Genomic DNA, 55,875 nt, shown 5'->3' on the forward strand with positions numbered 1-55,875 from the left:
TACATTCCGAACCCGGAAGCTAAGCCTCACAGCGCCGATGGTACTGCAGGGGGGACCCTGTGGGAGAGTAGGACACCGCCGAACTACCTTTAGGGGAAAGCCCCCGCACCTCAGGTGCGGGGGCTTTCTCGTTTTTACGGGCCTTTCCCGCTGACCCCCTGCATGATCGCCCCGACGCTGGCGGTAGGGTCAGGGGGCATCGTTCGCTCATTTCCCACAGGAGGCCCCCGGGTGGAGGTCCAGGAGACCCGTGTTCAGACGGACCGGGTCCTCACCATCCCCAACATCCTCAGCATGGCGCGTCTTCTCGGCGTGCCTCTGTTCCTGTGGTTGATCCTCCGGCCCGAGTTCGGCGGTCCCAAGAGCGATGGATGGGCCCTGCTCGTCCTCGCGTTGAGCGGTATCAGCGATTACCTCGACGGAAAGCTCGCTCGGCGCTGGAATCAGATCAGCAACCTCGGCCGGCTCCTCGATCCCGCGGCGGATCGGCTCTACATTCTGTCAACACTCGTCGGACTCACCTGGCGAGAGATCCTCCCTCTCTGGTTGACGGCTGTACTGCTCGCGCGTGAGCTGGTCCTGCTGGTGATGGTGGGCATCCTCCGCCGCCACGGCTATCCGCCGCCCCAGGTGAACTTCCTCGGCAAGGCCGCCACGTTCAACCTGATGTATGCCTTCCCGCTGCTCTTGCTCAGTGACGCAAGTGGCTGGATCGGGTCACTCGCTGCTATTTTCGGATGGGCGTTCGCAGGATGGGGTACAACGCTCTACTGGTGGGCAGGGATCCTCTACGTGGTTCAGGTCCGCCGACTTGTCAGGGCGGACGCCACGGCCGATTGAGCCCGCCGATTGAGCGGTCGTAGCGGCTAGATGGCCCGCAGCTGATATGTGCGGGACAATTGGACGGGTGAAGTCGGCTAGACCGTCGTCTCTTCAAGGAGGACGCTTCCGACATGAAGGCCGTCGTGATGGCCGGAGGCGAAGGCACACGTCTTCGCCCGATGACCTCAAGCATGCCCAAGCCGCTCCTGCCCGTGGCCAATCGGCCGATCATGGAGCATGTGCTTCGGCTGCTCAAAAGGCATGGGCTCACTGAGACCGTCGTGACCGTGCAGTTCCTGGCGTCACTCGTCAAGAACTACTTCGGTGACGGCGAAGAACTCGGCATGGAGCTGACCTATGCCAACGAGGAGAAGCCACTCGGTACCGCCGGGAGTGTGAAGAACGCGGAAGAGGCCCTCAAGGACGACGCGTTCCTGGTGATCTCCGGTGACGCGCTGACCGACTTCGACCTCACTGAGCTGATCAATTTTCACAAGGAGAAGGGCGCGCTTGTCACGGTCTGCCTGACGCGCGTCCCCAATCCGCTGGAATTCGGCATCACCATCGTCGACGAAGAGGGCAAGGTAGAGCGCTTTCTGGAGAAGCCGACCTGGGGTCAGGTCTTCTCCGACACGGTGAACACGGGCATCTATGTGATGGAGCCCGAGGTCTTCGACTATGTCGAGGCCGATGTCCCGGTCGACTGGTCCGGTGATGTCTTCCCGCAGTTGATGAAGGAAGGCAAGCCCGTCTTCGGCTATATCGCCGAGGGCTACTGGGAGGACGTCGGCACCCACGAAAGCTACGTCAAGGCGCAGGCCGATGTACTCGAAGGCAAGGTCGACGTCGAAATCGACGGGTTCGAGATCTCGCCGGGCGTCTGGGTCGCCGAAGGCGCGGAAGTCCACCCCGACGCCGTTCTGCGCGGGCCCCTGTATATCGGGGACTACGCCAAGGTCGAGGCGGACGCGGAGATCCGTGAGCACACTGTCGTCGGGTCGAACGTCGTCGTGAAGACTGGTGCCTTCCTGCACAAGGCAGTCCTCCACGACAACGTCTACATCGGCCAGCACAGCAACCTCCGCGGCTGCGTGATCGGTAAGAACACCGACATCATGCGGGCCGCGCGGATCGAAGACGGCGCCATCATCGGCGACGAGTGCCTGGTCGGTGAGGAATCGATTGTTCAGGGCAATGTGCGGGTCTATCCGTTCAAGACGATCGAGGCCGGCGCGTTCGTCAACACCTCCGTCATCTGGGAGTCCCGCGGCCAGGCCCACCTGTTCGGCGCGCGCGGGGTCTCCGGGATCCTGAACGTCGAGATCACGCCGGAGCTGGCCGTACGCCTCGCCGGGGCCTATGCGACGACCCTCAAGAAGGGGGCGACCGTCACGACGGCGCGTGACCACTCCCGTGGTGCGCGTGCGCTCAAGCGGGCGGTGATCTCCGCGCTCCAGGCCAGTGCCATCGACGTACGCGACCTGGAGAACGTGCCGCTGCCCGTGGCGCGGCAGCAGACCGCGCGGGGAAGCGCCGGCGGCATCATGATCCGGACCTCTCCCGGTGTGCCCGACTCCGTCGACATCATGTTCTTCGACGGGCAGGGAGCCGACCTGTCGCAGGGCAGTCAGCGCAAGCTCGATCGCGTGTTCGCGCGTCAGGAGTACCGCAGGGCGTTCCCCGGTGAGATCGGGGACCTGCACTTCCCGTCCAGCGTCTTCGACTCGTACACCGGTTCGCTGCTGCGGAATGTCGACACCACCGGGATCGCGGATTCCGGGCTCAAGGTGGTCGTGGACGCGTCCAACGGCAGTGCCGGTCTTGTGCTGCCCAGCCTGTTGGGCAAGCTCGGCGTCGACTCGCTGACGATCAACCCCGGGCTCGACGAGTCGCGGCCCACCGAGACGGCGGAGACCCGCCGGTCCGGAATGGTGCGGCTCGGGGAGATCGTGGCCTCCGCGCGCGCCGCGTTCGGTGTGCGGTTCGACCCGGTGGGCGAGCGGCTGTCCCTGGTCGACGAGAAGGGGCGGATCATCGAGGACGACCGGGCGTTGCTCGTCATGCTCGATCTGGTGGCGGCCGAGCGGCGCAGTGGCCGGGTGGCGCTGCCGGTGACGACGACGCGGATCGCCGAACAGGTGGCCGCGTACCACGGCACACAGGTCGAATGGACGACCACATCGCCCGACGACCTCACGCGCGTGGGGCGCGACGATTCGACGATCTTCGGTGGCGACGGGCGCGGCGGGTTCATCGTGCCCGAGTTCAGCAGCGTCTTCGACGGCACCGCCGCCTTCGTACGGCTGATCGGTCTGGTGGCGCGTACGCAGCTCACGCTCAGCCAGATCGACGCGCGCATCCCGCGTGCGCATGTGCTCAAGCGTGACCTGGCGACCCCGTGGGCCGTGAAGGGGCTCGTGATGCGGCGGGTCGTGGAGGAGGCGGGCGACCGGTCCGTGGACACCACCGACGGCGTACGGGTCGTGGAGAGCGACGGGCGCTGGGTGCTGGTGCTGCCCGACCCGGCCGAGGCCGTGACCCACCTCTGGGCAGAAGGCCCCGACGACACGTCCGCGCAGGCGCTCCTGGACGAGTGGTCGGCGGTCGTGGACAGCGCCGGCCGCTGACCCGTCGTACCACCCCGGGGGCCGACCTCCCGTATTCACCCGAAAGGGATCAGTGTGCCGTGCCGGACAGCGCCTCGTGCGGGCGCTGTCCGGCACGCGGGTGGGGCCATTCGGAGGTAGCGGCGGCGACGTGCGACGATGTGCGGCATGCCGCAGCAGCCCGCCGTTCGGAGGACCCCGTCGTCGCGCCCTCGGCGCCTGGACGCCTCCATGTCGCTGCTCACCAACGTCATGGACCACAGCCTCGACGAGGGGTACGCGGAAGCGGCGGCCCGGAAGAAGGCGCAGGGGCAGGCCGGCCTGCCGCGCACGCTGCGGTCCAAGCTGGGCCTGGCCGCCGGACTGGTCCTCGCGGCCCTGGTGGTGACCGTGGGGGCCGCCCAGGCGCGTGTGGCGGCCCCGGTCGTCGCCAAGGAGCGTGAAGAGCTGATCGACCGCATCGACCGGGAGACCTCGGCGGCCGACAAGCTGGAGAAGAACGTCGACACCTTGCGCGACGACGTCGGTGCCCGGCAGCGTGAAGCGCTCCGGAGGGACGGCGGCCCCCACGCCGACCTGATGGGCATCCTCTCCGGAGCGACCGCCGTACAGGGGCCCGGAATCAAACTCACCGTGGACGACGCCAAGTCGGCCGACCAGGGCGGCGGTGGACCGCGGGAGAGCGCGGACTTCTCCGACACCGGGCGGCTGCGCGACCGGGACATGCAGCGGGTCGTCAACGGGCTCTGGCAGTCCGGCGCCGAGGCGATCTCCATCAACGGGCAGCGGCTGACCGCCCTGTCCGCGATCCGCGCCGCGGGCGACGCGATACTGGTCGACAACAGGCCCCTCGTGCCCCCGTACACGGTGCTCGCGGTGGGGGACGGGCAGCGGCTGAGCACGCGGTTCCAGAACAGTGCCGACGGCCAGTACCTGCATGCCCTCCAGGAGAACTTCGGCATCAGGACCGGGATTTCCGCTCAGGACGATCTCCAGCTGCCTGCCGCACCGAGCGTGATCGTACGAACAGCAGAGCCGAAAGCAGAGAAGGGCACATCGTGATCGCCGTACTGGGCCTCGTCGTGGGAGTCGTGGTCGGAATTTTGGTCCGGCCCGAGGTTCCCGCGGTCGTCGAGCCGTACCTTCCGATCGCCGTGGTCGCGGCGCTGGACGCCGTGTTCGGAGGGCTGCGGGCGATGCTCGACGGGATCTTCGACGACAAGGTCTTCGTGGTCTCGTTCCTGTCGAACGTCGTGGTGGCGGCCCTGATCGTTTTCCTGGGCGACGAGTTGGGCGTCGGCGCCCAGCTGTCCACCGGTGTGGTCGTCGTGCTGGGTATCCGTATCTTCTCCAACGCTGCCGCGATCCGGCGGCATGTGTTCCGGGCGTGAGGCCGATGGGTACGGACGAGACGCCCGAGCGGCATCTGCGCAGGGAACTGCCCCCTGAGGTTCCGATGGGGCCCTCCGCCGAGAACGTCGACCCCGCGCGCGTGGCGGACGTTTCCGCGCCCGGTGGCGGCGGTGACGGCGGTGGCGCGGGTGAGCAGACGGGACCTCCCGGGCTGACCGGCAGACAGCGGCTGGTGAAGGGGCTCTGGCCGCCGCGTTTCAGCCGTGCGCAGCTCATCGTGGCGCTGCTGCTCGCCGGTCTCGGTTTCGGACTCGCGATCCAGGTCGCGTCCACGAGCGACAACAGCGCGCTGCGCGGAGCACGTCAGGAAGATCTTGTACGCATCCTCGATGAACTGGATGACCGTACGCAGCGTCTAGAGGATGAGAAGCAGCGTCTGGAGGATCAGCGTACGGAACTGGAGAACAGCTCCGACCAGGCCGAGGAAGCACGCAAGCAGACGGTCGAGAGAGAGAAGCAACTCGGCATTCTGGCGGGCACCGTGGCGGCCCAGGGGCCGGGCATCACGATGGTCATCGGCGACACGAAGGGGACGGTCAAGGCGGACATGCTGCTCGATGCCATCCAGGAACTGCGCGCGGCGGGAGCCGAGGCGATTCAGGTCAACGACGTCCGGGTGGTTGCCGGGACCTACCTCACGGACGGCGACGGCGGTGGGGTGAGTGTCGACGGCCGCAAGATCGGCCAGCCGTACAGCTTCAAGGTGATCGGCAAGCCGCAGGACCTGGAGCCGGCGCTCAACATCCCGGGCGGAGTGGTGCAGACTTTGGAGAAGGAGCAGGCCACGGTCGCTGTGGAGCGCTCCGAGAAGATCATTGTTGACGCCTTGCGACCGGCGAAGCAGCCTGACTACGCTCGGTCGTCCTCCCGGTGAACCGGAGGTGCATGGGGGCTGCCCGGCGAGGGCATGAGGTTGCGGGGGGTCGGCGCACCGGAAGAGGGGTGCGTGGTGGAAACTGTCCGGAGGGTACGGACGTTGTGAAGATGTCCGGGTCGGCAGGTGTGTGCAGTCAGGGTTCGTCCTGCCCCACGGGCGGGTCTGTTTCGGTCAAGGGGAATCGCCCGTGAAGTTGTTTGCGAAGTTGTTCGGCAGGAGTTCACGCGAGGACGGCGGCAATGCCTCCGCCCGGCATCGTGCGCCGCGCCATGGAGACGGAGAGGAGCAGTCGGGCGACCGTCCGCTGTTCCGTGATCAGGTCGCTGCTCCGGGTAGCGACATTTCGGGCGGACAGGGCGCGTCCTCTGTTGACCCTGCCGCATCCGGCCGCATAGGTTTCGGGGAACCGTCAACCTCAAGTACGGGTGGAGGGTTTACCCCCGACCCGTACGCGTCCCATGCCCCCCAGGGGCAGCCGCGGCAGGAGGGTCCGTCCATGGCCTTGGTGTGTACGAGGTGCGGGAACCGAAACGCGGAAGCAAGCCGTTTCTGCTCGAACTGCGGTGCGCCGCTGCGCGCCGGAGCGCCGGAGCGACCGTCCGAGACGACGTCGACGATCTCCATCTCGGGCCTTGAGGCCTACGACGCCGAGGTCACGGGCCAGACCATGACGCCGTCGCTGTCGCCGGAGGCCCAGGCCGCCGTCGACGCGCTGCCGCTCGGTTCGGCGCTGCTCGTCGTGCGCCGGGGTCCCAACTCCGGCAGCCGCTTCCTGCTCGACGGGGAGCTGACCACGGCGGGCCGGCACCCGCAGAGCGACATCTTCCTGGACGACGTGACCGTGTCCCGGCGGCATGTGGAGTTCCGGCGCGGCCCCGACGGCTCGTTCACGGTGTCCGACGTCGGCAGCCTGAACGGCACCTATGTGAACCGAGAGCGGATCGACGCGGTCCCGCTGTCGAACGGCGACGAGGTCCAGATCGGCAAGTACCGACTGGTCTTCTACGCCAGCCAGCGGGGCATCTGACCCCCGGGAAGGTACATGCTTCACACACCGAGCGGCGGTGCGGGCCACGGCACCGCCGCCACGGACGGTCGGCTGATGAGTATCGGCACCGTGCTGAACACGCTCCGGGACGAGTTTCCCGAGGTGACGATCTCCAAGATCCGATTCCTGGAGTCCGAAGGGCTCATCGAGCCCCAGCGCACGCCCTCCGGGTACCGCAAGTTCAGCCCCGAGGACGTCGAGCGGCTCGCTCACGTCCTCCGGATGCAGCGCGACCACTATCTGCCCCTCAAGGTCATCCGGGAGTATCTGGAGGCCCTGGAGCGCGGTGAGACCGTACAGCTGCCGACGCTGGGCCGGCCGGGGCGACAGCGCGACACGGTGGACGGGCAGCTTCTGGGCGCCCCCGACGCGCCGACCGTCGCGCGCGTGGGCCGCGACGAGCTGCTGGCCGCCGCCGGAATCGACGAGGCGGAACTCGCCGAATGGGAGTCGTACGGCCTGCTCACCCCTTTGCCGGAGGGTGGGTATGACGCGGAGGCCGTCACCGTGGCCACGCTCGTCGTGGAACTGGGCAGGTCCGGCATCGAACCGCGACACCTGCGCGCGATGAAGGCGTCGGCGGAGCGTGAGGCCGGCCTCGTGGACCAGGTCGTGGCACCGCTGCGGCGCCACCGCAACCCGCAGACCAGGGCACACGCTCAGGCCCGCACCAAGGAGCTGGCCGAGCTGACCGTACGGCTGCACTCGGCTCTCGTGCAGACCGCGCTCGGCGTACGACTGCCCTGATCACACGGTGCGGGGACCCCGCAGGGGCGCCGGTTCCGTTGCCCGCCCATGGGGTGCCCGACTACCCAAAGGTGCCGGGCACGGCCTAGGGTTGCTGTGTGAACGAGCTCGACGTCGTAGGTGTCCGGGTCGAAATGCCCTCCAACCAACCGATCGTGCTCCTGCGAGAAGTGGGAGGCGACCGTTACCTCCCCATCTGGATCGGGCCGGGGGAGGCGACTGCGATCGCCTTCGCACAGCAGGGCATGGCCCCCGCGCGACCGCTGACCCACGACCTGTTCAAGGACGTGCTGGAGGCCGTCGGTCAGGAGCTGACCGAAGTGCGCATCACCGATCTGCGGGAAGGCGTTTTCTACGCCGAGCTGGTGTTCGCGAGCGGGGTCGAGGTGAGCGCACGCCCCTCCGACGCCATAGCGCTGGCCCTGCGGACCGGAACGCCGATCTACGGTAGTGACGGGGTGCTCGACGACGCCGGTATCGCCATCCCGGACGAGCAGGAGGACGAGGTCGAGAAGTTCCGCGAGTTCCTCGACCAGATCTCGCCCGAGGACTTCGGCACCAACAGCCAGTGAGAGTCAGCAGCCGGTGAGAAACTGGACGGCGGCCCTCAGGCCATTCGGCTAGCCTTTCCCCGCGGTGGGATACGGGAAACCACTCGTAGGGTGATTATCACTCGGCGTGGCGAGTGTGGCGATCGTTGACGCACCCCGAGTGACTGCCTACCTTCGAGAAGGCAGGTCAAGGACGGAGGTCGGCGTGAGAAGCAGCGGCGACGGTACGGCTGGGGGTGCCCCCGGACTGGGTTCGGGGGAGGGCGGCCCGTACGCGCTCCACGGCAGTCAGGCCGGTCGAGTTCCGACCCGGCCGTCGGCTGTGACGTCGGACGGTGTCACGCCGTCCGAACAGGTCGGCTACCGCGGCCCCACAGCCTGCGCGGCAGCGGGGATCACTTACCGCCAGCTCGACTACTGGGCCCGTACCGGCCTTGTCGAGCCGAGCGTGCGGGCCGCGTACGGGTCGGGGACGCAGCGTCTCTACAGCTTCCGGGACGTGGTCGTCCTCAAGGTCGTGAAGCGATTCCTGGACACCGGTGTCTCGCTCCAGAACATCCGGACCACGGTCCGGCATCTGCGGGAGCGCGGCTTCACCGACCTGGAGCGCATGACGCTGATGAGCGATGGCGCGACGGTCTACGAGTGCACCTCGCCCGACGAGGTCCACGACCTGCTCCAGGGCGGTCAGGGCGTCTTCGGCATCGCCGTGGGTGTGGTGTGGCGGGACGTCGAGAGCGCGCTGTCGCAGCTGCACGGCGAGCGGGTCGACACCGGCGAGACGCTGGTCGGACACAACCCGGCGGACGAGCTGGCGCGGCGGCGTCACCGCGCGGTCTGAGGGATCCACCGGGCCCCGGGCAGGATGATCGGCCGGGGGCCCGCGAAGGTGGGCCGAGCAGGGTGGGCCGGAGCAGGGGCGCGCCCCGGCAGGGGTGGGCCGGAGCGGTCGGGAAGGGCGTTGATGCCCTGGTCGTGGCGCTTCGCCGGGGCATTGTCAGTGGCGTAGGGCAGCATCGGACATGTGAGAAGCGAGCCCACCATCCTGCATCTGGACATGGATGCCTTCTACGCCTCGGCGGAGCAGGCGGCCAAGCCCAGCCTGCGCGGGAAAGCGGTGGTGGTGGGCGGCCTCGGGCCGCGCGGTGTGGTGGCCACCGCGTCGTACGAGGCACGGCGCTTCGGGGTGCACTCCGCGATGCCCATGGGCCAGGCCCGCAGACTCGCGCCGAACGCCGCGTATCTCGTCCCCCGCTTCGCCTTCTACCGTGAGATCAGCGAGCGCGTGATGGGGCTGCTGAGGGAGCTGTCGCCGCTGGTGGAGCCGCTGAGCCTCGACGAGGCGTTCGTCGATCTGGAGGCCGGTGGAACGGCCTGGGACGCGGTATCCGCGCAGACCACGGGGGAGCGGCTGCGCGCGGACATCAGGGCGGCGACCGGACTGACCGGATCCGTGGGGCTCGCCGCGTCCAAGATGCTCGCGAAGATCGCCTCGGAGGAGGCCAAACCCGACGGTCTGGTGCTGATAGAGCCCGGCACCGAGCGCGCCCTGCTGGCCCCCATGCCCGTACGCACCCTCCCCGGCGTCGGCCCCGCCACCGGGGACCATCTGCGGCGCGCCGGGATCACCACCGTCGGGGAGATGGCCGAAGCGGGCGAGGACGAACTCGTACGGCTGCTCGGCAAGGCGCACGGGACCGCGCTGTACGCGATGGCGCACGCACGGGACGAGCGGCCGGTCGTCGCCGAGCGGGAGACGAAATCGGTGTCCGTCGAGGACACCTACGACGTGGACATCCACGACCGGGTCCGGGTCCGTCTGGAGGTGCAGCGGCTCGCCGACCGGTGCGTACAGCGGCTGAGAGCCGCCGGGCACTCCGGGCGGACGGTCGTGCTCAAGGTCCGCAGATACGACTTCTCGACGCTCACCCGGTCCGAGACGCTGCGCGGGCCCACCGACGATCCCGCGGTGGTCAGGGAGGCGGCAGGGCGGCTCCTGGAGTCCGTGGACACCACGGGAGGCGTACGGCTGCTCGGGGTCGGGGTCACCGGGCTCGCGGACTACACGCAGGAGGATTTGTTCGCGCAGGCTGCCGTGTCCGCCTCGCCGGCCGCGTCGTCCCTGGCCGCGTCGTCCCTGGCCGCGTCATCCGTGGCATCGGAATCGTCCGTGGCGTCGGAATCGGTCGGGGAGCATCCGTCCGGCCATGACGGGGGTGAGCCGGCTGAGGAGATGGACGGTGACGTGGTGGGGCACCCGCCGGGCGGTGGCGCGCCCCACGCGTCCGATTCCGAACCCGGTGCCGAGCCCAGGGCCGAGCGGCGGTGGGCTGCCGGGCACGATGTGCTGCATGCCGTCCATGGGCGGGGATGGGTCCAGGGCAGTGGGGTGGGGAGGGTGACGGTCCGGTTCGAGACGCCGGACTCGGCACCCGGGCGGGTACGGACCTTTCGGACCGATGACCCGGAGCTGGAGCCCGCGGATCCGGTTTCAGTGGTGTCGGCGGTGGAGGAGGGGTCTTCGGAACGGGTGCCTCCGACGGCGGAACTGGTACCTCCGGAATCGCAGCGAGTACCTGTGGAATCCGCACCCGCACCGCCCCCGTCACCTCAGCGGGCCCCCGTGCCGCCTTCCGGAGGCTCGTCCCCGGAGCCGGACGCTGACCCAGGCCCGGAGCCGGACCCCGATCCCGCGATATGCCCGAAGTCCCGGTCGGGCGGCGGTGGGGATCCGGGGGCCGAGATGTCCAGGCCGTAGTGGTGGTAAAGCTGGAGTTCCTGTTCGGGGGAGAGGTGCCGGCCGACACCGAAATCCGGGGCGTCCTTGATCAGGGCCCGGTCGAAGGGGACGCGCAGAGCGCCCTCCACCAGCTCGCTCGGCTCCAGTGGCACAAAGGCGTCCCGGCTGAAAAGCCCTGTCCTTATGGCCGCCCACTCCGGGACGCCGGTCGCGTCGTCGAGGTAGACCTCGTCGATCGTGCCGATCTTCGTGCCGGTGCGGTCGAACGCCTTGCGGCCGATCAGGTTGCGCGGATCGATGTCGGTCTGCACGGGCCCTCCAACTGGTCGCAACTCCGCCATGGGCAAACTCCGCCACAAGCATTCGTCACCACTACGAAAGAGCACATTGGGGCAGGCGGCCACTCGAAGACTCGTGCGGGGTCCTCGCTGGTAGGCTGGCAGACGGCTGTTGACCCTGTGCGGGAGAGCTTCCCGGTAGTGACCGGGAGCGCCGAAGGAGCAAATCCTCCCCGGAATCTCTCAGGCCCCAGTACCGCACGGGTGAGGTCACTCTGGAAAGCAGGGCGGGAGCCGACAGCCCCCGACCTCACCGACGGTGAAAGCCGGAGCGCCCCCGGGCGAGCCGGTGAAGCTCTCAGGTTGAGATGACAGAGGGGGAGGCCGTCCGGGCACCGCTGCCGTGGTGCCCCACGAAGGTCGCGTGAGAGCAGCGCGTGAGACCAGGAGGCCCCCGCCATGACCGCCCACCGCATTCCGCTTTCCCGACTCGAACAGGGCATTCCGTTCGAACGGCGCCACATCGGGCCCGACGCCGAGGCCTGCGCCAAGATGCTCGCTCAGGTCGGGTACGGCTCGCTGGACGAACTGACGGCGACCGCGGTACCGGAAGTGATCAAAAGCGCCGAGGCGCTGGACCTGCCCGGCGCCCGTACCGAGGCAGAGGTCCTCGCCGAGCTGCGCGGTCTGGCGGACCGTAACGACGTCCTGGGCTCCATGATCGGCCTGGGCTACTACGGCACGTTCACGCCGCCGGTCGTGCTGCGCAACGTCATGGAGAACCCTGCCTGGTACACCGCGTACACGCCGTACCAGCCGGAGATCTCGCAGGGCCGCCTCGAAGCGCTGCTGAACTTCCAGACCATGGTCGCCGAGCTGACCGGACTGCCGACCTCCGGCGCCTCGCTCCTCGACGAGGGCACGGCCGCCGCCGAGGCGATGGCGCTGTCCCGGCGGATGGGCAAGGTCAAGAACGGTGTCTTCCTGGTCGACGCCGACACCCTGCCGCAGACCGTCGCCGTCATCCGTACCCGCGCCGAACCGACCGGGGTCGAGGTCGTCGTCGACGACCTGTCGTCCGGGATCCCCACCGCGCACGCCGAGCGCGGCGTCGTCGGCGTCCTGCTCCAGTACCCGGGTGCCTCCGGAGCCGTACGCGATCTGCGGACCGTCATCGAGCAGGCCCATGAACTCGGTGCGATCGTCACCGTCGCCGCCGATCTGCTCGCGCTCACCCTGCTGACCTCGCCCGGCGAACTGGGCGCCGACATCGCCGTGGGCACCACGCAGCGGTTCGGTGTCCCGATGGGTTTCGGCGGGCCGCACGCCGGATACATGGCGGTCCGCGAGTCGTTCGCCCGTAGCCTGCCCGGCCGGCTCGTCGGAGTCTCGGTCGACCGGGACGGGAACCAGGCGTACCGGCTCGCGCTCCAGACCCGTGAGCAGCACATCCGCCGCGAGAAGGCCACCAGCAACATCTGCACCGCTCAGGTGCTGCTCGCCGTGATGGCCGGAATGTACGCCGTCTACCACGGCCCCGACGGTCTGCGGACGATCGCCCGCCGCACCCACCGCTACGCCACGCTCCTCGCCGAGGGGCTCAAGGCCGCCGGTGTCGAGATCGTGCACGCCGCCTACTTCGACACACTGACCGCGCGGGTGCCCGGAGAGGCCGCGCGGATCGTCGCCGCCGCGCGCGAGGACGGCGTCAACCTCCGGCTCGTGGACGCCGACCACATCGGCATCGCCTGCGACGAGACCACCACCAGGGCCCAACTGGGCGCCGTCTGGACCGCGTTCGGCGCCGAGGCCGACATCGACGCGCTCGACGCGACCGCCGCCGACGCCGTTCCGGACGCGCTGCTGCGCACCGACGACTACCTGACGCACCCCGTCTTCCACCAGTACCACTCGGAGACGGCGATGCTGCGTTATCTGCGTCGGCTCGCCGACCGGGACTACGCGCTGGACCGCGGCATGATCCCGCTGGGCTCCTGCACCATGAAGCTCAACGCGACCACCGAGATGGAGCCGGTCACCTGGCCCGAGTTCGGTCAGCTGCACCCCTTCGCGCCCGCCGAGCAGGCGCAGGGCTATCTCACGCTCATCCGTGAGCTGGAGGAGCGGCTCGCCGAGGTCACCGGGTACGACAAGGTGTCCCTCCAGCCCAACGCCGGTTCGCAGGGCGAACTCGCGGGGCTGCTCGCCGTACGCGGCTACCACCGCGCCAACGGCGACGACCGGCGCACGGTCTGCCTGATCCCGTCGTCCGCGCACGGAACCAACGCCGCGAGCGCCGTCATGGCAGGGATGAAGGTCGTCGTCGTGAAGACCGCCGACGACGGTGAGATCGACGTGGACGACCTGCGCGCCAAGATCGAGAGGCACCGCGACGAACTCGCCGTCCTGATGATCACCTACCCGTCCACGCACGGGGTGTTCGAGGAGCACGTCGCCGACATCTGCGCCGCCGTGCACGACGCGGGCGGTCAGGTCTACGTCGACGGCGCCAACCTCAACGCCCTGGTGGGCCTTGCCAAGCCGGGCCACTTCGGCGGCGACGTCTCGCACCTCAACCTGCACAAGACGTTCTGCATCCCGCATGGCGGCGGCGGCCCCGGTGTCGGTCCCGTCGGTGTCCGCGCCCACCTCGCCCCGTATCTGCCGAACCACCCGCTCCAGCCGGCCGCCGGACCCGAGACCGGCGTGGGGCCGATCTCGGCCGCTCCCTGGGGCTCGGCGGGGATTCTGCCGATCTCGTGGGCGTACGTGCGGCTCATGGGCGGTGAGGGGCTGAAGCGGGCCACCCAGGTCGCCGTGCTGTCCGCGAACTACGTCGCCAAGCGGCTCGAACCGCACTACCCGGTGCTCTACACCGGTCCCGGCGGTCTCGTCGCGCACGAGTGCATCATCGATCTGCGCCCGCTGACCAAGGCGACCGGAGTCAGCGTCGACGATGTCGCCAAGCGGCTCATCGACTACGGCTTCCACGCGCCGACGATGTCGTTCCCGGTGGCCGGCACGCTGATGATCGAGCCGACCGAGAGCGAGGACCTGGCCGAACTGGACCGGTTCTGCGACGCGATGATCGCGATCCGCGCGGAGATCGAGAAGGTCGGTTCCGGCGCCTGGCCCGCCGAGGACAACCCCCTGCGGAACGCGCCGCACACCGCGCGCGCCCTGTCCGGTGGTTGGGAGCACGCCTACGCGCGCGAGGAGGCCGTTTTCCCGGCGGGAGTGTCGCCCGCCGACAAGTACTGGCCGCCGGTCCGCCGTATCGACCAGGCGTACGGCGACCGGAACCTCGTGTGCTCCTGCCCGCCGCTGGACGCCTACGAGGACTGAGCTTCGAGCGCTGAGCTACGAGCACTGAGCTACGAGGACTGAGCGTGGCTCGCGCGCGGGGCGTCGTCCCGCGCGCGGGGACATGCGTCGGGGCCGGTCCGGGTGTGTGTTCCGGAGCGGCCCCTGCTCGTCGTTGTGCGTGTCTGCGTGCCTGCGTGCGCGTGCCCGGTGGGGCCGCTAGGCGGCCGTCATGATCTCGCCGGTGCCCAGCCCCAGCGGGCGGTGCGGGGCGATGACCTGGCCGTTCGGCAGCAGCTCACCCGTGTCCTCGAAGATCAGGACGCCGTTGCACAGGAGGCTCCAGCCCTGTTCGGGGTGGTGCGCGACGTGGAGCGCGGCCTCACGGTCGGCGGAATCTGCTGACGGGCACAGTGGCTGGTGCTGGCACATGGAAGGGTTCTTTCGCTGCGGATTGATGTGTGTCCTGCGGCTCGATGCGTTGGTCATGGCCGCCCCCCGTATCTTCGGTCCGGTCCCAGTGTTGCCCTACGGGCGTGATTCCGCAGGGATTTCGTGGCAGCGGTTCTTACTGCCTAGAGACGTATCACCCGTGCGGACGGTTCAGCCAACCGCACTGTCTCTTCGGGGGGTTCGCCGTGGCCGAACCGGGCTAGTCATCGTGGGGCGTCGGGGTCGGCGTACGCGAACGAGCACGGTCCCGGCACTCGTACAGGCAAGAGCCCGGCCCCGGCACAGTGTGCCAGGAGCCGGGCTCGGGCGGGCGGTTCCCCGTCGGGCCGTGCTGTTCCCTGTCAGGCGGGGGAACTCAGGAGCGGTGCCGGGGCCGGGGTCAGGCGGAGGCCGAGGACGGGGAGCAGTTCGGCGACGTGGTGCGGGCGGTGGGCCGCGATGCCGGGCGGTGCGGGGGCCAGCGGGACCAGCAGATCGGTGGGCGCGGGGCGTCCTTCGGCGCCGTCGGCCGCGCAGTCGCCGTGCAGCCACAGCGTCAGCATGTACAGCTCGGGCACCGACAACAGGCGTGCCTGGTAGGACGACTTGAGGGTCTCCGCCTGGCCGAGTGCCTTCTCCGTGGAGGCGATGTAGGGGCCCTCGAAGAAGTGCGAGAACACCCAGCCGTCCGGGGTGAGCGCGGTGTCGGCCGCCGCGACGGACTGGCCCCCGTGGCGGATCAGGAAGCGCCAGCCCGCGAGCCGCGTGGGCGACGGGCCGCCGGACGCCAGATGGTCCAGGACGTGTACGGGCAGCGGTACTTCGGCGGTGACGGGTCCCTGGGCGGACCGCAGGGACGGGGTTCGGGCCTCACGGACAGCCGTGGGGGAACCGAGTGCCGCGAGGACGCTGCGCAGGGCAGGCGCGGGAGCAGGGGGGACATGCAGCGGCATGGTGGGTCGCCTCTCATCCACAGGCAGGCGGAAACAGGCAGGCGGAACACGGGGCAAGTGCGGACGACGCTGTCAGCTCTCGGGACCGGGGAGGGGCGGGGGCATGACGGGGGACAAGACGGTCATGACCGCGGGCACGAACTCCCGACCTCGTGAGCGAAGTTTATACGACAGGTGTTCACACAGTGTTTCCGCTAGCCCTCCGCGATATGATGAGCAAGGCGAATTTCGGTCGCCGAAATGAGGGATTTCCGCCGATTTTCTGCGGGCCCGACGCCGTGACCTCGGGCGATTTCCTGCGGCGGACGGCTGATTCTCGTCGGCATATTTCACCAGGGTGTCATCGGTGAAACCGTACGGCGGTCCGTGCAGTGGTCATTGCCCGGTGAATGTGCCTGGTGTGACCGCCCCCACAGTAGCGCCCCCGATGGCCGGTGCGGGCGTTATCGATCACATTGCCTGGGCATCATCCCCGGGTGACACAGCGGCCGGGATGCCGGGCTGCCCATTCGAGGAGGGACGCTTCGATGGGGGAGAAGGTCGTGGCAGGCGCGTTCGACCTGTCCGATCGGCACCAGTACCGCAGGAAGCTCCGGCAGTGTCTGTCGGGGCTCGGGAGGCTGTTGGAGGAGGAGCGCTTCGATCGGCCCAAGAACCTGATGGGTCTGGAGATCGAACTGAATCTCGCCGGGCCCGACGGCCTGCCGAGAATGATGAATGCGCAAGTGCTTGAGCGTATCGCGAGCCAGGATTTCCAGACCGAACTCGCGATGTTCAATCTCGAAGTGAATATCGCCCCGCACCGGCTGGGCGGCAGGGTTCTCGACCGGCTCGCGGAGGAGCTGCGCACCGGACTCGCGTACGCCCACCGGAAAGCGAACGAGGTCGACGCGGGAATCGTGATGATCGGCATTCTGCCGACGCTCGCCCAGCGCGATCTGGTCTCGGCGAATCTCTCGGCGGTCGACCGGTACACCCTGCTCAACGACCAGATCGTCGCCGCGCGGGGCGAGGACTTCGCGCTCGAAATAGACGGTGTCGAGCGGCTGAGCTGCACCTCCGCGTCCATCGCGCCCGAGGCCGCCTGCACCTCCGTACAACTGCATCTCCAGGTGACGCCGGCCCGGTTCGCGGATGTGTGGAACGCCGCGCAGGCGGTGGCGGCCGTCCAGGTGGCCCTCGGTGCCAACTCGCCGTTCCTGTTCGGGCATGAGCTGTGGCGCGAATCGCGTCCGCCGCTCTTCCAGCAGTCCACCGACACCCGCCCGCCCGAACTCCAGGCACAGGGCGTACGGCCCCGCACCTGGTTCGGCGAGCGCTGGATCGATTCCGCACACGATCTGTTCGAGGAGAATCTGCGCTTCTTCCCGCCGCTGCTGCCCATCTGCGACGAGGAGGACCCGACGGCCGTGCTCGACGAGGGCGGGGTGCCGACCCTCGCCGAACTCGTCCTGCACAACGGCACCGTCTACCGCTGGAACCGCCCGGTCTACGGCATCGCGGACGGCGTACCGCATCTGCGGGTCGAGAACCGGGTGCTGCCCGCCGGGCCCACCGTCACCGACGTCGTCGCCAACGCCGCCTTCTACTACGGCGTCGTGCGCGCCCTCGCCGAGGACTCCCGGCCCGTCTGGAGCCGGCTGCCCTTCGAGGCGGCGGCGGCGAACTTCGACGCCGCGTGCCGCTACGGCATCGACGCCGAGCTGGAGTGGCCGCGGCGGGTACGGCACGGCGGCACCGCGAAAGTGCCGGTGGTCCAGCTCGTACGCGACGAGCTGCTGCCGCTGGCCGCCGCCGGGCTTGACGCGTGGGGTGTCGAGCCGGCCGACCGGGACTTCTATCTCGGGGTGATCGAGGAGCGGTGCGCGCTGCGGATGAACGGCGCCGCGTGGCAGGCCGCCACCTTCCACCGGGCGCTCGACAGCGGCCTGGAGCGGGGTGCGGCGCTCGCCGCCACCACGCGTCGGTACGCGGAGCTGATGCACGCCGGGGACCCGGTGCACATGTGGCCGGTGGGGCTGCCGCAGCCCGCGATGCCCTTGGGGTGACCTGGCGTCCGTCATGGGCGCCCGGGGCCGGCCCGGTGTCGGCCCGGCGTCAGCCCTGGGTGCCCGCCGCGACGATCGCCTTCAGGATGACCGAGTGGATGTCCGCCGGGTCGCTGACCTGGTGTCCCGATCCACCGGTCGCCTCGGCGATCTGCTGGACCTCCTTCTTGTCCGACTCGGGTCCGACGGCGATGGCGATGAGAGGTACCGGGCGCTCGGGGTCGGCGAGTTCGGTGAGCTTCTTGATCAGCGAGGAGCGGGAGATGCTGCCCGGGTCCTGGTTGACGCCGTCCGTGAGCACCACCAGGGCGTTGAACTTGCCGTTCACGAAGGACGAGACGGCCTTCTTGTACGCGGCCAGCGTCGTGTCGTAGAGACCGGTCGCCCCGCCCGGCACGGGCTGGAGCGCGCCGAACGCCGCCGACAGCCGCTCGCGCTGCGTACCGCCGCCCTCGCGGTCGCCGAGCCGTGCCGTCGGCACCAGCTCGCGGTAGTCGCGGTCGCCGTCGAGCAGGGTCGAGAACTCCCAGAGCCCGATCTCGTCGTTGGACGTGAACGTCGCGAGCGCCTGGAGCAGGGACGCCTTGGTGACCTCCATACGGGACTGGCCGCGGTCCGGCACCAGTTCGGTCATCGACGCCGAGGCGTCCACGACGGTCGTGATGCGGGCGCTCTGGACGGTGATCGTCCACATCCCGAGGGTCTCCTGCACCGCACGGTCCGGCACATGCTCGGCCGCCGGGTTCTCGTACGGTTGAGGCGACCGGCCGCCCGCGCCCGTGACCAGCGCCTTCGACGGGGTGTCCGCCTTGGTGCGGAAACCGTGGCGCTCCAGGATGCGCAGCCCGTCGTCCTCGCCGAGCAGGGTCATGAAGCGGACCGCGGCGCGGGACGTGTCGGTCGTCAGCCGTGACTCGTCGACCAGCGTGAACGGGTAGTCGAGCTGCGGCGAACCGTCCTTCGGGTAGAAGAGGTCCAGGTCGTCGGTGGTGTCCGCGGAATCGTTGTGGGCGTACGACGCCTGCTCGGAGAGGATCAGCGCCTGATTGCGGCGCGGATTGCCCTCCTCGGTGCCGGACGCGTCACGGGCGAGGGTGTCCAGGACTTGGGTGTCGCTGTCCGACGTCCGCTCGGAGAGCGCCTTCGCCATCGCGGCGGCCTGCGTGTCGCCCTCCGAGCCCGACTTCTTCGTGGACGCCCCGAGTTTGGTCAGGGCGAGCAGCCCGGTGGCGCTGCGCGAGGGGTCGGCCGTACCGAGCCGCAGCCTGTCGCCGGTCATGGCCGCGCCCGCCAACTCCGCCCAGGAGTACGTCTTGTCGGGCCACCCGAGCGACTTCGCGGCCGAGGGCACCATGGCGACGCCGACCGGCGACGAGGCGATGTTCCCCGCCGACGTCACCGGTGTGCCCTTGCCCTCGGCCGTGACCTGCCGTACCCACAGGTCCGAGTCGGGGACCCAGACGTCGAAGCCGGGGGCGCTGCGGCCCGCCCGCAGCGAGTCCGCGATCTTGTACGGGTCCCGTGCCGTGATCCGCACGTCCAGACAGTGGCCGTCCGACGTGATCTCCTTGTCGCGGGCGTGGCCGGCCGCGGCGCGCAGGGCGGGAGCGATGTCGGGGGAGGCCGCGACGGTGACGGGAACGGCTTGGGAGCGGCACGAACCGCTGGAGAGGAGACCGGTGCGGACGGCGGTGGCGACACCCGCGGCGGCGATGAGCACCAGCACCGAGGCGATGACGGCCGTGCGGCGACGGGCACGTGGACGTGGCTCGATTACGTCCGTTTCCGATCCATCGGGCAAGCTGTGACGTCCCATGGCGGTGGTGCCCCTCCGTGATCAGCTCTTGAGCGGTACGCAGGGGAGCTTGAGCGGTACGCAGGGGAGTGGGGAGGTATGTCCATCGGTGTCCGCCTCTCCCGGCCTGCCGCACACGATCTTCGTACCTGCATTCGAGACCCTAGCGGGGCGAGGATGTGTGTGAGGCGTGAATAGTCAACTGGAGGCAGGAGTGCAGGCGGAGGAGGGGCCGGTGGCCGAATCCTTTCCGAGTAGGCCGCTGACGCGAAGGATTCTGCGGAACGAGACACTGCTCGTTCTGGCGCTTTCGCTCGGTGCGAGCGGAGTGTCCGCGCTGATCAGCTTTGTCGGATCGGTCACCAAACCGGGGGGTCTGAAGGACCAGGCGGCCACACTCAACGCGTCGGCGGCGCCGGGCCGGCCATGGCTCGACCTCGCATGGCAACTGTTCGGCATCGCGAGCGCGCTCGTCCCGGTGGCCCTGGTGGCGCATCTGCTGATGCGTGAGGGCGCCGGGATGCGGACGATCGGCTTCGACCGGACCAGACCGTGGCCGGACCTCGGCCGCGGTACCGTGCTCGCGGCGGTGATCGGCAGCACCGGGATCGCGTTCTATCTCGCGGTCCGCGCCCTCGGGTTCAACCTCACCGTGGTGCCCGAGGCGCTGCCCGACGTGTGGTGGAAGTACCCGGTACTGATCCTCTCGGCGTTGCAGAACTCCGTCCTGGAGGAGGTCATCGTCGTCGGCTATCTGCTGCGCAGACTCGACCAGTTGGGCTGGACACCGGGCACCGCGCTGGTCGCCAGCTCGGTGCTGCGCGGCTCGTACCACCTCTACCAGGGCATCGGCGGCTTCTTCGGCAATGTCGCGATGGGCGTGGTCTTCGTCTACCTCTACCGCCGCTGGGGCCGCGTGGGCCCGCTCGTCGTCGCCCACGCGCTGCTCGACATCGGGGCGTTCGTGGGGTACGCGCTGCTCGCGGGGAAGGTGGGGTGGCTGCCGACGGCGTGAGGCCCGGGTCCTTGAGCGCTGGGCGCCGGCCAGTCCGGGGGTCGCGCTTGAGGAACCCTTCAGGCCGTCGCCGGCAACCGTAGAGCCCTACGCCAGCAGCTCGCCCTCGATGACGGTGACCGCGTGGCCCGTGAGCAGGGTGCGGTCGCCGCGCAGCCGGGTACGGACGAGGCCGGTGCGGGCGGAGGTCTGGAGTCCGGTCAGCGCGGGCCTGTCGAGGCGGTGCGACCAGAAGGGCGCCAGGGCCGTGTGCGCGCTGCCCGTCACAGGGTCCTCGTCGATACCGACGCGCGGGAAGAAACCGCGCGACACGAAGTCGTAGCCGCCGGACGGATCGTCCGCGAGTGCCGTCGCGATGATGCCGCGCTCGGAGTGCCGTACCAGTGCCCTGATATCGGGTGCGAGCCCCCGTACCGTCTGCTCGTCCGCCAGCTCGACCAGCAGATCGCCGAGGTGCGGGCCCGTGTCGTGCGCCGACAGGGGCACGGCTCCCAGGGCTTCGGCCACGCCTTCCGGTACGCCGACCTCCGTGAGCGGTGCGGTCGGGAAGTCCAGCGTGATGGTGCCGTCGTCGTGCGCCTCTGCCACGAGGACGCCGCTGCGGGTGGCGAACCGGACCGGGCCGGTCGCCGCCCCCGTCGACCGCAGCACATGCGCGGTGGCGAGGGTGGCGTGACCGCACAGGTCGACCTCGGTGACGGGCGTGAACCAGCGCAGCGCCCAGTCGGCTTCGGAGCCCGGCGGGAGGGGGTGGGCGAAGGCGGTCTCGGCGTGGTTGACCTCGGCCGCCACCCGCTGGAGCCAGGTGTCGTCGGGGAACGATCCGTTGGCGACCGGGAGTTGAGTACCTGGGGCGGTCGGGCTCTCGGGGGTGTCGAGGAGCAGGACACCCGCCGGGTTGCCGGCGAACGGGCGGTCGGTGAAGGCGTCGACGATTCGGATCCGCATGGTCCGACGGTAGGGGGGTGGTGGATCGGTGGGCCAAGGCCAATCCGGGCTGGTTGGACCCTTTTGGATCGGGGGCTTTGGGCGGGGCAACTCTGGAGTGGGCGGGCCAGGGGTGTCACGGGGTCAGGGGTTCTTCGAAGGTCTTCTGCGGTTTTGCCAAGAGGTGAGGGCGAATTTGAGGGGGACCATGCTGAGCCAGGTCCACATGGCGCCGCTGGGGGAGGCGAAGGCGATCGGGATGGTGGCGCCGAAGACCAGGATCGTGGTGGTCAGGTCTCCGACGGTGTGACGCGCGGCGTGTGCGTCGACGGGGCGGGCCAGGTGGGGGCGGCGCCAGATCGAGACGAACAGGGCGAGGTGGAGCAGATCGACGAGGGCAACCGTGGCCGCGTAGACGGCGACCGACAGGGGCTCCGACGCGTACTCGGACAGCATCGACGTCGGGAACGGGACCAGGGCGATGGCTCCCAGGCCGGCCAGGGCGAGCCGCATCGACAGGGTGTCGACGCGCTGGGCGATCTGCAGGATGCGGCGGTGGTCGCGCCAGAAGATCGCCAGAATGGCGAAGCTCAGGGCGTACGCGCCGATGTTGGGCAGCAGTTTGTGCACGGCGTCGCGGAAGTCGGCCGAGTTCAGACCCGTGGGCAGCCGGATGTCGAGCACCAGCAGGGTCATGGCGATGGCGAAGATGCCGTCGGACAGGGCGATCAGCCGTTCGGGGCTCTTCTCGTCCGTGCTGCCGTTGCTCATCTGGCACAGCGTGATCGGTCCCCGCTGCGGCGCCCTTCATTACTCCGATGGCGGGCAAGCCGGAGAGTGTTCCGTGCCGTGCGAAGGGGTGCATAGGGTCGGATTCATGGGTGGACTTGGGGCCTTTCTGATCGTCGTCGCCGGGATGGCCGTGGTCATGGGCTTCTTCGCTTGGCTGGCCGTGCACGTCCGCCGCAGAGGGACCGCGGGCGCGGGCATCACCGCCGCGCTGGCCTCGTACGACGAGGCGTTCCGTACGACCGCTCACCAGGCCCACTACGAGATCCAGGCCCAGGCGGACCGCAAGTCGCCGCTTCTGTCGCCCGACGACCACTGGGGCCGGGGCGAGGGCGGTGCCGGGCGGCCGGGCTCGGGTGGCCGGGGGCCGGGTCGGGCGCGTCCTCGCCGGGCGCGGCGCGGGATCGTGGGCCGGGTGGCGCGGCTGCTTATCGCGGTGCGGCTTTTGGTCGTGGGACGGGCGATCGGGCGCTGACCGCCGTCAGTCCGTAGAGGACGGGAGACCTCCCGCCCCGCCCGTCCTTCCTGCTACGACGGCTTCGGCGGCTCTTCGGCGGCGGACGTGTCCGGGATCCGGCGGTGGATGTCCTCCAGCATGTTCCGCATCGCCATGCGGAAGACCTCCGCCTGATGGTCACCGATGAACGAGGTGTGCCCGAACACCTCCAGGACGACCAGGCCGTGCATGTGCCCCCAGGCGCTCAGCAGAAGAGCCGTCGCGGGGGCCGGCAGATCCCGTAGATCCGGTGGCAGTTGTTCCAACTGGGCCCGGAACGAGGGGGTCAGCGCGGGAGTGTCGGCGGCGGCGAGTTGTGCCGCCGTGAACTCGCCGAACAACTCGCGCTGGAAGATCGCGCTGATCCGGCGCATCGCCAGGGTTGTGGGGCCGTCGGCGGGCGCCGCGTAGTCCCGCAGCGGTGTTCCGTACAGGAGTTGGAAACGCTCCGGATGGGCGACGGCCCAACGGCGGTAGCCCTCGGCCGCGACCACCAGGCGCGGCACGGCCGGGTCGTCACCCGCGCTGTCGATGGCGGCCCGCACGGCAGCGGCCAGGTCGTCGTACGTCCTCGCGATGAGTTCGGTGACGAGGGCGTGCCGGCGCGGATAGTAGTGGTAGAGCGCCTGCACGGTCATGCCGAGGCTGCGGGCGACCGCGCGCAGGGACAGGGCCGCGGGCCCGTGTTCGGTGATGTGGCGCTCGGCGGCGTCAAGGATTTCCTGGGTGGCGACTGCCCGACGCCGCTCGCGCAGGGAGGTCGGGGCGGGGGCCGGGGCCGGTTCTGGGGCCGGGGGAGGTTCCGCGGCCGGGACCCGCGCTGCGGTCGGGGTCGGGGTCGTCGTGGGTGCGTGGGTGGGCATGCGCCGACCGTACGACGCCGAGCCCGACGGTGCATCAAGAACCTTGACACTGTTAGGAAAATCAAACACTGCCAAATCTTCTGCGGCCTCACTAACGTCGTTGTGGCGACGAGGAGTGCGACACCGCACCTGCCTCGGGCGGGCGCGCAGACCCGCCGAGCGCCGCGCCGGTTCCTCCTGTGCCCCGGCTGCCGCCCGTCGTTTTTCACCGCAAAGACGCTCGCAAGGACGCTAAGGAGATCAGGCGTGTTTGAACGCATGGCTGAACTATCGATTCGACGGTCCCGGCTGGTACTCGTCGTCGCCGTCGTGGCGGTGGCCCTCATGGGCGTCGTGGGCGCCGGTGCATTCGGCAAGCTGCTGGGTGGCGGTTTCGCCGACCCGGCGTCCCAGTCCACCAGGGCCGCGGAGGTCATCGAGGAGAAGTTCGGCGGCGAGACGAACCTGGTTCTGCTGGTCCGTGCGCCCGACGGCCGTATCGACACCCCGGAGGCCGGGCGGAGCGGCCGGACCCTGGTGGCCGACCTCAGGAACGAGAAGACCCTGGCGAACGTCGTCTCGTACTGGGACACGGACAGCCCGGGGCTGCGCTCGCGCGACGGCCGCGAGGCGATGGTGCTCGCGCATGTGAAGGGTGACGAGACCCAGCAGCAGAAGAACGCCCAGGAGATCATCGACGCCTACAGCGGAACGTACAAGAACGCGCTCACGGTCCAGGCCGGAGGCGGCGCGGCCGTGGGCAGCGACATGTCGACACAGGTGGTCGACGATCTCGTGCTTGCCGAGATCATCGCCATTCCGCTGACCCTCGTGCTGCTCCTGTTCGTCTTCGGCAGCGTGGTCGCGGCCCTGCTGCCGCTGGCCATCGCGGTCATCGCCATCCTGGGCTCGTTCGCGCAGCTCTCCCTTCTCGGCAGCGTCACCGACGTCTCCGTCTCCGCGACCAACCTCACCACCGCTCTGGGCCTCGGACTCGGCATCGACTACGCCCTGTTGATGACGAGCCGCTTCCGGGAGCAGTTGGCGGCCGGGGCGAGCGTGGACGACGCCGTCCGGACGACGGTGCACACCGCGGGCCGGACCGTCGCGTTCTCCGCCGCGACCGTGGCCGCCGCGCTCGCGGCGCTCCTCGTGTTCCCGCAGTACTTCCTGAGGTCGTTCGGCTACGCAGGGGTCGGTGTCGTCGCCATCGCGGCCATCGGCACCCTGTTCGTGATGCCGGCCCTGTTCGTCGTCCTGGGTCACCGGGTCAACAGCGGGCGGCTGCCGTGGGCGAAGCCGGGGCGCTCCGGCGCGGGGACGTCCCTGTGGGGACGGCTGGCCCGGACCGTGATGCGGCGGCCCACGCTCACCGCGCTGCCCGTGCTCGCGGTGCTGGTGCTGGCGGCGAGCCCGCTCCTCGGTATCACCTTCGGCACGCCGGACGAACGGGTCCTGCCCGAGGGCGCCGAGAGCCGCCAGGTCGCCACCGCGCTGCGCGAGAACTTCGACGGCAACGACGAAGCCGCCCTCCACATTGTTGTCGACCAGCCCGTGAGCAAGGCGCTGTTGGAGTCGTACGCGGTCGGGCTGTCCGAGTTGAAGGGTGTCCTGCGCGTCGAGACGAGCGCGGGAACCTACGCGGACGGACGGTCGACGGCGACAGGGTCCGGGGCCGGGGCCGGGTCCGAGTCCGGCAATCCCGCCCTCGGCCGGTCCGGCGCGCAGCGGATCAGCGTGGTGAGCGAGTTGGCGCCGAGGTCGGACGAGGCGCAGAGCCTGGTCGGCGCGGTGCGCGCCGTCGCCCCGCCCGCCGGATCGCAGGCCCTGGTGGGCGGAGTCGACGCCGAACTGGTCGACTCCAAGGACTCCATCAGCAGCCGGCTCCCGCTCGCCGTGGCCCTGGTCGCCCTCACCACCTTCATCCTGCTCTTCCTGTTCACCGGCAGCGTCGTGCAGCCACTGCGCGCCCTGGCGCTCAACGTGATCAGCCTGGGCGCGACCCTCGGCGCCATGACCTGGATCTTCCAGGACGGAAACCTCTCCTCGCTGCTCGGCGTCTCGGCGCAGCCGATGGAGGTGTCGATGACTGTGCTGATGTTCTGCATCGCCTTCGGCCTCTCCATGGACTACGAGGTGTTCGTCACCAGCCGCATCAAGGAACTCCACGACCTGGGCGAGGACAACGAGTCGGCCGTCGCCAACGGTCTCGGCCACACCGGACGCATCGTCACCGCGGCGGCCTGCCTTCTCGCCGTCAGCTTCTTCGCCTTCGGCACGTCCAAGATCAGCTTCATGCAGATGTTCGGCCTGGGCAGCGGGCTGGCCATCCTCATCGACGCCGTCGCCGTGCGCGGCGTACTCGTCCCAGCCGCGATGCGCGTCCTCGGCCGTTCGGCCTGGTACGCGCCCGGTTTCCTGCGCAAGGTCCACGGACGGTTCGGCCTCAGCGAAGGCGGCCCGTTGCCTCGGCCCGCGGCCGGGGTCGCGCCGGAGTCCACGGTGCCGTCGTCGCCGTCGTCGTCGCCGTACGTGAAGGACTCGACGGGGGTCTGAGGCCTGAGCGCGCACCGGGACGTCCCGGGGGCGTGCTCAGCCCTTGATGTGGTGCTCCGGGCGGGTCCAGAGGGCGAGGTCGCTGCTGGTGGCGACTGCCAGGGTGCGGCCGGACGGGGAGAATCCGGCGGCGCGCAGTTCCGAGTACTCGGAGTGGAAGACGTGCCACCAGGTGCCTCCCGGCGGTCCTTTGTGCACTCCGCCGTCGGTGGAGAGGATGACGCGGTCGTGGGGCCACTCGGGACTGACGATGTCCAGCGTCCAACCGTCCGGGGTGGTGCTGTGCAGACCGCCACCGAAGAGGCCGGCGATGCGGACCGGCGTGCCTGCGAGGGGACCGAGGCCGGGGCAGGTGAGGTCCGGGTGTGCGTCGGGGGTGCTGGTGGCGGGATCGGGATCCCGGTCGCGTGCGATCTTGTCGCCGGTGACCGCGTCGAAGAGTCCATGGCCGTCGCTGGACACGACCATGACGAGGTCGTGTCCGGTGTCCGGATGGACCGCGAAGCCGATGCCGAGCAGGCCACCGATGGGGATCCCGCGGTCCAGCACTGGTTGCCAGGGTGTGGGGGCCGGCATGACGGGGGCGGCGAGGTAGCGCTCCCGTAGCCGCTGCTGGTACTCCGTGATCAACCTGGCTCCTCGGTTCGGTGCGGTTCGCGTCGAGGGTCTCTTGCGCAGCGCGCCAAGTCGACTCAAATTCTCGGAAGCTGATGTCGGCCGTGCGGTCGGCTCGTCACCAGCCACTCGAACTGTCCTCGGCGAGCACGCAGTACTTCCGTCAACAGGGGGGCCGGAGGGGGCTGGGAGTGTCCCGTCTCGAAGGATCTCGTTCGGGGTGGGCCGCTGACGTGCGGCGAGCAGTTCAGGTGAGACGTGGCGATGCCGGGATTCTCGGGTGATGTGGTCCCGGGCGGGTGGATGCCAGAGGCTGTCCCAGCCGATCTGGTCCGGCCCTGCTGTTTCGAACTGGGACCACGCCTGGGTCGTCAGCCTCTCGCACGTCGAAGAACTCGCTGAGGAGTTGGTGGAGTGTGTCACGGATGCGGTGTCGGTCGGTTGTGACCGCGGCGACACCGCCGACCTCGTAGCGCTGCTGCTTTCGCATCACGGTCCGCGCGCTGATCTCTTCACCCAGCGGGGCCAGTTCCGCCGCCTTGGTCCGCTCACGTTCCGCCGGCGACCGGCAGGCCGGGTCGTATTCGGGCCGGGGACTGGTCCCCGCCGGGGCATTCGGCGGCAGACCGGTCAGGATCTCGATCAAGTGGTGCTGCCACCACAGCGCCTGCGCCGCGACCTTTCCACCGTCGCCCAGACCCGCGCGGTCAACGCGAGGACCTGGGCGGCCTTTTCATCGACGAGGTTCTCAGGCCGGACATCGACGACCACCCCGGTGCCGCCGGACAACCCGGCGAAGTAGTCCGGGGTGTGCTCACGATTCTGGTCGCTATCCACCCAAACCAGGCGGAACACGACACTTGACCTTGCCCCGAGGTGAAGGCCGACCGTGTCGGTGGCGACCAAACCGCCGCGCTGAGCGCGTTCGGCTCTGCCTGAACCCGGATGAGAGGACCCCCCTCCATGAACGACGACGCTCTCCTGGCAGAGCAGATGGCCTACTACAGGGCCGGTGCGGCCCAATATGACCGGCCCTATGCAGAGGACGAAGCCTTGCAGGAGTTACTGGGTGTCGTCGATGATCTCCCTATTACCGGGGACGTACTGGAGCTGGCCTGCGGAACAGGACAGTGGACCCCGGGACTCGCCGCGCGGGCGCGGTCGGTGACGGCCGTCGACGCGTCGGCCGAGGTGCTGGCCCTCGCTCGGGCCCGTACGCCATCCCCCACCGTCCAATTCCTCCAGGCCGATCTGTTCCAGTGGCAGCCGCCACGACGCTACGACACCGTGTTCTTCGCCTTCTGGCTCTCCCATGTCCCGCCGGCACGGCTGCCCCGCTTCTGGAACACTGTCGCCGCCGCCCTCGCGCCGGGCGGCAAGGCGATCTTCGTCGACGACGGCCCCGCCGCGGCGGCATACGAGGAAGTCGTCGCGAACCAGTCAGCCCCGGCAGCGCTGCGTCGGCTTGACGACGGGAGCCGGTACCGCATCGTGAAGGTGTTCCACGATGCCCGGACCCTCACGAACGACCTCGCGGCGCTGGGCTGGTCGGCCCGCATCCGGACCACGGCCGGGAACTTCATCGGTGTCGCCGAGCCGCCGACCATCCCCTGACCACACCACGAAGGTGGGCGGTGAGGGTTGTCATGCGAGCGGTTCCGATATATCGTTAATGCATCGCGACCGATCAACGATGGAAGGAGCGATTGCGATGCACTCGCATGGACACGGACACGGTCAGTACGGTCCCGGCCATCAGGGTCGGGGTGGATTCGAGGGACGGCGTGCCGCCTTCGGTCCCTTCGGGCCGGGCTTCGGCCCGGGTGGAGGGCCCTGGGGTGGACGCGGTCGAGGCGGACCGAGGGGCAGGGCGCGCCGCGGCGACGTCCGCGCGTCGATCCTGGCGCTGCTGAAGGACCGCCCGATGCACGGCTACGAGATGATCCAGGAGATCGCCGAACGCAGCGGCGGGGCATGGAAGCCCAGCCCGGGTTCGGTGTATCCCACGCTGCAGCTGCTGGAGGACGAAGGTCTGATCACCAGCGCGAGCGAAGGCGGCAAGAAGCTGTTCTCGCTCACCGAGTCGGGCCGCTCGGCGGCCGACGAGGGGCCCGACGCGCCCTGGGAGGACGCCGGGCGCGGGGTCGACTGGGAGACGCTGAGCGAGATCCGGCAGGCAGGCTTCGGTCTGATGGAGGCGTTCGGCCAGGTCTGGAAGACCGGTAGCAAGGAACAGCGCGAGAAGGCGCTCTCCGTGATCAACGAAGCCCGTAAGAAGCTGTACCTCATCCTCGCCGACGAGGACTGACCCGAAGACTGATCAGAGATTGATCAGAGATAGATCAGTGAAGCCGGGGCGCTCCGCGTGAATCACGCGGGGCGCCCCCTCTCTCTTCCGCTCCTACCGGCTCAGGTGACCAGGCCGGTCAGTTTGCGCAGCGACTCGTTGAGTGCCGCCGTCGCCGAGTCCTTGAGCTTGCCCGCCATGATCGAGACGGCGGCGCCCGTGAACTCGCCGTCGATACGGACCGTCGTCGCACCGCCGTCCGGACTCAGCGAGTACCGGGTGCCCACGATCACGCCCATCGGGCCCTTCCCCCGGATGGCGAAGGTGCGGCCGGTCTCCAGCTCCTCGATGGTCCAGGTGACCTCGGCCGGGAAGCCCATCAGCTTCATGTTCTCCTCGAAGGTGCCGCCCACGGCCAGATCGGCGGGGCCGCCCTTCGGGAAACTGGTGTGCGTGGCGTTCCACTCCCCGTACGAGGAGAAGTCGGTGAGGCGCGCCCAGACCTTCTCCGGCGGTGCGTCGATCCGTGCTTCCGCGCTGACTTCGGCCATGCGGCCACCCCTTCTCGTCGGGTGCTGCGCCGCGCGCAGCTACGCTGTCGCGGAACGTAGCCGTAGGGCCCTGAACATTCAATACTGATGAACCGTCAGGAAGTTCCCGGATGCCGTCATCTGCCAGGGAACCTGATGCCGTCAGCCGCTCCCGACCCGAGGTGGGTCAGCCGACGCGCCGGATCACCGCCGCGTCGAACAGATCCGACGCCCTGGGGAACGGTCCCTCGTCGTGGCAGTGCCATGCCTCCCAGAACAGGTCGGCGAGGAGCGCGTCACCAGGTGCGTAGACCCGGTACACGTACTCCCGGCCGTCGATCGAGGGCAGGGCCACGAGCCAGCACCCGCTTTCCATGCATCAGATGGACGTACGGCGGCGGGGAGCGGTTGCCGGACCGGCGCACATCAAGACGGCGCGCGCCCCGGCGGCGAAACCGCGTGATCTCATCCGTAAGGAGGAGAACCAGCGCACGCGTACCCAACTTGCGTGGGACCCGGAAATGCTTCCCGCCGCTGATGTCGCGGGTGCCGGCGGCTGATGGGGTAGAGGATGTGCAACCCCGTATCCCGCAACAGGCCGCCGAGAGCGGCTCCACCCGTGCCGATGTCGACGACCGGCTCAGCGCCGAACTGGTCGAGGTCGTGGCGGGCGCGCGGCGGCGCGCGGTGCGGGACGGCGACCGGCAGATCGACACCGCCCATCTGCTGCACTCACTGCTCGAATCCGACCCGCGGGTGCGGGAGGTCTTCGCCGAAGGCGCCCAGGTCGCCCGGCTGCTCGGCTATCTCGTGCAGCGCAGCATCGGCTACGGACTCCAGTGGCAGGGTTCCGTCGAGGACTCCGGTGCCGTGCCCGTGGTCCGCGAGGCCGGCTGGTCGCCGACCGCGGGCATCGCCATGGAAGTGGCCTGCCTGCGCGCCGAGGCGCGCGGTGAGCGACGCGCCCGCGGGGTCGACCTCCTCGCCGCCCTGGCCGCCGACCCCGACTGCCGCGCGGTGGAGATTCTGGGGCATGCCGGGGTCGTCGCGGGTGAGCTGTTGAAACGTATCGATGAGGCGCTTGCCGCGTAGGTGCGTTAGGTGCGTACGGGTGTACGTACGGTACGGAGCCTGTGCAGATCAGTACCAGGCACGTGGCCGGGGTGGCATGGACACTGGGGCCATGGGACACCGAGGACATGGCGAGGCTTCTGGCGGCGTTTCTGGCGGCGCTTCCGGCGGCAGTGAACTGGGCGATTTCCTGCGGGCGTGCCGCGCCGCCCTGGACCCCGCCCGCGTCGGTCTGCCCGACGACGGGCGGCTGCGCCGCGTACCGGGTCTGCGCCGTGAGGAACTGGCCCAACTGGCGCATGTCAGCGTCGACTACATCGTCCGCCTCGAACAGGGCCGCACCCGCCGTGTCTCCCGCCCCGTCCTCGACGCGCTCGCCGACGCCCTGGAACTCGCCCCCGACGAACGCACCCACCTCTTCACGCTCGCCGAGACCGTGCAGACGGCCCCCGCACGGCAGCCGATCGCCCGCCATGTCGACCGGCAACTGCGCCACCTCCTCGACGGCATGCACGACGTCCCCGCGATGATCCTCAACCGCCGCATGGACGTCCTCGCCTGGAACCGCGCCGCCCGCGCCCTGCTGACCGACTTCGACGCACTGCCGGACGCCGAGCGGAACCTGATCCGGCTGACCTTCCTCGACGACTCCTTCCGCGCCCTGTACGCCGACTGGCCACGCGCCGCCCGCGAATGCGTCGCCGTCCTGCGGATGGAGGCCGACCGCCACCCCCACGACCGCGCCCTCTCCGGACTCATCGACGAACTCATGGCAGGCGACCCCGACTTCCGCACCTGGTGGGCCACCCATCGCGTTCGCGGACCCCGGCAGCTCACCAAGACCTACCGCCACCCCGTCGTCGGCTCCCTCACCCTCGACGTCCAGCAACTCACGGTCGACACCGAGCCCGACCAGTTCCTCGTCGCGTACACCGCCCCGCCCGACACCCCCTCCTACGACGCCCTGCGCTTCCTGCTCCAGTGGTCCACGCCCGGCAGCGAACCGGTGGACCGGAGCGCCCGGCGGCCGTCATCCCCCTGATGCCCGGCCGACGTCCAGCCGACGTCCAGACCCTGAGACAGGTGTCACCGGGGATGACGGTCCTGACCGGGCCTGTCATCATGTGCCGGTGCATACGTCTCAGGGGACTCAGGGCGGTCGCGGCCGGGGCTTCGGCCTCGGCCTCGCCCTCGTATCGGCCCTCGCCTTCGGTGGTTCCGGTGTCGCGGCCAAGCCGCTGATCGAAGCGGGTCTCGACCCGCTGCACGTCGTATGGCTGAGGGTGGCCGGAGCCGCGCTCGTGATGCTGCCGCTCGCCTGGCGCCACCGGGACCTCGTCCGCCTGCGTCCCGCGCTGCTCGCCGGGTACGGCCTGTTCGCGGTCGCCGGTGTCCAGGCCTGCTACTTCGCCGCCATCTCCCGTATCCCCGTGGGCGTCGCCCTGCTCGTCGAGTACCTGGGGCCCGCGCTCGTCCTCGGCTGGGTGCGGTTCGTGCAGCGGCGGCCCGTGACGCGCGCCGCGCTCGTCGGGGTCGTGCTGGCCGTCGGCGGACTGGCCTGCGTGGTCGAGGTCTGGGCCGGGCTCGGCTTCGACCTGATCGGACTGCTGCTCGCACTCGGCGCGGCCTGCTGTCAGGCCTGCTACTTCGTCCTGTCCGACCAGGGCAGCGACGCCGGCGACAAGGCACCGGACCCGCTCGGCATCATCGCGTACGGGCTGCTCGTGGGCGCTGTCGTCCTGACCGTCGTGGCGCGCCCCTGGTCCATGGACTGGTCGCTCCTGAGCGGCACCGCCGACATGAACGGCACCCCCGTCGCGGCCTTCCTCCTGCTGTCCTGGATCGTCCTCCTGGCGACCGTCCTCGCCTATGGGACCGGTGTCCTGTCGGTGCGGCGGCTGTCGCCGCAGGTGGCCGGGGTCGTGGCCTGTCTGGAAGCCGTCATCGCGACCGTGCTCGCCTGGGTGCTGCTCGGGGAGCACCTGTCGGCGCCGCAGATCATCGGGGGCGCGGTGGTCCTCGTCGGCGCGTTCATCGCGCAGTCGTCGACACCGGTGAAGGCGGCGGCGGAGCCGGTCGCGGCGGGCGGCCTCGCCGCGACGGCCGCCGCCGGTGGTCCCACGGGCGCCGCACCCTCGCCGGATGCCACCGAGGACGAGTTGTCCACGCGCGGCAGCGCCCCCTAGGGTGACCGACATGCCGCTGACGCTCGTTCTTCCGCCTCCCGCCGCCTGAGGCGGGCCCCCGGTCCCTGAGCCCGGCAGTCGCCGGGCGGAACGGTGCTGCCCGCAGAAGAAGTCCGAGGACCTGACACAGGTCCCTTGCCGACCTTCTGTGAATCTGCGGAGAGAACACGTGTCGAACGCTGTCTCCGGCCTGCCCGTCGGGCGTGGCCTGCTCTATCTGACCGTCGCCGGTGTCGCCTGGGGAACCGCGGGCGCCGCCGCGTCCCTGGTCTACCGGTCCAGTGACATGGGCCCCGTGGCCCTTTCCTTCTGGCGCTGCGCCGGGGGACTCCTGCTGCTGCTCGCCGCCCGGCTGCCCCGGCTCCGGTTCAGGTCCCAGGACCCGCTCCGGTTCCGGCTCCGGCTCCGGCTCCGCTTCAGGTTCCGGCTGCGGATCGTCGCGACGGGGCTGGCTCTCGCGGTGTTCCAGACCGCGTACTTCGCGGCCGTCGAAGCGACCGGACTCGCCGTCGCCACCGTCGTCACCCTCGGCGCCGGACCCGTCCTCATCGCGCTCGGCGCCCGCGTCACCATGGGCGAACGCCTCGGGCGGGGCGGTGTCGCCGCCGTCGCCGGTGCGCTCGCCGGGCTCGCCGTCATGGTCCTGGGCGACGGCGACGCGAGCGTGCGGCCCCTGGGGGTCCTGCTCGCGCTCGTCTCGGCGGCCGGGTACGCCGTGATGACGCTGCTCACCCGCTGGTGGGGGAAGGGTGGCGGCGCGGACTCGTCCAGCGTCACGGTGTGGGCCTTCGCCGTCACCGCCGTGTGTCTGCTGCCGTTCGGCGCCGCCGAGGGGCTGGTCCCACGCACCGCCCAACCCGGCGAGGTCATGGTCCTGTTGGTGTACATCGCGGCCGTCCCGACCGCGCTCGCCTACGCGCTGTACTTCGCGGGCGCCGCGGTCGTCCGCTCCGCGACCGTCTCCGTGATCATGCTCCTGGAGCCGGTGAGCGCGGCCGTCATCGCGGTCACCCTGCTCGGTGAGCGGCTGACCCCGGCGACCGTCGTCGGCACCCTGCTCCTGCTGGTCGCCGTCGCGGGACTCGGCGCGGCGGAGGCGCGGGACGCGGCAGCCGCGCGGAGGGAAGCGGCGCGGAGGGAGACGGCGCCGGTGTGACGTGGCGGGCCCCTACGCGCGCGTAGGGGCCCGTTTCGGCTGGGGCACAGCCGGGCCGGGGTCACAGCGCCTTGATGTAGTCCGGTACGTCGATGCCGGCGGCCAGGTCGTCCGCGGGGACGGGGGAGCCGTAGACCTTGCTGACCGGGACGACGCCCGTCCAGTGGGGGAGGCCCACGTCCTCGGGCTCGTCGTTCGGGCCGCCCGTGCGCACCTTCGCGGAGACCTCGTCCAGGTCGAGACGGAGCACGGCGGTGGCCGCCAGTTCCTTCGGGTTCGCCGGGCGTGAGTCGGCGGCGCGGCCCGGGACGACGTGCTCCACGATCGCGTCCAGGGCCGTCCGGCGCTCCTCCTCGTCGGTGACCTTGTGGGCGACGCCCTGCACGACGACCGACCGGTAGTTGATCGAGTGGTGGAACGCCGAGCGGGCCAGGACCAGCCCGTCGACATGCGTCACCGTGAGGCACACCGGAAGCCCCGGGTCCGCCTGGCCCGCCATCCGCAAGGGCCGCGAGCCCGTCGAACCGTGCACATAGAGGCGCTCGCCCACCCGGGCGAACAGCGTCGGCAGCACGACGGGCAGCCCGTCCCGTACGAACCCGAGATGGCAGACGTACGCCTCGTCGAGTATGGCGTGGACGAACGCGCGCTCGTACGAGGCCCGTTCGCGGTCGCGGGTGGGGACGCTGCGGTCGGTGGGGGTGTAGGCGGTCGTCTGGTCCGGCATGGCCGTCTCCCTCGGATGCGGTCGGTGTCGGGCCTCCTCGGTGCGAGGGGCCTGCGGGTTTGCGTTGTCATTGCACTAGTGCATAATGGGCTTTGTGCTAGGAGAATATCCGATCCAGGGGAGTGGTGCTGCGGAGATCGCGCGCAGCGTCGAGCAGGCCGTGGGCGCGGGAAGGCTGGAACCGGGGCAACTGCTTCCACCCCTGCGGGAGTTGGCGTCCCGACTCGGTGTGAATCCCAATACGGTCGCCGCCGCCTATCGCACCCTCCGCGAGCGCGGGGTGATCGAGACGGCCGGGCGGCGCGGCAGCCGCATCCGCTCCAAGCCCGCCATCACCGCGCGCGAAGCCATCCGCGTCGACGTCCCGGCAGGGGTACGGGACGTGTCGGACGGCAACCCCGACACGTCTCTGCTGCCCTCACTCACGGCCGCCTTCACCGCCGCCGCCGTGTACGCGGACGAACGGCCGGTCCTGTACGGGCAGGAGGCGGTCGAACCAGAACTCGCGCGGTACGCGCGCGGGGCGCTCGACCAGGACGGTGTGCCCGCCGGGCCCATCGCCGTCACCTCGGGCTCCCTCGACGCGATCGAACGCGTCCTGGCGGCCCAGCTCAAGCCGGGCGACACGGTGGCCGTCGAAGACCCCGGCTGGGGCAGCCTCCTGGACCTAGTGCCCGCGCTCGGACTGCGCGCGGTGCCGGTGCGTGTGGACGACGACGGACCTCTGCCCGACGACGTGACCGCTGCCCTCGACGGCGGTGCGCGCGCGATCATCGTCACCGACCGCGCGCAGAACCCGACCGGCGCCGTGATCAGCGCACCCCGCGCGCGTGCCCTGCGTCGGATCCTCGCCACGCACCCCGACGTCCTGCTCATCGAGGACGACCACGGGCACGGCATCGTCGACCAGCGCCTGCGCCCGCTCGCCGGAGCCACGCACGCGTGGGCGTTCGTGCGGTCCACCGCCAAGGCGTACGGGCCCGATCTGCGGCTCGCCGTACTCACCGGTGACGACCTCACCGTCGACCGGGTCCGGGGACGGCAGCGGCTCGGGCCCGGCTGGGTGAGCCGACTCCAGCAGCGCGCCGTCCTCGGACTCTGGGTCGGCCGGTCCGTCGACGCGACCGCCGTCGCCGCCTCCTACGGGGCCCGCCGGGACGCCCTGATCTCCGCGCTCGCCGAGCGGGGTGTCGCGGCGCACGGACGCAGCGGCATGAACGTGTGGGTGCCGGTGCCCGACGAGACCGGAGCCGTGGCGCGGCTGCTGCACTCCGGCTGGGCGGTGGCGCCCGGCGCCCGGTTCCGTATCGGAGCGCCGCCCGGGGTGCGCATCACGGTGTCCACGCTGACGCCGGACGACATCCGCGCGGTGGCCGACGCCGTGGCCGACGCGACCGGTCCCGCGCCCGCGCGGCGGTACGTGTGACGCTCCGGCGGGATGTCGCGCACACCCGCCACGGGCGCCCGGGAGTCAGGTGCGGCGGCGTGACTGGGTGAGTGCCGCGCCCGCCAGGATGATCACGGCGCCGACCGGCGTCGACCACGACAGGGACTCGCCGAGGATGGCCACGCCCGCCGCGGTCGCGATCACCGGGATGAAGTACGTGACCATCTGGGCCGTCGTCGGACCGACCTCGGCGACCAGGCCGTACTGGACCAGCAGCGCGAGTCCCGTACCGAGCGCGCCCAGGGCCACGACCGCGAGCAACGGGACGAGAGCGAAGCGGCTGGGGAGCGAGGTGAACAGGGGAGTCACCACGGCCAGTTGGACCGTCGCGAGCAGCAACTGCCCTCCGGTCAGCGACAGATGCGAGTGCGCGGAGCCCGCCAGGGTGCGGCGGACGTAGATCCAGCCGATCGGGTAGCTCAGCGAGGCCAGCAGAGCCATCGCCGTGCCCCGGAGATCCAGCCCCTGGAAGCCCTGCCAGGCGCCGAGCACCGTGAGCACCCCGAGAAAGCCGATACCGAGCCCGGCGACCCGGCGCCGCGTCGGCCGGTCCTCGGACAGGGCCACCAGCGACAGCGCCATGCCCCACAGCGGTGAGGTCGCGTTGCAGATTCCGGCGAGCGTCGACGGGACGGTCAGCTCCGCGTAGGCGAACAGGGAGAACGGCACCGCGTTGAGCAGGAACGCCGACACCGCCAGATGGCCCCAGACGCGGGCCCCGCGCGGCAGCCGCTCGCGCTTCACCACGAGGGCCACCGCGAGCACCGCCGTACCGAACGCCAGTCGGCCGAGCGTGACTTGGAAGGGCGCGTACCCTTCCGTGCCGACCTTGATCAGCAGGAAGCTGAAGCCCCAGATCAGGGAGAGGGCGCCGAAGCGGAGCCGCCAGTCGAGGGTGCGGCGGGGGGTCGGGGGCGCCGTGGCTGCGGCTGCGGCTGCGGCTGGGACGGCGTCGGGCGCGGTGGCGGTGCTCATGACCGTCACGATGGCCCAGCTCGACGTCTTAGTACAAGCTAGATTTTGTGCTCGGTATTGCGTAGCATCACTTACATGTTGAACCTGGAGCGCCTGCGTACCCTCGACGCCCTGGCCCGGCACGGCTCGGTCAGCGGTGCGGCGGCGGGTCTGCATGTGACGACGTCGGCCGTGTCGCAGCAGATGTCCAAGCTGGAGCGCGAGGTCGGACAGCAGCTCCTCGCCAAGAACGGCCGGGGGGTGCGCCTCACGGACGCCGGGCGCCTCCTCGCCGACCACGCGGCGCGGATCCTCTCGCAGGTCGAACTGGCGCAGTCCGATCTGGAGGCGCAGCGCGGACAGGCCGTGGGCGAGCTGCGGATCAGCGCGTTCCCGAGCGCGGCGCGCGGGCTGTTTCCGGCGACCCTGGCCGCGCTCCGGGCCGGACACCCGGGGCTGCGCGTACGGTCCCAGGAGCTGGAGCCGGCGGCGGGCGTCGCGCGCGTGATCCGTGGCGACCTGGACCTCGCCGTCGTACTCGACTGGTACAACAAGCCGCTGCCGCTGCCCGAAGGGCTCGCCAAGGAGTCCCTGCTCGACGATCCCGCCGATGTCGCCCTGCCCGAAGGGCACCCCCTCGCCGACCGCGCGGAGGTCGAACTGGAGGACTTCGCGGACGAGGAGTGGATCACCTGGGCCGAGGGCGAGTTCTGCCATGAGTGGCTGATGTACACGTTGCGCTCGAAGGGCTTCGAACCGCGCATCGCCCACCGCGCGGTGGAGCACCACACCCAGCTCGCGCTCGTCGCGGCGGGCCTCGGCATCTGTGTGGCCCCGCGCCTGGGCCGCGAGCCGATGCCCCGGGGCGTCCGCACGGTTCCGGTCCGCCACCGCGTCCGCCGGCATGTCTACGCGGTCTGGCGGGCGGACGCCGACCGCCGGCCCTCGATCAGGGCGGCGGTGAAGGCGCTGCACGGGGCGGCGGCGGGGAGGGGATGACGGCTGCGGGAAGGGCCTGACGGTGGCGGGGAGGGCATGACGGGTGGGGCGGAGACGGGGTGAAACGGCCTCCGTGGTGGCCGGGACCTCAGAAGCCGCCGAGCTTGCGGAAGTCCCAGGACGCGATCGCCTCCGGCGTGAGCCGCGCCCACGCGTGGCGGCCGTCGTGCGGCATCTCGTCCAGGCCGAAGTTCTTGCGCGCGAAGAGCCGCTCGACGGCGTCGAGTTCCGGACACGGCTCACCCGTGCGGGGCGCCTCGCCGACGAACTCGACCCGCCCCGACAGCTCGACGCCGCGCAGCTCCCCGTACTCCTCACCGGCGTCCACCACCACCGCGACCCTCGGATCGTGCCGCAGCTCCGCCCACCGCCTGCTGCGCGTGATCGAGTACAGCCACAGCGAGCTGCCGTCCCAGGCGAACCACAGGGTGCTCGCGTGCGGCGCCCCGTCCGCGGACACGGTCGCCACCCGGCAGGTGCGCTCCGTGGCCAGGAACTCGTCCAGTTCGGCGGCGCTCATCATGATCCGACGGCCCCGACGCTGTGTGACGTCCATGCGCACCCGCTTTCCTGACGGTACGTCAGTCGATGTGTGAGTGAAGCATGGATCGACTTCCGTCCTGGCGCAATGGTGGCTACCCTCGCCCGCCCGGACGCCGGCCCTTGGGGGAACCATGCCCACGCACGAACAGCTCGCCGAACTCCTCGACCCCGCGACCACGGTGCTGCTGACGGTCGAGTGCCAGCAGGGCGTCGTGGGGACGGAGAGCGCGCTGCCCGAACTCGCCCGCGAGGCACGGACGTCCGGGGCGCTGGCCCGGGTCGCGCTGCTGGTCGCGGGCGCCCACGAGAGCGGCGTCCAGGTCGTCCACGCCGTCGCCGAACGCCGTCCGGACGGGCGCGGCGCCAACCGCAACGGCCGCCTCTTCCGCGCCGCCGAACGGCTCCCCGTCCAGCAGCTCTCCGGCACCAGGGCCGTACGGATCGCGCCACCGATCGAAGTCGCCGACGAGGACCTTGTCGTACGGCGGCTGCACGGTCTGTCGCCGATCGCCGGGACCGACGTCGATCCCCTGCTGCGCAACTTCGGCTGCCGCACCCTCGTCGTCACCGGGGTCTCCGCGAACGTCGCGATCCCGAACGCCGTCTTCGACGCCGTCAACCTCGGCTACACGGTCGTCGTGCCCCAGGACGCCATCGCGGGGGTGCCGGCCGACTACACCCTCGCGATGGTCCGCAACACGCTCGCGCTCGTCGCCACCGTCACCACTGCCGACGACGTGCTCGGCTGCTGGAAACGACCGCGCGCCGCCGCTGCCCCGGCTGCTACGCGAGGGTGATCTGCTCGCCGCTGACCTTGATCTGCTTCGGCGGCAGAGCCGTCGTCGCCGGGTCGTGCACGACGCTGCCGTCGGTGATGGAGAACTTGCTGCCGTGACACGGGCAGTTGATCGTGCCGCCCTCGACGGAGGTGACCGGGCACTGGGCGTGGGTGCAGCGGTTCGAGAACGCCTTGAACTCGCCCTGCGTCGGCTGGGTCACGACGACGCCCTGGTCGCCGAAGATCTTGCCGCCGCCCACCGGGATGTCCGCGGTTTTGGCCAGCGCGGCGGCCCCGCCGCCGTCCGGTGAGGGGTTCCCGGACGCGGACCCGGAGGTGTTCGCCCCGCCGTTCCCGGCGTCCGACGAGGTGGCGCCGTCCGACTGGGCGTTGCCCGCGGACTGCGGGTCGTCGGAGCTGCCGCACGCGGTGAGCGCCGCCGCCAGCCCTGCGGCGCCCACCGCGGCGACCACGGTGCGGCGGGACGGCGTGGGGACGGACTCCTGCGTAACGCTCATGGTGGATCCCTTCCATGATTTCCGGGGGTCTCGTTCACGTACGAACGAGGGCTGTGCCGTGTTCAACGCGGCGGCCGATTCATAGGAAGTGCGGCAGGAGAGGGACATTCGGGCCGGGCGGCCAGGGACTGTCGTAGGCCCGCCACTCCATGTCCCAGGGGTGCGGAGGTGTCCATCCCCTCTCCATATGACAACACCTTACTTAAGTAGACGTGTGTCCGAAGGTCCGGGCTGTGATCCTTTGGCGCTGGGCAAGCCTTGGTGGGGACAAGCCTTGACAGCAGCCATTTCACTTAGGTTTCCTATATCTACCTCGGATGGGGTGCACAGCCTAGTCGCGGAGGAAACATGACGCAGCACATCGAAACCAGGCTCACGGAAGGTCTGGTGTCCCTGACCCCGCCGCCGGCGAGCAGGTACAACGACCCCGCGGAGTACCTGGACTTCGCCCGGCCGATCACCGAGAAGTTCCTGCCGTACGACACCCGTAGCGACAGCGAGCTGCGCGAGGTCTCCGAAGGGCACGAGAGCCCGCTTGAGCGCGAGCGTGCGCTGTGGGAGCTGGCCGACCGCAGCCCCGAGGAGAGCCTGTCGTTCATCGCCCAGATCATCGGCACCGAGACGGACCGCCTGGTCCGTTCCGGCGCGCTGTGGCTGGCGCTGCGTTCGGCCGGGCCGCGGAGCCTGAGCGTCCTGGAGAAGTTCGCCATGGACGACGACCCCGAGGTCGCGGACTGGGCGCGGGTCCTGTCCGGTGACATCACCGGTGTGAAGGCCGAGCGGATGTACTCCGAGGCCGAGGTCGAGGAGACCGGGTACTTCGACCAGACGGTTCCGCTCATCATCGGCGGCCGTGTCGTCATCATGACGCCGGGTGTCGGCGCGGTCCGCGCGGTGCTCTCGCCGCTCTGGTTCGACTCGATCCTCGGCCGGGTGCTGGCCAGCACGAACGTCGAGACCATCCGGACCGACCTCACGGTCGAGAAGGAACTGATGGGCCTCAACGCCGACGGCTCCCCGCACTACGAGATCTTCCCGTTCCGCGGGCTGAGCGTGGAGTACGACGGGCGCAACCTGGAGCACAACTACCTCTCCGAGACGCTGCGGCCGTTCTACCCGAGCGGCTTCGTCGGCAAGGGCGAGATGGTCGAGGTCCCCGTGTCTCTCGGCCGTATCGCGCTGACCACGCTGGCGGGCAAGGGCGAGGTCGCCATCCACGGGGACGGTGCCCGTGCGCAGCGGCTCCAGGCGGCCGACATGCCGTTCGTGGAGAGCGTGCGCGGCCGGTACTATGGCTGGGCCGCGGTCAACCTCGACCGCACCTTCGACCGTGGCACGGTCGGCGCGGGCGACGTGCAGCTGTCGAACCCGACGGACCCGATCGCGGGCCCGATGACCAACGCCAAGCTGTACGGCACGTTCCGCGGCAAGTCGGGCGACTACACCGGCGCCGGCCGGTACACGCTCAACTCGATCAAGTGCCACGGCCGTCCCGACGGCCGGATCGACGTCGTCGAGAACGCCGGCGAATGAGGCGGATGATCTGACGTCTGTTGCAGTAGGCGGTGCGCTCTCACGGAATCCGTGGGGGCGCACCGTCGTGTGAGGTCACGTACTCGTGGGGGCGCACGGCGCCGGCCCTTCGGCGCGCTTGAGGCGCGCGGCCCGGTGACGGACTCAGGTACGGCCTCAGGTGAGGCCGAGCATGAGGGAGCAGCGGAGTACGGCCTCCGGGTCTCCCTTGATCCGGACGTCCCCGGTGGCGATCGCCTGGAACGGCGAAATCATCCTGGCTCCCACTTGGACGAATGTTTTCGCGTCGCACTCGATGGTCAGCGCGGGTTCCTGCACCTCACCGCGCTCGAAGGTCACTTCACCACCGTGAACCAGAATCTGGAAGATCTGGTCGCTGACCTTGAACTCGTAGACCTCGTCGACGTCCGGAATCGCTTCCTGGACAATCATCGCCTGCACGGCGAGGAATCCCCATTCGGCGCGGGTTTCCCCGTCCGTGTCCGACTTGTCGAGGAAGGAAAGCCCCCAGCGCGCGAGTCCCAGGACCGGGTACCGCAGTTCCTCGCCGGTCTCGGTGAGCCGATAGAGCCGGGCCCTTCCGTCCCCTGCCAGCGATGTCTGCTCGACGACACCGCGCTCCGTGAGCATCCGGAGCCGGTCGGTGAGCAGATTGGGTCCGATACCGGGCAGGTTGTGCAGCAGGCCGTTGAATCGGGCGGGGCCGATCAGCAACTCCCGGACGACCAGCAGGGTCCATCGCTCGCCGATGACGTCCAGACCAGTTGCCAGCCCACAGAATTGCCCGTACTCACGACTCATGGCAGCCACCTTTACTCTCATTGCGCATAGTAACAGTTGGTGGCGGCCGAGTAGAGGGCTTGACCTCGGCATTAACGTCCCGCGACCGGTCCTTGAGGCAGGAAATGTCGGCGCTGGATCCGGTGGGGGAGTCCGGCCCGCGTCCGGAGGGGCGCGGTGGACGCGGTGGTGAGAGTCGGAACGCCGGGCGATGTCGTGTACCGGAGGCCCCGACCCTCTCCGCGCCCCGACGCGCCGTCACCGTGGACGGGTGTGGGCGACTCCCCGTCCCGTCGCTGCCTGACGGTTCGTCACCGCACGAAGACCCTCGGGCGGGGCACACGGGACCACCGCTCACCGCGTACACGCCCCTGCATGATCCTTGCCGAGTTACTACTCAATCGTATAGCCTCCACGGGGACAGCTCAGGTTGCCGGCCGACTTCGCGGCCCGATCTCGCTTGGGTGGTGGATTCCGTGTATCTCATCTGGTTCCTGCATCGGGTGCCCAGAGCACGCGAGGAGGATTTCCGCACCGTCGTCTACCAGGCAATCGAAGTGTTCCGACGGCACGGCGCAATCGGCGGCACCGTAATGGAGATGAGTGATCCGACGGCGAAATACGGCTGTTCGGCCATCGAGGCCGGCGTGGACGTCGCACCCGACGAGGTGCTCTACGCCGAACTCGCCTTCTTCCACGACCGCGCACACTACGACGAGGTCATGCCGAAGGTCGATGCCGACCCGGAGCTCGAAGAGCTGTACGGGACGCTCCTTCGGACAGTGGACATCAGCCGTATTCTGCGGGCCGAGTTCAGCACTCTGTTCGAGCTGGTGAACAGCGCGGAACGTGACCGACATCAGCGCACCCCGCGCAGCCAATGGCAACCAGCCCCTCAGGAGCAGACGTGACGGCGCAAGAACAGCAGACACACGGAGTACCGGCCGAGCCGGAATGGAACTTACGCGCGGTCACCTGGCTTTCCGGTGCGCAGTTCTTCATGTTCGGGATTGCCATCGGAGTAATGACGGTCGCCTGGGCGGAGGTGATCCGGTCCCTGGACATGAGTGACGGCTTCTTCGGGACCGCGCACCTGCTGCTGCCGGTCGTCGGCCTGGTGACCCTGCTCTCGGCGAAACGTCTGTACCGCCACTTCGACCACCGCCATCTCGGCATCTACGGTCAACTCGCGCTCATCGGCCTCCTCGTGATGCTGGCCGTGAGCACGAACTTCGTGGGACTGCTGGTCGCGTTCGTGCTCGCCGGGCTCGGTTCCGCGCTCGTCGACACCGCCGACAACAGCGTGTTCATGGAGATCGAGGCCCGCCGTGGCCGCGAAGTGATGAACGTGATGTACGCGATCAACAGCGCCGGCACAGTCATCAGCGCCCTGGGCGCGGGCGCGCTGATCAGCCTGGGCATGGACTACCGCTGGGTCGCCGTGCTGTTCGCCGCGACCATGGCGCCCGTACTCATCGCCTCGTTCCTGATCGCGTTCCCGCCGGTCGCCCGCGACGAAGCGCCTGCCTCCTCCGACGACTCCGACTCCTCCGCATCCTCCGCCTCCTCCGGCGACAGCCCCGATCCTGACGGTGACGTCGGTCTGCTGAAGCTGATGCGCAATCCGCTGTTCCGCGTCGTCTTCCTGATGACCGTCCTCGGCATCGCGGTCGAGAGCATCGTGCAGGTCTGGTCCGTCATCTACGTCGACCAACTGCTCGACGCGCCCATCGTCTACGGCGGCGCCGCGTTCGCCCTCTTCAGCCTGACCATGATGATCGGACGGCTGATCAACGCCTGGCTCGTCTCCACCCTGGGCATCCGCAAGTCGTTCCTGATCTCCGCGTTCGGCACCGCGCTCTCCGGAGCACTGCTGATGGCCGCCGTCGACCTCTGGCTGTCCGTGCTCGCCTTCCTGCTCATGGGCATCGCCATCGCGGGCGTGCAGCCGACATGTCTGAGCGCGTCCGCGCGCGTGGCGCCCAGCCGGGTCAACCTGGTGGCGGCGGCGATGATGGTGCCCGCGTACGGCGCCTTCATCGCGACGCCGACCGCGTACGGCTGGCTCGCCGACGCGACCTCGCTCAACATCGCCATGGTGATCGTCGTGGGCGCGGGCGTCGGCATCGGGGTGCTCGCCCTCGGACGCCCGGTCGCCGAGGCCGACCGTACCGCCGACACGCCGACCGAAGTCGCGGTGTCCACCCCTCAGTCCTAGCTCGCCCTGCTCGCAGAAGCGGAGTTACTCATGAGCGGATCCCTCACGGCCCTGGGCACGGCCTCACGTACGCCGAAGCGGGCGAGGCTGGTCCGGGTCCTCCCGGCCTCCGCCGACCAGGTCTGGGCGTCCTGGACCGACCCGGACCTCCTGCCCGGCTGGTTCGGCCCGGTGCTGAGCGGCGTGCCGGGGCCCGAGCAGAAGTTCGTGCTCGAAGGGCGCGGCCAGCACGGCGACACGATCGACTGCCGCGTGCTGACCTGGGAACCCAGCTCCGTACTGGAGTTCACCTGGTGCTACATCGGGGAGACCGCCGACTCCGTCATCCGTCTCGAACTGTCTCCCGCGGACGACGGCGCCACCCGGCTCGTCCTGGAGCACACGGGCTTCGGGCCGGAGGCCGACCCCGTGGACTACGCCGCCGGCTGGCACATGTACACCGACAACCTCGAAGCCCGGCTCGCCGGCACGCCCGGTGTGCCGGACTCCGACGCGCGCTGGATGGAACTCATCCCCGTCTACGCCGACACGACCGAACAAGCGAACCCAGCACAAGGAGAAACCGCACCATGACGCACGCAGACGAGAGCGGCAGCCCGCAGGATCCCGTTCTGGTCCCCGACATCTTGCACTCCACACTGGTCCGCGCGGCGCCCCACGACGTCTTCGCCCTGCTCTCCAGCGGCGACGGGTGGGACAAGTGGTTCACCGACGGCTCGACGTTCGAGGCGCGCGTGGGCAGCCCGGTACACCTGGTGTGGCGCGGCTGGAGTGACGACGGCAGCGACATCACGGACGACGGCGAAGTGAAGGAGTGCGTGCCCGACAAGCGGTTCGCCCTCACTTGGGGCACACCGCCTTCGCTGGTCACGTTCACCACCGAGGAACACGTGAACGGCACCTGGCTGCAGGTCGTGGAGACCGGCCTCCCGCAGACCAGGGCCGGGCTCGACAGGTTCGGCCAGTGCGCGACCGGCTGGGGAGAGGCACTGACCCTGGTCCGCTGCTACGCAGAGCACGGCATCCGCCTCTCCACCTGAACGGCGTAAGTCTCTCCACCTGAACGGCATCCGCGTCTCCATCCGAGCAGACCGAGGAGCTGACGTTCTTATGACGCATCCGAACCGGCAAACGCGAGTCGCGCTGATCACCGGCGCGAGTACCGGCCTTGGCGAGACGCTTGCCGAATTCCTCAGCGGCCTCGGCTGGAGCGTGATCCTCACCGCACGGACCGAGTCCGACCTGGCCGTCGTCGCCAAGCGACTGACGGACCAGGGCGGGACGGTCGTCGCCCTGCCGGGTGACGTCGGTGAGGCCGCGCACCGCGAGAGACTGATCGCCGCGGCGACGACCCTCGGCCGACTGGACTGGCTGGTCAACAACGCCTCCCAGATGGGCGTCAGCCCGATCCGGCCCCTGCTGGACCATCCGCTGACATCGTTCGAGGCCGTCCTGCGGACCAACGTCGTCGCACCCGTGGCCCTCGCCCAACTGGCGCTGCCGCTCCTGAAGGAGACCGGTGGGCTGGTGGTCAACCTGTCCAGCGAAGCCGCCGTGGACGTCTTCCCGTGCGCCGGGATCTACGGCGCCAGCAAGGCCGCGCTGGACCAGGCCTCGCGGATCATCGCGGCCGAGAACGCCGACTCCGGCATCGGTGTGACCCTTGTCGACCCGGGCGGCATCCGCACCCGAGGCTACGAAGAGGCGGAGCCCGGGTTCGACCTGACCGGCGTGCCGTACCCGGACGTCACCCTGCCGTTCTGGAAGTGGCTGATCGAGCGGTCACCCGGCGAGGTCAACGGCCAGCGGTACCTGGCACAGGCCGGCCCGTGGGACGCGCGGTGAGCCCCCTGCCCGTACCCGATGCCGGATACGAACTTCCGTACAGCGCGCTCGCCCGTGTCTACGACCGGTGGATGGCGGCGGACAAGGTTCCGTACGACCAGTGGTTCGCCTTCACCAAGGAACGGTTCGACGAGGCCGGCTTCGCGGTGAAGACGGTGCTCGACGTGTGCTGCGGGACCGGCATGACGATACGGACACTCCAGGACCAGGGGTTCCAGGTCACCGGTGTCGACGCCTCGGCGTCGATGCTGGACATCGCCCGCGCGCGCACCGATCCCGGCACCGAGCTGCGGCAGCTCACCCTGCCCGATGAACGGCTCGCGGAGCTGGGCCCCTTCGACGCGGCGCTCGTCTGCTTCGACGGGGCGAACTACCTGACCGGCGAGGGCGCCCTCACCGCCACACTGCGCCAACTCGCCCGCTCCCTGCGACCCGGCGGAGTCCTCGTGTTCGACCTGAGCACCCGGCCGACCTTCGAATCCATCGACGGCCTCGGCGAGTTCGGCGAGGACTTCGGCGACTTCGCCTATGTGTGGAACACCCACCACCTCCCCGATTCGCCGTACTACGAGTACGTGGTGTCGCTGTTCGTTCCGGAGGGCGACGAAGACCTGTACCGACGCGTCGTCGAGCGGCACGCGCAGCGCTGGTTCTCGCGGGACGAGGTCGAACGCGCGCTGCGCGACGCGAACTTCACGGCCGTCACCGTGTCCGACAACTACACGAGTGGACCCGCCACCGACACCACACGGCGGGACACCTGGAGCGCCCGCCTCGCGACCTGACCGACCTGACCAAAGTGGTCGACCTGACCGACCTGACCGACCTGGCCGACCTGACCGACCTGGCCGATCTGACCCATTCCACGATGATGCCCTGGGGGCTCTGATGCTTCGCCGCCTGTGCACCACCACGCTCGCCGCCGCCCTGCTCACCGCCACGTTGACCAGCGCATCCTCGGCCTCATCGTCAAGTCCGCCGCTGTCGTCAGGCTCGCCGCACTCGTCGAGTCCCCGGCTCGAAGTGGTCGCCGACCACCTGGTGACCCCCCGAGGACTGACCTGGGACGCGAGACAGCACCGGGTCCTGGTCACCGAAGCGGGCAAGGGCGGCCCGGCGCCCTGCGCGGCCGGCGTCGGCGGATACCCCGCCTGCTTCGGCGCGACCGGCGCGATCACCGCGTACACCCCGAGGGACGACAAGGCCGTGCGCATCGCTCAGGGCCTTCCGTCGGTCATCAACGAGTTCAGCGTGCTCGGACTGCACGACATCGATGCCAGTGACGGCCGGATCTCCGTGGTGTTCGGCCTCGGCGGCCACATGTCCACCCGGGTGGGTCTGGGCGAGCAGGCGCACGGCCTCGCGCAGACCGGTGTGGTCGACCGGGCCGGAAAGCTCCGGCCCATCGGTGACCTGCTCGCGTTCGAGGAGAAGTACAACCCGCATCCGGCGGACGTCAACGCCAACGCCTACGGGCTGACCCGGGTGCCGGGCGGCACCCTGGTGGCCGAGGCCGGGGGCAACGGCATCCTGCGCGTCGGCGACAACGGCTCGGTGAAGCTGGTTGCCGCGCTGCCGGACCAGATCATCGACGGCGCGACCGTGGAATCCGTACCCACAGCGATCACCCCGGGCCCCGACGGCGCGTTCTACATCAGTGAGTACAGCGGCGAACCCACCCGTATCGGCGTGGCCCGGATCTGGCGTCTCGTCCCCGGGAAGTCCCCGGTGGTCGTGGCGCGCGGGTTCACCGGCGTCATCGACCTCGCCTTCGACCGGCAGGGCCGGATGCTGGTGCTTGAGCTGGCGGAGAAGGGCTTCGACGATCCCGACAGGACCGGGCGGCTGATCCGTGTCGAACGGGACGGCCGGCGGACCGTCCTCGCGCGCGAGGGACTGGAGCACCCCGGAGGCGTCGCCGTCGCGCCGAACGGTGACATCTACCTCACCAACCGGACGACCTCGCTGGGCGAGGCCACCGGGCAACTGCTGCGGTTGCGCTCCCGATGAGAGGTCCGTCGGACGACGTGCTGTTCTCCTGGACCGCCGGGAAACCGGGGCCGGCCGGGACACCGGAGCTGGCCGCGGAACCGAAAGCGGCGGCCGAGCTGCCCCGGGTCTCGACCGGGGCGGCGGCGCTCCGGCTCGGCCAGATCCTGGGGACGGCCGCCGGGGGGACCGTCCGTCAGGTGGCGCGGCGGTCGTGGCGGCGCCTGACCGGACGGCGGAGCGAGCGCGGCTGGCCGGAGGAGTTCGCGCGGATCATCGAACGACTCGGCCCGGCGTTCATCAAGTTCGCCCAGATCGCCAGTACCCGCGAGGACGTCATCCCCCCGCGCGCGTGCGGCGCGCTGAAACGCCTGCACGACGCGGTGGAACCGATGCGCCACGACGACGTGCACCGCGCGCTGACGGAGCACTTCGGACCGGACTGGCGGGACGTGCTGCGCGACTTCCGCCTTGAGCCACTCGGCTCGGGAAGCATCGCCTGCGTCTACCCGGCGCGGCTGGCCGACGGTACGCCGGTCGCGGTCAAGCTGCGGCGGCCCGACCTCACGGACGTCATGCGCCGCGACGTCGCCATCCTGTGCGCGGTCTTCGCGCTGACCGGTCGGCTCCCCGGCCTCCGCGGTGCCCCCCTGTCCGACATGGCACGGGCGGTCGGCGCGAGCGTGCTGCGCCAACTCGACCTCCAGGCGGAGGCGGAGAACCTGGCGCTGCTGTACGACGACCTGTCCACCCTCGAATTCGTCGCCGTGCCTGAACCCGTCGAAGAGCTGTGCGGGGAAGCGTGCGTCGTCATGAGCTTCGTGCCCGGCGTGCGTCACCGTGTCGACGTCGCCGAGCTGAGCCAGGAGCGCCGCCGGACGCTGGCCGACCAGACGCTGAGAGCCGTGTTCGAGATGCTGTTCTGCACCGGACTGGTCCACTGCGACCTGCACCCGGGCAATCTGCGCCTCGCACCCACGGGCTCGGTCGTGATCCTCGACGCCGGATTCGTCTACCGGACCCCCGAGGTGGTCCGGGAAAACCTGGCGCTGTTCTTTCTGAACCTCGGCTTCCGCAATGGTCCCCGGTGCGCCGACGCGGTACTGGCCAGCGCCGAACAGGTGGACAGCCGCAGCGACATCGAGGCGTTCGTCGCCGACATGACCCGTCTGGTGAACCGCTTCGGCGGCACCACCGCACGGGACTTCGACCTGATCGCGTTCTCCACGGAACTGTTCGCCAGTCAACGACGCAACGGCATCTACGCCTCGTCCGAGTTCGTGTTCCCGCTGCTCGCCCTGCTGATGGTGGAGGAGACCGTGCGGCGGTTGGACCCCGACGTGGACTTCCAGGCCATCGCCCGTCCCATCGTCTTCCGGGCAGCGTCGGGACGCCCGGCCGGAGAGCGACGCCGACGGCTCGAAAAGGAGGGCCGTTCACCAGGGTTGAGCGGCGCGGCTCTCCCCGAGGCAGGGTAGGAGGGACGTCCGGGGGCGACGTCCGGGGGCGATCTCCGGGGGCGACCCACTTTCCGGATCTGTGGCACTGCGCAATCGGGAGGAAGACTCCACGGCGGAGACCTGCTGAGATGAAGTCCCGTCTCCGTCACAGGAGGTACGCGCATGTCAGCCAGTACGGACGCCACGGATTCGCCGGTGCGGGCGCCGGGCAGGTTCGACGCACTCAACGGGCGGCTGCACCGGCCCGCGCTCCGGATCTTCATGATCATCGTGGTGGCCCACTGGGCCGAACACGTCGTTCAGGCCATTCAGATCTACGTCATGGGCTGGCCGGTCCCCGAGGCCCGCGGAGTCCTGGGGATCCCCTTCCCCTGGCTGGTCACCTCCGAGTGGATGCACTACGGATACGCCCTCCTCATGCTGGTGGGCTTCCTGATGCTGCGCCCCGGGTTCGCCGGCACCTCGCGGGTGTGGTGGAACACGGGGCTCGGCATCCAGGTGTGGCACCACTTCGAGCATCTCCTCCTGCTCCTCCAGGCCCTGACCGGCTCCTACCTCCTGGGCAGGTCCGCGCCGACGAGCATCATCCAGCTCATCGCGCCCCGCGTGGAGCTGCACCTCTTCTACAACGCCCTCGTCACCCTCCCCATGGTGATCGCCATGTACGTGCACAGCCGGCCCGCGAAGGCCGCCACAGCCTCTGTCGCACGGTGCCGCTGCGCCCTTGAGTACTAGCGGGGGCCGGGCATGCGCCGTTCTTCCCGCAGAAGGCCGTCCCACGGAATGCCGAGCCCGTCACGCAGAAGGCCGTCCCGAAGAAGACCGTCTCGCACCACCTCGATCGCCCTCCTGATCACCGCCTGCCTGCTCCTGTACGTGTCCCTGCCGAACCTCGGCAACGTCATGCGCGCCGCGACGGCCGACGGCACCGCCGGCCGGTTCACCGCCGAGCAGCTCCGGTGCGTGAGCCACGCCGCACACCGGAGTTGCCAGTGGTCCGGGACGTTCCGGTCCGACAACGCCGTGGTCCGGCGCCCCGACGTGACGCTGTACGGCAGCGGAAGGGATTCCCTCAGGACCGACCAGAGCGTCACGGCGGTGGATGTCGGAAATCCCGGACGGGTCTACCGTCCGCAGGGCTCGAATGAGTGGATCTTCACCGCTGTTCTTCTCCTGACCGGGTTCGGCCTTCTCTGGCAGCTCGGCAGACGGCACCTCATGCCACCACCGTTGCCACAGGCGTCCGCGCAATAGGCAAGGGGGAAGCTCCATCGGCGTGGATGTCGGCCGGGTGAGCAAGATTCATTCCGGTAAAGTTGCCGACTGGTGTGGTAAGTGCAACGAGGAGAGGTCGGCAAGCGATGAATCGTCCAGAGGTCGTGTCCAGGGACGAATGGCTGACGGCACGGAAAGAACTGCTCGCCCGGGAAAAGGCGTTCGACCGGGAGCGTGATGCGCTCAGCGCGCGGCGACGAGAACTCCCGATGGTCCAAATCACCGAGCCGTACGTGTTCGACGGCCCGGACGGCGAGGCCACCCTGCTCGATTTGTTCGACGGGCGAAGCCAACTGATTGTTTATCACTTCATGCTGGCGCCGGACTGGGACGCCGGATGTTCCGGCTGCTCGCTCCTGGCCGACAACCTCGGTCATCTGGCGCACCTGAACGCGGCCCGTACATCATTCGCCGCCGTGTCCCGTGCACCGCTGGCGAACATCACCAAGTTCCGTGAGCGCATGGGCTGGGAGTTCCCGTGGTACTCGTCCCACGGGACGTCGTTCAACTATGACTTCCACGTCACCATGGACGAATCGGTGACGCCGGTCCTGTTCAACTTCCGGAACAAGGAAGAACTGCGGGAAGCCGGCATCGGCTCATGGGCCCTGAGCGGTGAACAGCACGGGCTGAGTGTCTTTCTCCGTGAGGGCGACGACGTATTCCATACGTACTCGACCTATTCCCGGGGCACCGACCTGTTGAACGGCACCTTCAACTACCTCGACCTGACACCCCTCGGGCGCCAGGAGGAGGCGGGCATCATGAACTGGGTCCGTCACCATGACACCTACGGCGACGAGGACTGACCCGGCCGCGTCCCGGAAAAGCTGACCCGACAGCAGCTCGACAGCGGTTCCGGCAGCGGCCCGGCGGCAGTTACGACAGCGGTCCGGCAGTGCGGCGCCGGCACGTTCACGGTGTTTCGAGGGACGCGGATGCTTCGAGGGACGCATGGGGTTCGGGGGACTTCGCGCGGGCGCGGAGTCCCCCCGTACACCCGCCACTCCGGCAGCCTACGGTTCCCGACGCCCGCATAGTTGTTCCATCGTGCTCAGTAAGGTGCGCACGTTCCAAGTGGACAGGGGCGCAGATCATCCATGTACCTTCGGGGTTGGTTTACTGCAGCTGACCGAGGAAACTCGACGAGGGCGGTAGAGCAAGGTGATCGGTGGTTTGCGTGCGCTCCGGCGCCGGATCATGACCCCTCCCCTGTCCAGTACGAGCCTGGAAGTGAGGGGCTTCAAGAAAAAGAACCTACAGGCGCAGGAACTACTGGAAACCATCGGCCGTACATTCCTCGAAGGCTACGGCCACGCCGTCCAGGCGCGTTCACCATTCGACGCCGAAGCCCGGCTTGAAGAAATTCCGGAGCAGTTCCGCGGATTCGCCTACGAAGGCGCGGCGATGGGGTGCGCCATGCTGGACGCGATACCCGGCAGCGGCGGACGGCGGTTGGCCCAACTGCTCGACGGGCGCGGCCGGGCACACGTCTACATGGTCAATGTGGGGATCGGCTGGGCCATGGCGCGGCTGCCGAAAGCCCTGAGGCCGAAGACCGACGGCACGGACCCGCTGCTGAGATGGCTCGTACTCGACGGATACGGCTTCCATCAGGCGTACTTCCGCACCGACCGCTATGTCCACCAGCAGTACCAGGAGGCCCGGTTCTCCTGGTCGCACGGCCCGACGTCCTCCGTGCACCACGCCATCGACCAGGGCATCGGCCGCGCGCTGTGGTTCGTCGGCGGCACCGACGTCGACGAAGTCGTGGCGCTCATCGACAAGTTCGCCGAGGCGCGGCGGGCCGACCTCTACAGCGGTGCGGGGCTGGCAGCCACCTACGCGGGCGGCGCCGACGAAGCAGAGCTGGAACACCTGCGCGAGCGAGCCGGGGCCCACCGCCCCCACCTCCTTCAGGGTTCGGCATTCGCGGCGGAGGCACGGGAGCGGGCCGGCCTGTCCGTGGCCCACACGCACACCGCCACCAAGGTGCTGTGCCGCATGGATACGCAGGAGGCATCCCTTCTCTGCAGGGAATTGCGCCCCGTGTCATCCGATCGCGTCGACGCGTCGTCGTACGAGGAATGGCGTCAGCGCATCGCCGAAACGTTCATTTCGTAGGGGGAGGTGCTAGCTACGTGATGTCAGTGCGTTCCCGGCTCCGCCGGAATATTCCCGGAATCGTCGCCCTGCTGCTCATGGTGGGTACGTACATTGTGGTGCTCCCGCCGACAACGTCGGCTGCTCAAAAGGCGAGTCTGGCGGAAGCGTACGCGTTCACGCAGAAATCCATCGGCATGCCCGAAGGATTGAAACAGCAGCACATTCGCAAGGTGAACAAGGCGTACCAGCACATCGAAGCGTGGATATCCTCGGTGGGCGCCGGTATCGCCATGAACGATGTCGACGGCGACGGTCTCTCCAACGACCTGTGCATCACCGACCCCCGGACCGATCAGGTCACCCTGACCCCGGTGCCCGACGAACGCGTGGGCCGGTACAAGCCGTTCGTGCTGGACCCCGCCCCGCTTCCCATGGACGACCTCATGGCACCCATGGGCTGCGTCGCCGGCGACTTCAACGAGGACGGACGCACCGACCTCCTCGTCTACTACTGGGGCCGGACACCCGTGATCTTCCAGGGCCGCTCCGATGGGGGCCCGCTGAGTGACGGCTCCTTCGAGCCCACCGAGCTGGTGGCCGACGTCGGCGACCAGACGTACACAGGGCCCCGGTGGCACAGCAACGCCGCCACGATCGCGGACTTCGACGGCGACGGCCACGACGACATCTACATCGGCAACTACTTCCCGGACTCACCGGTGCTCGACCCGTCGAAGGACGGCGGCGTGGTGATGAACGACTCGCTGTCCAACGCCCACAACGGCGGCGAGGACCACATCCTGCGGTGGACGAAGGGCGGCTTCACACCGGCTCCCGACGCCCTGCCGAAGGAGACCCGGAACGGCTGGACGCTCGGGGTGTCCGCGACCGACCTCGACGGCGACCAGCTCCCCGAGCTGTACATCGCCCACGACTTCGGCACATCGCGGCTCCTCCACAACCGGTCCACACCGGGCGACATCGGCTTCGCCGAGGTCGAAGGTCCGCGCGACCCCATGGTCCCCAAGTCCAAGCGCGTGGGCGGCAGTTCCTTCAAGGGCATGGGCGTCGACTTCGGCGACCTCGACCAGGACGGCCTCTACGACATCTTCGTCAGCAACATCACCACGTCGTTCGGCCTCCAGGAAAGCAACTTCACCTTCATGAACACGGCCGGCGGCCTGCCCGACGTGCGCAGCAGGATGCTGAAGGGCGAAGCCCCGTACGAGGACCGCAGCGCACCCATGGATCTCGCCTGGTCCGGCTGGAGCTGGGACGTCAAGATGGGCGACTTCGACAACGACAGCCAGTTGGAGATCACCCAGGCCACCGGCTTCGTCAAGGGCAAGAAGAACAGGTGGGCCCAGCTCCAGGAGCTGGCCACGTCCAACGACGGTCTGCTCGCCGACCCCGCCTGGTGGCCGCACGTCCGGCGCGGCGACGACCTCGCCGGCAGCCAGACCCTGCGATTCTTCGCCAAGGGCGAGGACGGCCGCTATACGAATCTCTCGTCGGAGCTGGGTCTCGCCGTCCCCATCCCGACCCGCGGTATCGCCGTCGGCGACGCGGACGGCGACGGCAGGCTCGACCTCGCCGTGGCGCACCAATGGGCCGAACCGGCCTTCTACCGCAACGAGAGCCCGGACACCGGCGACTTCCTGGGGCTGAAGCTCACGCACCCCTCCGGCTCCCCCGTCGTCGACGCCCAGGCGACCGTGGTCCTGGCGGACGGCACCCGGCGGGTCAGCCGCGTCGACGGCGGCGGCGGCCACTCCGGCAAGCGCAGCCACGACGTACACATCGGCCTCGGCGACCAGGGCGACGCACCCGTGAAGGTACAGCTGCGGTGGCGGGACCGCACCGGAGAGACCCACGAACAAGAACTTCGGCTGAGCCCCGGCTGGCACGCGCTGCAGCTCGGGTCCGATGTCAAGGAGAGGTGACGGACATGGCCGAGGCACCAACCGCGCCACCGCGGCACGACCCGAAAATCGTCACGGCACTGCGCCGCTTCGCCATCTCGATCACCGTCCTCAACATCTTCGGCTACGCGGTGCTCGGCTTCGAACAGCCCTGGATCTGGCCGGTCATCGCCGTCGCCGTCGGCTACACGGTCGAGACGGTGCTGGAGTACATCGGGGCCCGCGTGGAGGGACGCGCGCCGCGCTTCGCGGGCGGCGGCTTCCGCGGGGTGCTGGAGTTCCTCTACCCCAGCCACATCACCGCGCTCGCCGTCAACATGCTGCTCTACGTGAACGACCGGGTCTGGGTGATGATCTTCGGCGTCATCGTCGCGGTCGGCGCCAAGTGGGTCCTGCGCGCCCCGGTGCGCGGGAAGATGCGGCACTTCATGAATCCGTCGAACTTCGGTATCTCCGTGGTCCTGCTGCTCTTCCCGTGGTCGAGCATCGCCCCGCCGTACCAGTTCACGGAGTACACGGACGGGGCGGTCGACTGGCTCATCCCCGCGGCCATCGTCGCCCTCGGCACCATGCTCAACGCCAAACTCACCGGCCGCATGTGGCTGATCGGGGGATGGCTGAGCGTGTTCGTCCTCCAGGCGGTCGTGCGCGGGGTCCTCTTCGACACGGCGATCCTCTCCGCGCTGGGCATGATGACC

At 69.6% G+C, this 55,875-nt stretch carries 55 protein-coding genes, 1 rRNA gene, 1 pseudogene and 1 riboswitch (1 of these 58 only partly in view); of the genes and pseudogenes, 41 read left to right on the top strand and 16 right to left on the bottom strand.

Features of this window, described 5'->3' with window-relative positions:
* From rrf to ACIQNU_RS39855, 11 genes are all read left to right on the top strand, one after another.
* Positions 1–84: ribosomal RNA gene (gene rrf, locus ACIQNU_RS39805) — 5S ribosomal RNA — on the top strand; the annotation flags it as partial.
* Positions 85–231: 147 nt separating this feature from the next.
* Complete coding sequence (locus tag ACIQNU_RS39810; RefSeq protein ID WP_401376353.1) at positions 232–840, top strand: CDP-alcohol phosphatidyltransferase family protein; 609 nt, start codon at positions 232–234, stop codon at positions 838–840.
* Positions 841–953: 113 nt separating this feature from the next.
* Positions 954–3,449: a sugar phosphate nucleotidyltransferase gene (locus ACIQNU_RS39815; RefSeq protein WP_401376355.1), complete on the top strand. Its 2,496-nt coding sequence runs from the start codon at positions 954–956 to the stop codon at positions 3,447–3,449.
* Positions 3,450–3,587: 138 nt separating this feature from the next.
* Positions 3,588–4,490: a DUF881 domain-containing protein gene (locus ACIQNU_RS39820; protein WP_401376358.1), complete on the top strand. Its 903-nt coding sequence runs from the start codon at positions 3,588–3,590 to the stop codon at positions 4,488–4,490.
* Positions 4,487–4,819, top strand: a complete 333-nt coding sequence (locus ACIQNU_RS39825) for a small basic family protein (RefSeq protein ID WP_401376359.1) — start codon at positions 4,487–4,489, stop codon at positions 4,817–4,819. The genes ACIQNU_RS39820 and ACIQNU_RS39825 overlap by 4 nt, the downstream gene beginning before the upstream one ends.
* 5 nt (positions 4,820–4,824) lie before the next feature.
* Positions 4,825–5,715 carry a DUF881 domain-containing protein gene (locus tag ACIQNU_RS39830; RefSeq protein ID WP_401376362.1) on the top strand — a complete coding sequence of 297 codons (891 nt, stop codon included), beginning with the start codon at positions 4,825–4,827 and terminating at the stop codon, positions 5,713–5,715.
* An 82-nt stretch (positions 5,716–5,797) separates the two neighbouring features.
* Positions 5,798–6,745, top strand: coding sequence for an FHA domain-containing protein (locus ACIQNU_RS39835; protein WP_401376565.1), 948 nt, complete (start codon positions 5,798–5,800; stop codon positions 6,743–6,745).
* Between the two features lie 15 nt (positions 6,746–6,760).
* The gene (locus ACIQNU_RS39840; RefSeq protein ID WP_401376365.1) at positions 6,761–7,513 is read left to right on the top strand and encodes a MerR family transcriptional regulator; all 753 of its coding nucleotides are present in this window, start codon (positions 6,761–6,763) and stop codon (positions 7,511–7,513) included.
* A gap of 98 nt (positions 7,514–7,611) precedes the next feature.
* Positions 7,612–8,085: a bifunctional nuclease family protein gene (locus tag ACIQNU_RS39845; RefSeq protein ID WP_006123076.1), complete on the top strand. Its 474-nt coding sequence runs from the start codon at positions 7,612–7,614 to the stop codon at positions 8,083–8,085.
* 184 nt (positions 8,086–8,269) lie between these two features.
* Complete coding sequence (locus ACIQNU_RS39850) at positions 8,270–8,905, top strand: MerR family transcriptional regulator (RefSeq protein WP_401376367.1); 636 nt, start codon at positions 8,270–8,272, stop codon at positions 8,903–8,905.
* A 183-nt stretch (positions 8,906–9,088) separates the two neighbouring features.
* Entirely contained in the window at positions 9,089–10,822 is a 1,734-nt protein-coding gene (locus tag ACIQNU_RS39855) for a DNA polymerase IV (protein WP_401376369.1), read from the top strand.
* 137 nt (positions 10,823–10,959) lie between these two features.
* On the opposite strand, the pseudogene ACIQNU_RS39860 reads toward ACIQNU_RS39855, so the two are convergent.
* A pseudogene (locus tag ACIQNU_RS39860) lies at positions 10,960–11,145 on the bottom strand (PRC-barrel domain-containing protein); the annotation flags it as partial.
* A gap of 110 nt (positions 11,146–11,255) precedes the next feature.
* Positions 11,256–11,351: riboswitch (glycine riboswitch) on the top strand.
* Positions 11,352–11,541: 190 nt separating this feature from the next.
* On the opposite strand from ACIQNU_RS39860, the gene gcvP reads away from it, so the two are divergent.
* Positions 11,542–14,427 carry an aminomethyl-transferring glycine dehydrogenase gene (gene gcvP / locus ACIQNU_RS39865; RefSeq protein WP_401376372.1) on the top strand — a complete coding sequence of 962 codons (2,886 nt, stop codon included), beginning with the start codon at positions 11,542–11,544 and terminating at the stop codon, positions 14,425–14,427.
* Between the two features lie 177 nt (positions 14,428–14,604).
* On the opposite strand, the gene ACIQNU_RS39870 is transcribed toward gcvP, so the two are convergent.
* Both ACIQNU_RS39870 and ACIQNU_RS39875 read right to left on the bottom strand, forming a co-directional pair.
* Positions 14,605–14,817: a DUF5999 family protein gene (locus tag ACIQNU_RS39870; RefSeq protein ID WP_401376567.1), complete on the bottom strand. Its 213-nt coding sequence runs from the start codon at positions 14,815–14,817 to the stop codon at positions 14,605–14,607.
* A gap of 362 nt (positions 14,818–15,179) precedes the next feature.
* Positions 15,180–15,770 carry a hypothetical protein gene (locus ACIQNU_RS39875; protein WP_401376375.1) on the bottom strand — a complete coding sequence of 197 codons (591 nt, stop codon included), beginning with the start codon at positions 15,768–15,770 and terminating at the stop codon, positions 15,180–15,182.
* Between the two features lie 527 nt (positions 15,771–16,297).
* Here ACIQNU_RS39875 and ACIQNU_RS39880 point away from each other — a divergent pair.
* On the top strand, positions 16,298–17,818 hold the full coding sequence (locus tag ACIQNU_RS39880) for a glutamate-cysteine ligase family protein (protein ID WP_401376377.1): 1,521 nt from the start codon (positions 16,298–16,300) through the stop codon (positions 17,816–17,818).
* A 49-nt stretch (positions 17,819–17,867) separates the two neighbouring features.
* On the opposite strand, the gene ACIQNU_RS39885 is transcribed toward ACIQNU_RS39880, so the two are convergent.
* Entirely contained in the window at positions 17,868–19,634 is a 1,767-nt protein-coding gene (locus ACIQNU_RS39885; protein ID WP_401376380.1) for a substrate-binding and VWA domain-containing protein, read from the bottom strand.
* A gap of 193 nt (positions 19,635–19,827) precedes the next feature.
* Here ACIQNU_RS39885 and ACIQNU_RS39890 point away from each other — a divergent pair, with 193 nt between their 5' ends.
* Complete coding sequence (locus ACIQNU_RS39890) at positions 19,828–20,628, top strand: CPBP family intramembrane glutamic endopeptidase (protein WP_401376570.1); 801 nt, start codon at positions 19,828–19,830, stop codon at positions 20,626–20,628.
* 87 nt (positions 20,629–20,715) lie between these two features.
* Here the strand turns inward: ACIQNU_RS39890 and ACIQNU_RS39895 are convergent, their stop codons facing one another.
* Together ACIQNU_RS39895 and ACIQNU_RS39900 are read right to left on the bottom strand one after the other, a co-directional pair.
* Positions 20,716–21,576 carry a PhzF family phenazine biosynthesis protein gene (locus ACIQNU_RS39895; protein WP_401376383.1) on the bottom strand — a complete coding sequence of 287 codons (861 nt, stop codon included), beginning with the start codon at positions 21,574–21,576 and terminating at the stop codon, positions 20,716–20,718.
* A 123-nt stretch (positions 21,577–21,699) separates the two neighbouring features.
* Positions 21,700–22,326 (bottom strand): TMEM175 family protein, encoded by a 627-nt coding sequence (locus ACIQNU_RS39900; protein WP_401376386.1) that lies wholly within the window; start codon positions 22,324–22,326, stop codon positions 21,700–21,702.
* Between the two features lie 106 nt (positions 22,327–22,432).
* Here ACIQNU_RS39900 and ACIQNU_RS39905 point away from each other — a divergent pair, with 106 nt between their 5' ends.
* The gene (locus tag ACIQNU_RS39905) at positions 22,433–22,819 is read left to right on the top strand and encodes a hypothetical protein (RefSeq protein WP_401376389.1); all 387 of its coding nucleotides are present in this window, start codon (positions 22,433–22,435) and stop codon (positions 22,817–22,819) included.
* Between the two features lie 53 nt (positions 22,820–22,872).
* Here the strand turns inward: ACIQNU_RS39905 and ACIQNU_RS39910 are convergent, their stop codons facing one another.
* Complete coding sequence (locus ACIQNU_RS39910; protein WP_401376392.1) at positions 22,873–23,703, bottom strand: TetR/AcrR family transcriptional regulator; 831 nt, start codon at positions 23,701–23,703, stop codon at positions 22,873–22,875.
* A gap of 258 nt (positions 23,704–23,961) precedes the next feature.
* On the opposite strand from ACIQNU_RS39910, the gene ACIQNU_RS39915 reads away from it, so the two are divergent.
* A complete protein-coding gene (locus ACIQNU_RS39915) occupies positions 23,962–26,238 on the top strand; it encodes an MMPL family transporter (RefSeq protein ID WP_401376394.1) in 2,277 nt (758 codons plus the stop codon).
* Between the two features lie 36 nt (positions 26,239–26,274).
* Here ACIQNU_RS39915 and ACIQNU_RS39920 read toward each other — a convergent pair whose 3' ends face one another.
* Positions 26,275–26,868: a hypothetical protein gene (locus ACIQNU_RS39920; protein ID WP_401376397.1), complete on the bottom strand. Its 594-nt coding sequence runs from the start codon at positions 26,866–26,868 to the stop codon at positions 26,275–26,277.
* A 627-nt stretch (positions 26,869–27,495) separates the two neighbouring features.
* Positions 27,496–27,708 carry a hypothetical protein gene (locus ACIQNU_RS39925; protein ID WP_401376399.1) on the bottom strand — a complete coding sequence of 71 codons (213 nt, stop codon included), beginning with the start codon at positions 27,706–27,708 and terminating at the stop codon, positions 27,496–27,498.
* Positions 27,709–27,816: 108 nt separating this feature from the next.
* Here ACIQNU_RS39925 and ACIQNU_RS39930 point away from each other — a divergent pair, with 108 nt between their 5' ends.
* Complete coding sequence (locus tag ACIQNU_RS39930; RefSeq protein ID WP_401376401.1) at positions 27,817–28,467, top strand: class I SAM-dependent methyltransferase; 651 nt, start codon at positions 27,817–27,819, stop codon at positions 28,465–28,467.
* Between the two features lie 79 nt (positions 28,468–28,546).
* Positions 28,547–29,161, top strand: a complete 615-nt coding sequence (locus ACIQNU_RS39935; RefSeq protein WP_401376404.1) for a PadR family transcriptional regulator — start codon at positions 28,547–28,549, stop codon at positions 29,159–29,161.
* A 101-nt stretch (positions 29,162–29,262) separates the two neighbouring features.
* Here ACIQNU_RS39935 and ACIQNU_RS39940 read toward each other — a convergent pair whose 3' ends face one another.
* Both ACIQNU_RS39940 and ACIQNU_RS39945 read right to left on the bottom strand, forming a co-directional pair.
* The gene (locus ACIQNU_RS39940) at positions 29,263–29,691 is read right to left on the bottom strand and encodes an SRPBCC family protein (protein ID WP_401376407.1); all 429 of its coding nucleotides are present in this window, start codon (positions 29,689–29,691) and stop codon (positions 29,263–29,265) included.
* 166 nt (positions 29,692–29,857) lie between these two features.
* Complete coding sequence (locus tag ACIQNU_RS39945) at positions 29,858–30,046, bottom strand: hypothetical protein (protein ID WP_401376408.1); 189 nt, start codon at positions 30,044–30,046, stop codon at positions 29,858–29,860.
* Here ACIQNU_RS39945 and ACIQNU_RS39950 point away from each other — a divergent pair.
* The 5 genes from ACIQNU_RS39950 (at position 30,045) to ACIQNU_RS39970 (ending at position 34,083) form a co-directional block, all read left to right on the top strand.
* Positions 30,045–30,230: a hypothetical protein gene (locus tag ACIQNU_RS39950; protein ID WP_401376411.1), complete on the top strand. Its 186-nt coding sequence runs from the start codon at positions 30,045–30,047 to the stop codon at positions 30,228–30,230. The genes ACIQNU_RS39945 and ACIQNU_RS39950 overlap by 2 nt on opposite strands.
* Positions 30,208–30,762, top strand: coding sequence for a Clp protease N-terminal domain-containing protein (locus ACIQNU_RS39955; RefSeq protein ID WP_401376414.1), 555 nt, complete (start codon positions 30,208–30,210; stop codon positions 30,760–30,762). The genes ACIQNU_RS39950 and ACIQNU_RS39955 overlap by 23 nt, the downstream gene beginning before the upstream one ends.
* Positions 30,763–30,853: 91 nt before the next feature.
* Positions 30,854–31,783 (top strand): helix-turn-helix transcriptional regulator, encoded by a 930-nt coding sequence (locus ACIQNU_RS39960; RefSeq protein WP_401376417.1) that lies wholly within the window; start codon positions 30,854–30,856, stop codon positions 31,781–31,783.
* An 82-nt stretch (positions 31,784–31,865) separates the two neighbouring features.
* A complete protein-coding gene (locus ACIQNU_RS39965) occupies positions 31,866–32,927 on the top strand; it encodes an EamA family transporter (RefSeq protein ID WP_401376421.1) in 1,062 nt (353 codons plus the stop codon).
* A 169-nt stretch (positions 32,928–33,096) separates the two neighbouring features.
* Entirely contained in the window at positions 33,097–34,083 is a 987-nt protein-coding gene (locus ACIQNU_RS39970) for a DMT family transporter (protein WP_401376424.1), read from the top strand.
* Positions 34,084–34,144: 61 nt separating this feature from the next.
* Here ACIQNU_RS39970 and ACIQNU_RS39975 read toward each other — a convergent pair whose 3' ends face one another.
* Positions 34,145–34,810 carry a pyridoxamine 5'-phosphate oxidase family protein gene (locus tag ACIQNU_RS39975; RefSeq protein WP_401376426.1) on the bottom strand — a complete coding sequence of 222 codons (666 nt, stop codon included), beginning with the start codon at positions 34,808–34,810 and terminating at the stop codon, positions 34,145–34,147.
* 94 nt (positions 34,811–34,904) lie between these two features.
* Between ACIQNU_RS39975 and ACIQNU_RS39980 the strand changes: the two genes are divergently transcribed.
* Positions 34,905–36,236 (top strand): aminotransferase class I/II-fold pyridoxal phosphate-dependent enzyme, encoded by a 1,332-nt coding sequence (locus ACIQNU_RS39980; protein ID WP_401376429.1) that lies wholly within the window; start codon positions 34,905–34,907, stop codon positions 36,234–36,236.
* 45 nt (positions 36,237–36,281) lie between these two features.
* Here the strand turns inward: ACIQNU_RS39980 and ACIQNU_RS39985 are convergent, their stop codons facing one another.
* Positions 36,282–37,232: a DMT family transporter gene (locus ACIQNU_RS39985; protein WP_401376432.1), complete on the bottom strand. Its 951-nt coding sequence runs from the start codon at positions 37,230–37,232 to the stop codon at positions 36,282–36,284.
* 75 nt (positions 37,233–37,307) lie between these two features.
* Between ACIQNU_RS39985 and ACIQNU_RS39990 the strand changes: the two genes are divergently transcribed.
* Positions 37,308–38,210: a LysR family transcriptional regulator gene (locus tag ACIQNU_RS39990; protein ID WP_401376435.1), complete on the top strand. Its 903-nt coding sequence runs from the start codon at positions 37,308–37,310 to the stop codon at positions 38,208–38,210.
* Positions 38,211–38,298: 88 nt separating this feature from the next.
* Here the strand turns inward: ACIQNU_RS39990 and ACIQNU_RS39995 are convergent, their stop codons facing one another.
* Positions 38,299–38,766 (bottom strand): pyridoxamine 5'-phosphate oxidase family protein, encoded by a 468-nt coding sequence (locus ACIQNU_RS39995; protein WP_401376438.1) that lies wholly within the window; start codon positions 38,764–38,766, stop codon positions 38,299–38,301.
* A gap of 118 nt (positions 38,767–38,884) precedes the next feature.
* On the opposite strand from ACIQNU_RS39995, the gene ACIQNU_RS40000 reads away from it, so the two are divergent.
* Positions 38,885–39,550, top strand: coding sequence for a cysteine hydrolase (locus ACIQNU_RS40000; protein ID WP_401376441.1), 666 nt, complete (start codon positions 38,885–38,887; stop codon positions 39,548–39,550).
* On the opposite strand, the gene ACIQNU_RS40005 is transcribed toward ACIQNU_RS40000, so the two are convergent.
* Positions 39,537–40,049: a Rieske (2Fe-2S) protein gene (locus tag ACIQNU_RS40005; RefSeq protein ID WP_401376443.1), complete on the bottom strand. Its 513-nt coding sequence runs from the start codon at positions 40,047–40,049 to the stop codon at positions 39,537–39,539. The two genes, ACIQNU_RS40000 and ACIQNU_RS40005, sit on opposite strands and share 14 nt — an antisense overlap.
* 348 nt (positions 40,050–40,397) lie before the next feature.
* Between ACIQNU_RS40005 and ACIQNU_RS40010 the strand changes: the two genes are divergently transcribed.
* Positions 40,398–41,582, top strand: a complete 1,185-nt coding sequence (locus ACIQNU_RS40010; RefSeq protein WP_401376446.1) for a HEAT repeat domain-containing protein — start codon at positions 40,398–40,400, stop codon at positions 41,580–41,582.
* A gap of 156 nt (positions 41,583–41,738) precedes the next feature.
* On the opposite strand, the gene ACIQNU_RS40015 is transcribed toward ACIQNU_RS40010, so the two are convergent.
* The gene (locus tag ACIQNU_RS40015) at positions 41,739–42,383 is read right to left on the bottom strand and encodes a winged helix-turn-helix transcriptional regulator (RefSeq protein WP_401376449.1); all 645 of its coding nucleotides are present in this window, start codon (positions 42,381–42,383) and stop codon (positions 41,739–41,741) included.
* 455 nt (positions 42,384–42,838) lie between these two features.
* Between ACIQNU_RS40015 and ACIQNU_RS40020 the strand changes: the two genes are divergently transcribed.
* The 14 genes from ACIQNU_RS40020 to ACIQNU_RS40085 all read left to right on the top strand — a co-directional run.
* Positions 42,839–43,273: a DUF1428 family protein gene (locus ACIQNU_RS40020; RefSeq protein WP_401376451.1), complete on the top strand. Its 435-nt coding sequence runs from the start codon at positions 42,839–42,841 to the stop codon at positions 43,271–43,273.
* The gene (locus tag ACIQNU_RS40025; RefSeq protein WP_401376454.1) at positions 43,270–44,580 is read left to right on the top strand and encodes an MFS transporter; all 1,311 of its coding nucleotides are present in this window, start codon (positions 43,270–43,272) and stop codon (positions 44,578–44,580) included. The genes ACIQNU_RS40020 and ACIQNU_RS40025 overlap by 4 nt, the downstream gene beginning before the upstream one ends.
* Before the next feature lie 30 nt (positions 44,581–44,610).
* A complete protein-coding gene (locus ACIQNU_RS40030; RefSeq protein ID WP_401376457.1) occupies positions 44,611–45,153 on the top strand; it encodes an SRPBCC family protein in 543 nt (180 codons plus the stop codon).
* On the top strand, positions 45,150–45,620 hold the full coding sequence (locus tag ACIQNU_RS40035) for an SRPBCC domain-containing protein (RefSeq protein WP_401376460.1): 471 nt from the start codon (positions 45,150–45,152) through the stop codon (positions 45,618–45,620). Before ACIQNU_RS40030 ends, ACIQNU_RS40035 begins: the two co-directional genes overlap by 4 nt.
* Positions 45,621–45,690: 70 nt before the next feature.
* Positions 45,691–46,425: an SDR family NAD(P)-dependent oxidoreductase gene (locus tag ACIQNU_RS40040; RefSeq protein ID WP_401376463.1), complete on the top strand. Its 735-nt coding sequence runs from the start codon at positions 45,691–45,693 to the stop codon at positions 46,423–46,425.
* On the top strand, positions 46,422–47,210 hold the full coding sequence (locus ACIQNU_RS40045) for a class I SAM-dependent DNA methyltransferase (RefSeq protein WP_401376466.1): 789 nt from the start codon (positions 46,422–46,424) through the stop codon (positions 47,208–47,210). Before ACIQNU_RS40040 ends, ACIQNU_RS40045 begins: the two co-directional genes overlap by 4 nt.
* Positions 47,211–47,313: 103 nt before the next feature.
* A complete protein-coding gene (locus ACIQNU_RS40050; RefSeq protein WP_401376469.1) occupies positions 47,314–48,435 on the top strand; it encodes a ScyD/ScyE family protein in 1,122 nt (373 codons plus the stop codon).
* A complete protein-coding gene (locus ACIQNU_RS40055; protein WP_401376472.1) occupies positions 48,432–49,892 on the top strand; it encodes an ABC1 kinase family protein in 1,461 nt (486 codons plus the stop codon). Before ACIQNU_RS40050 ends, ACIQNU_RS40055 begins: the two co-directional genes overlap by 4 nt.
* A gap of 144 nt (positions 49,893–50,036) precedes the next feature.
* Positions 50,037–50,609 (top strand): hypothetical protein, encoded by a 573-nt coding sequence (locus tag ACIQNU_RS40060; protein WP_401376475.1) that lies wholly within the window; start codon positions 50,037–50,039, stop codon positions 50,607–50,609.
* Positions 50,610–50,750: 141 nt separating this feature from the next.
* Positions 50,751–51,128, top strand: coding sequence for a hypothetical protein (locus tag ACIQNU_RS40065; protein ID WP_401376477.1), 378 nt, complete (start codon positions 50,751–50,753; stop codon positions 51,126–51,128).
* Positions 51,129–51,235: 107 nt separating this feature from the next.
* The gene (locus ACIQNU_RS40070; RefSeq protein WP_401376479.1) at positions 51,236–51,958 is read left to right on the top strand and encodes a DUF899 domain-containing protein; all 723 of its coding nucleotides are present in this window, start codon (positions 51,236–51,238) and stop codon (positions 51,956–51,958) included.
* 391 nt (positions 51,959–52,349) lie between these two features.
* Positions 52,350–53,273, top strand: coding sequence for a DUF1702 family protein (locus tag ACIQNU_RS40075; protein WP_401376481.1), 924 nt, complete (start codon positions 52,350–52,352; stop codon positions 53,271–53,273).
* 20 nt (positions 53,274–53,293) lie between these two features.
* Positions 53,294–55,198, top strand: coding sequence for a CRTAC1 family protein (locus tag ACIQNU_RS40080; RefSeq protein WP_401376484.1), 1,905 nt, complete (start codon positions 53,294–53,296; stop codon positions 55,196–55,198).
* Positions 55,199–55,203: 5 nt separating this feature from the next.
* A protein-coding gene (locus ACIQNU_RS40085; RefSeq protein ID WP_401376487.1) for an enediyne biosynthesis protein crosses the window boundary here: on the top strand, positions 55,204–55,875 show its 5' portion. 306 nt of this gene lie beyond the right edge of the window; 672 of the gene's 978 nt are visible here — the first part of the coding sequence; the start codon lies at positions 55,204–55,206; its stop codon lies beyond the right edge, outside the window.

The sequence above is a fragment of the Streptomyces sp. NPDC091292 genome (genome assembly GCF_044757265.1).
GTDB lineage: Bacteria > Actinomycetota > Actinomycetes > Streptomycetales > Streptomycetaceae > Streptomyces.

Excerpts from the sequence above, each read along its gene's own strand:
- ACIQNU_RS39815 (WP_401376355.1), top strand. The coding sequence starts at position 954 with ATGAAGGCCGTCGTGATGGCCGGAGGCGAAGGCACACGTCTTCGCCCG.
- ACIQNU_RS40030 (WP_401376457.1), top strand. The coding sequence starts at position 44,611 with ATGAGCGGATCCCTCACGGCCCTGGGCACGGCCTCACGTACGCCGAAG.
- ACIQNU_RS39885 (WP_401376380.1), bottom strand. The coding sequence starts at position 19,634 with ATGGGACGTCACAGCTTGCCCGATGGATCGGAAACGGACGTAATCGAG.
- ACIQNU_RS39905 (WP_401376389.1), top strand. The coding sequence starts at position 22,433 with ATGGGTGGACTTGGGGCCTTTCTGATCGTCGTCGCCGGGATGGCCGTG.
- ACIQNU_RS39875 (WP_401376375.1), bottom strand. The coding sequence starts at position 15,770 with ATGCCGCTGCATGTCCCCCCTGCTCCCGCGCCTGCCCTGCGCAGCGTC.
- ACIQNU_RS40060 (WP_401376475.1), top strand. The coding sequence starts at position 50,037 with ATGTCAGCCAGTACGGACGCCACGGATTCGCCGGTGCGGGCGCCGGGC.
- ACIQNU_RS39830 (WP_401376362.1), top strand. The coding sequence starts at position 4,825 with ATGGGTACGGACGAGACGCCCGAGCGGCATCTGCGCAGGGAACTGCCC.
- ACIQNU_RS40050 (WP_401376469.1), top strand. The coding sequence starts at position 47,314 with ATGCTTCGCCGCCTGTGCACCACCACGCTCGCCGCCGCCCTGCTCACC.
- ACIQNU_RS39985 (WP_401376432.1), bottom strand. The coding sequence starts at position 37,232 with ATGAGCACCGCCACCGCGCCCGACGCCGTCCCAGCCGCAGCCGCAGCC.
- ACIQNU_RS39900 (WP_401376386.1), bottom strand. The coding sequence starts at position 22,326 with ATGAGCAACGGCAGCACGGACGAGAAGAGCCCCGAACGGCTGATCGCC.
- ACIQNU_RS40080 (WP_401376484.1), top strand. The coding sequence starts at position 53,294 with ATGTCAGTGCGTTCCCGGCTCCGCCGGAATATTCCCGGAATCGTCGCC.
- ACIQNU_RS39895 (WP_401376383.1), bottom strand. The coding sequence starts at position 21,576 with ATGCGGATCCGAATCGTCGACGCCTTCACCGACCGCCCGTTCGCCGGC.
- ACIQNU_RS39990 (WP_401376435.1), top strand. The coding sequence starts at position 37,308 with ATGTTGAACCTGGAGCGCCTGCGTACCCTCGACGCCCTGGCCCGGCAC.
- ACIQNU_RS39950 (WP_401376411.1), top strand. The coding sequence starts at position 30,045 with ATGCATCAGATGGACGTACGGCGGCGGGGAGCGGTTGCCGGACCGGCG.
- ACIQNU_RS40015 (WP_401376449.1), bottom strand. The coding sequence starts at position 42,383 with ATGAGTCGTGAGTACGGGCAATTCTGTGGGCTGGCAACTGGTCTGGAC.
- ACIQNU_RS40005 (WP_401376443.1), bottom strand. The coding sequence starts at position 40,049 with ATGAGCGTTACGCAGGAGTCCGTCCCCACGCCGTCCCGCCGCACCGTG.
- ACIQNU_RS39995 (WP_401376438.1), bottom strand. The coding sequence starts at position 38,766 with ATGGACGTCACACAGCGTCGGGGCCGTCGGATCATGATGAGCGCCGCC.
- ACIQNU_RS40010 (WP_401376446.1), top strand. The coding sequence starts at position 40,398 with ATGACGCAGCACATCGAAACCAGGCTCACGGAAGGTCTGGTGTCCCTG.
- ACIQNU_RS39945 (WP_401376408.1), bottom strand. The coding sequence starts at position 30,046 with ATGGAAAGCGGGTGCTGGCTCGTGGCCCTGCCCTCGATCGACGGCCGG.
- ACIQNU_RS40055 (WP_401376472.1), top strand. The coding sequence starts at position 48,432 with ATGAGAGGTCCGTCGGACGACGTGCTGTTCTCCTGGACCGCCGGGAAA.
- ACIQNU_RS39940 (WP_401376407.1), bottom strand. The coding sequence starts at position 29,691 with ATGGCCGAAGTCAGCGCGGAAGCACGGATCGACGCACCGCCGGAGAAG.
- ACIQNU_RS39880 (WP_401376377.1), top strand. The coding sequence starts at position 16,298 with ATGGGGGAGAAGGTCGTGGCAGGCGCGTTCGACCTGTCCGATCGGCAC.
- ACIQNU_RS40040 (WP_401376463.1), top strand. The coding sequence starts at position 45,691 with ATGACGCATCCGAACCGGCAAACGCGAGTCGCGCTGATCACCGGCGCG.
- ACIQNU_RS39930 (WP_401376401.1), top strand. The coding sequence starts at position 27,817 with ATGAACGACGACGCTCTCCTGGCAGAGCAGATGGCCTACTACAGGGCC.
- ACIQNU_RS39935 (WP_401376404.1), top strand. The coding sequence starts at position 28,547 with ATGGAAGGAGCGATTGCGATGCACTCGCATGGACACGGACACGGTCAG.
- ACIQNU_RS40070 (WP_401376479.1), top strand. The coding sequence starts at position 51,236 with ATGAATCGTCCAGAGGTCGTGTCCAGGGACGAATGGCTGACGGCACGG.
- ACIQNU_RS39955 (WP_401376414.1), top strand. The coding sequence starts at position 30,208 with ATGTCGCGGGTGCCGGCGGCTGATGGGGTAGAGGATGTGCAACCCCGT.
- ACIQNU_RS39915 (WP_401376394.1), top strand. The coding sequence starts at position 23,962 with ATGGCTGAACTATCGATTCGACGGTCCCGGCTGGTACTCGTCGTCGCC.
- ACIQNU_RS39870 (WP_401376567.1), bottom strand. The coding sequence starts at position 14,817 with ATGTGCCAGCACCAGCCACTGTGCCCGTCAGCAGATTCCGCCGACCGT.
- ACIQNU_RS39975 (WP_401376426.1), bottom strand. The coding sequence starts at position 34,810 with ATGCCGGACCAGACGACCGCCTACACCCCCACCGACCGCAGCGTCCCC.
- ACIQNU_RS40075 (WP_401376481.1), top strand. The coding sequence starts at position 52,350 with ATGACCCCTCCCCTGTCCAGTACGAGCCTGGAAGTGAGGGGCTTCAAG.
- ACIQNU_RS39910 (WP_401376392.1), bottom strand. The coding sequence starts at position 23,703 with ATGCCCACCCACGCACCCACGACGACCCCGACCCCGACCGCAGCGCGG.
- ACIQNU_RS39840 (WP_401376365.1), top strand. The coding sequence starts at position 6,761 with ATGCTTCACACACCGAGCGGCGGTGCGGGCCACGGCACCGCCGCCACG.
- ACIQNU_RS39960 (WP_401376417.1), top strand. The coding sequence starts at position 30,854 with ATGGGACACCGAGGACATGGCGAGGCTTCTGGCGGCGTTTCTGGCGGC.
- gcvP (WP_401376372.1), top strand. The coding sequence starts at position 11,542 with ATGACCGCCCACCGCATTCCGCTTTCCCGACTCGAACAGGGCATTCCG.
- ACIQNU_RS40000 (WP_401376441.1), top strand. The coding sequence starts at position 38,885 with ATGCCCACGCACGAACAGCTCGCCGAACTCCTCGACCCCGCGACCACG.
- ACIQNU_RS39820 (WP_401376358.1), top strand. The coding sequence starts at position 3,588 with ATGTGCGGCATGCCGCAGCAGCCCGCCGTTCGGAGGACCCCGTCGTCG.
- ACIQNU_RS40035 (WP_401376460.1), top strand. The coding sequence starts at position 45,150 with ATGACGCACGCAGACGAGAGCGGCAGCCCGCAGGATCCCGTTCTGGTC.